Here is a 57,181-nt window from a genome sequence, read left to right as displayed (position 1 = left end):
TGCTGGTGCACGCGGCGACCGGGCGGGGGCCGTTCGACTCGGACAGCCCGTACATAGTGGCGTACCAGGTCGTGCACGACGAGCCCGATCTGACCGGGGTGCCGGCCGATCTCGTACCGCTGCTGCTCCGCTGTCTCGCGAAGGAGCCGCGGGAGCGGCCGACGCCGCACGAGGTGATGGTCGCGCTGCGGGGGGCGACACCGTCGGCGTCGTACGACACCGAGGCGTACATCCCCGTGCCGAGGACGCCCGACCCCCGTGAGTACGCTCCCGGCGCGGTGGAGGCGGGCGGGCCCCGGGCCGGCCGGGGGACGGGACGGCGTCTGCGGTGGGGGGCGCTGGCCGCAGCGGGGGGTCTGCTGGCGGTGGCCGGGGTGCTGGCCCTGCGGTCCGGCGGGGAGGAGTCGCGGTCCCCGTCGCCGAAGCCGACGGCGCCTTCGGCCGCACGGACCTTCACCGGGTGGAGCGTGACGCTCGACGCGGGCGACGGGGAGAACCGGACCCCGGTCTGCACGGCGGGCCCCGGGCTCACCGGTCTGTACTGCGCCGCCCCCGGGGTCAAGGCGGCCCGGCTCGACCCGATCACCGGGAAGACGCGCTGGTCGCTGAGGGCCGGGGGCGGCGGCGCCGCGCAGGCCGACGGTGGGATGGCGCCGCTGTTCGCCGGCGGGCTGCTGCATGTGGTCGCGCCGGGCGGGGATCTGCTGGAGGCGCTCGACCCCGGGACCGGGAAGGTGCGCTGGAGCGCGGGGATCGCCGCGTACTCGACCGTGCGGCACATCGGGGATGTGGTGCTGCTGGTGGGCGGCAAGGGGGCGGTGCGGGCGGTGGACGCGGCGACCGGGAAGCGGTTGTGGGAGCGGCGGCACGGCGGGGTCGGTACGCAGTGGGTGACCGCGCCGGGTGCCGGTGGGCCCGCACTGGGGGCGACACCGGCGGCGGACGGCCGGACGACGCTGTTCACCGCGGTCGATCCGGCGACCGGGGAGAGGCTGTGGGAGCGGCGGCTCGACGGGGATCTGCGGCCGGTGCAGCTGGCCGGGGGCTCGCTGTATCTGCTGTCCGTGAACCAGGACGGCCTCACGGACGCGGTGGTGCGGCTGGGGACGGGGTCCGGGGCGGGGAAGGTGCGGAAGGTGCTGGTGGATGTGCCGCTGGACCAGGCGCAGGCGTCCGTCACCGGGGAGGTCGTGCATCTGAGCGGGTCGGGGGGCTCGCTGCTGGCGATCGACTTCGCGGCGGGGGAGCAGAAGTGGCGGCGGGAGATGCTGGTGACGCATCTGTCGCGGCCGGCGGCGGACGGGCGCGCGGTGTATGTGACGGCGGGGGACGGGCGGGTGCTGGCGGTGGAGGCGGGGAGCGGGAAGCAGGTGGGGCAGACGGAGCCGCGGATGGATGACGGGCGGTACACGTTCGCTTCGATGCTGGGGGCGCCGGTGGTGGGGGCGGGGAAGGTGTATGGGACGGCGCCGGATGGGGCGGTGTTCGGGGTGCGGGCGAGGGAGTTCGGGGGGGCTGGGGGGTGAGGGTGGGGGTGGGGGCTGCGGGGAGGTGCCGCCCGCAGGACCCGGGCCAGGACGGGCCTCGCGGCACGGGCGCCCGAGCATTCCCAGCCCGTCTGGGGGGACCTCCCAGAGGCAGCTCTGGGGGAGTTTGAGGACGGACCCCGGTCCACAGGGCCCCGCATCCCGCGGGCCACGGTCGGGGGCCAGCCCCCGAACCCCCGCTCCTCAAACGCCGGAGGGGCTGAGATTGCCGCTCCTCGGAACACCGGCGGGGCCGAGGGTGGCAGCTCACACGCCGGAGGGGCTGAGTGGGCGCGGCGCAATTGCCCGGAGGGGCTGAGATTGCCGCTCCTCGGAACACCGGCGGGGCCGAGGGTGGCGGCTCACACGCCGGCGGGGCTGGGGGTGCCCAGGTCGCCGGTGGGGCTGAAATGGCGCGCCTCGAACTCCTCCCAGAGCCGGCTCTGGGAGGTACCCCCAGCGAGGCCGGCTCTTGTGCCTCGGCTCGCTGGAGGGGCTGGAATGGGTGTTGCTCGTACGCGCCGGGGAGGGTGGGTGGCGTGCCTTGTTGGCCGGCGAGGGGGAGCGCAGGTCAGGGCTTGGGCTCCGGGCCGCTGCTGAGGGCGGTCGCAGCGGCGGGCCGGGGCTCGGGAGGGTGGGTCAGGCGAGTTTGGTGATGTCGCGGACGGCTCCGCGGTCCGCGCTCGTGGCCATCGCGGCGTACGCGCGGAGCGCCGCCGACACCTTGCGTTCGCGGTTCTTCGGGGCGTACACACCCTCGAGGGCCTCGCGGCGCGCGGTGAGTTCCTCGTCCGGGACCAGGAGGTCGATCGTGCGGTTGGGGATGTCGATGCGGATGCGGTCCCCGTCCTCGACCAGCGCGATCGTGCCGCCCGACGCCGCCTCCGGGGAGGCGTGGCCGATGGAGAGGCCGGAGGTGCCGCCGGAGAAGCGGCCGTCCGTGACCAGGGCGCAGGTCTTGCCCAGGCCCCGGCCCTTCAGGAAGGAGGTGGGGTAGAGCATCTCCTGCATACCGGGGCCGCCCCGCGGGCCCTCGTAGCGGATGACCACCACATCACCCTCCTTGATCTTCTTGCCGAGGATCTTGTCCACGGCCTCCTCCTGGGACTCGCAGACCACCGCGGGCCCCTCGAAGGTCCAGATCGACTCGTCGACGCCGGCCGTCTTCACCACACACCCGTCGACCGCGAGGTTCCCCTTGAGCACGGCGAGACCGCCGTCCTCGCTGTACGCGTGGGCCGCGTCCCGGATGCAGCCGCCGGCCGCGTCCGTGTCCAGCGATTCCCACCGCTCCGACTGGGAGAACGCCTCCGCCGAGCGCTTGCACCCGGGGGCCGCGTGCCACATTTCGACCGCCTCGGGGGACGGGGAGCCGCCCCGGACGTCCCACTCCTCCAGCCAGTCCTTGATCGACGGGGAGTGGACGGTGTGCACGTCCTCGTCGAGCAGCCCGGCGCGGTACAGCTCGCCCAGGATCGCCGGGATGCCGCCCGCGCGGTGGATGTCCTCCATGTAGTACGTCCCGCCGGGGGCGACGTTCGGCGCGACCTTCGCCAGACACGGCACCCGGCGCGACACCGCGTTGATGTCGTCCAGGCCGTACTCCAGCTCGGCCTCCTGCGCGGCGGCCAGCAGATGCAGGATCGTGTTGGTGGAGCCGCCCATCGCGATGTCCAGCGCCATGGCGTTCTCGAAGGCCGCGCGGGTGGCGATGTTGCGGGGCAGGACCCGGTCGTCGTCCTGCTCGTAGTACCGCTTGGTGATCTCCACGACGGTGCGCCCCGCGTTCTCGTACAGCGCGCGGCGGGCGGTGTGGGTGGCGAGGATCGAGCCGTTGCCGGGGAGGGAGAGGCCCATGGCCTCGGTGAGGCAGTTCATCGAGTTGGCGGTGAACATGCCGGAGCAGGAGCCGCAGGTCGGGCAGGCGTTCTCCTCGATGCGCAGCACATCGGCGTCCGAGACGCTGTCATCGGCGGCGTCGACGATCGCGTTGATCAGGTCGAGCTTGCGGACGGTGCCGTCGACCAGCGTCGCCTGGCCGGCCTCCATCGGGCCGCCGGAGACGAAGACCGTGGGGATGTTGAGGCGCAGGGCCGCGTTGAGCATCCCGGGGGTGATCTTGTCGCAGTTGGAGATGCAGATCAGGGCGTCGGCGCAGTGCGCCTCGACCATGTACTCCACGCTGTCAGCGATCAGGTCGCGGGAGGGGAGGGAGTAGAGCATTCCGCCGTGGCCCATGGCGATGCCGTCGTCCACCGCGATGGTGTTGAACTCGCGGGGGATCGCCCCGGCCGCCTTGATGGCCTCGCTCACGATCCGGCCGACGGGCTGGAGGTGGGTGTGGCCGGGCACGAACTCGGTGAAGGAGTTGGCGACGGCGATGATCGGCTTCCCGATGTCCGCGCTCGCTACGCCCGACGCGCGCATAAGGGCACGGGCGCCCGCCATGTTGCGTCCGTGGGTGACTGTGCGGGACCGCAGCTCGGGCATCGTCGCTCGCTCCTCGGTGGTAAGTGAGTTTTCGCCGGTTACGAGCGTACGCCGATGGACCAAGATCCGGACAGAGTGTCCGGCATGCGGGACGGTCGGCTCACTCCTCGGTCAGATAGCGCTGGAGCGTCGGGGCCACCATGGCCACGATGGCCTCGGGGTCGGCCGAGGCCAGCGGCTCCACCCGGATCACATAGCGCAGCACCACGATCCCGATCATGTGCGAGGCGCCCAGTTCGGCGCGGAACTTCGGATCGGGCACATCCAGCTCCTCCGCGATCCGCTCCAGCAGCCGCCGCAGCACGAATTCCCGCAGCACCCCGGCCGCCGCGTCGTGGGTGAGCGCCGAGCGGACGATCGCGAGCAGCGGCGCGCGGGTGGCGGGGTTCTCCCAGACGCCGATGAAGAAGCGGGCGAGCCGTTCGCCGATGCCGTCCGTGCCCCGGCCGAGGATCGCGGGGAGGACCACCGCCGGTTCGAAGGTGACCTCGATCGCGGCGGCGAAGACCTCGTCCTTGGTGCCGAAGTAGTGGTGGACGAGGGCGGCGTCCACCCCGGCGGCCCGTGCGACACCGCGCATGGTGGTCTTGTCGTAACCGCGCTCGGCGAACTCCGTGCGGGCCGCCTCCAGGATGCGCTGCCGGGCGCCGGGGCCCGGGGGCTCCGCGCCGCGGGCGGGCCGGCCTCGGCGGCGGGGGGTGGTCGCGCCGCCGCCCGTCATGAACGGCGCGCTCCGTCCCGTACCCCCCGGGGGTCGCCGGGGTGCCGGGGATGCCGGGGGTCGCGCGCTTCCGCCGGGGAGGAGTGGGAGGGCTGGGAGGGCTGGGAGGGCTGGGAGGAGAGGTGCAGCCGGGCGAAGGCGAGGGCCTCGGCGAGGTCGGCCTCGCGCTCGGCCGCGGACATGGCCCGCCGGGTGTTCACCTCGATCACCACATGGCCGTCGAAGCCGGTACGGGTCAGCCGCTCCAGCAGCTCGGCGCAGGGCTGGTCGCCCCGGCCGGGCACCAGGTGCTCGTCCTTCGCCGAGCCCTTGCCGTCGGCGAGGTGGACATGGCCGAGGCGGTCGCCCATCCGGTCGACCATCGCCATGGTGTCCGAGCGGGAGGTCGCGGTGTGCGAGAGATCGATGGTGAAGTGGCGGTAGTCGTCCTTGGTGACATCCCACTCCGGGGCGTACGCGAGCATCTCGCGGTCCCGGTACCGCCACGGGTACATGTTCTCGACCGCGAACCGCACATCCGTCTCGTCCGCCATCCGCCAGATCCCGGTGACGAAGTCACGGGCGTACTGCCGCTGCCAGCGGAAGGGCGGATGGACGACGACGGTCGACGCGCCCAGCTTCTCGGCGGCGGCCCGCGCCCGCTGGAGCTTCACCCAGGGGTCGGTGGACCAGACCCGCTGGGTGATCAGCAGACAGGGCGCGTGGACCGCGAGCACCGGGACCCCGTGGTAGTCGGAGAGCCGGCGCAGGGCCTCGATGTCCTGGCTGACCGGGTCCGTCCAGACCATGACCTCCACACCGTCGTACCCCAGGCGCGCGGCGGTCTCGAAGGCGGTCGCCGTCGACTCCGGGTAGACCGAGGCCGTCGACAGGACAACCTTCACGTCGGGGGTGCGCGCTGCTGGATCTGCCACGGGAAACAGGGTACGGGGCCCGGGGCCTAGGCAGCGGGGAGGTGGTCCAGGCGGCGGAGGATCACGCCCTCGCGCAGGGCCCAGGGGCAGATCTCCAGTTCCTGGGCGCCGAAGAGGTCCATGGCGCCCTCCGCGACCAGGGCGCCGGCCAGCAGCTGGCGGGCGCGGCCGAGGGAGACGCCGGGGAGGGCGGCGCGCTCCTCGACGGTCATGGCGGCGAGTTTGGGGACCCAGTCCTGGAGTGATTTACGGCTCAGTTCGCGCTGGACGTACAGACCGTCCGCGTCACGGGCGGCGCCGGCGATACGGGCCAGCTGCTTGAAGGTCTTGGAGGTGGCGACGATGTGGTCCGGGCGTCCGAAGCGGCTGAACTCGCCGACCGTGCGGGCGATCTCGGTACGGATGTGACGGCGCAGGGCCCGCACGTCCTCGGCGGTGGGCGGGTCGCCCGGGAGGGAGGCGGCGGTGAGGCGGCCGGCGCCCAGGGGGAGGGAGACGGCGGCGTCGGGCTCCTCGTCTATCCCGTAGGCGATCTCCAGGGAGCCGCCGCCGATATCGATGACCAGGAGCTTCCCGGCGGACCAGCCGAACCAGCGGCGGGCGGCGAGGAAGGTGAGGCGGGCCTCGTCCGCGCCGGTGAGGACCTGGAGGTCGACCTCGGTCTCGGCGCGGACGCGGGCGAGGACGAGATCGGCGTTGGTGGCATCCCGGACGGCGGAGGTGGCGAAGCTGAGGACCTGCTCACAGCCCTGGTCCTCGGCGGCCCGCACCGCCCGGTGGATGGTTTCGACGAGCCGGTCGACTCCCGCCGGGCCGATGGCGCCGTCGGGGGCGAGCAATTCGGCCAGGCGCAGCTCCGCCTTGTGCGAGTGGGCGGGGAGGGGGCGTGCGCCGGGGTGCGCGTCCACCACCAGCAGGTGCACCGTGTTCGAACCGACGTCGAGGACTCCGAGTCTCATGCACCGAACGCTACTGCGAGAGCGGACATACCCTTGCCCTGTGCCAAAGACGAAAAAGGCGAAGCAGGGCAAAGCCGGGCCCCCGAAGACGATCCAGGGCGACGAGAAGGGGCTGGACTTCCCCCGGGCGTGGGTGGAGTTCCCCGACCCGGCCGACGACGAACAGGTATTCCGCTGCGATCTGACCTGGCTGACCTCCCGGTGGAGCTGCATCTTCGGCAGCGGCTGCCAGGGGATCGCGGCGGGGCGCGCGGACGACGGGTGCTGCACGCTGGGCGCCCACTTCTCCGACGAGGAGGACGAGGAGCGGGTCGCGGAGCATGTGGAACGGCTCACTCCGGACCTCTGGGAGTTCCACGGGGTGGGGACGGACTCGGGATGGGTGGAGGAGGACGAGGACGGTGAGCGCCAGACGCGCCGCTGGAAGGGGTCGTGCATCTTCCAGAACCGGCCCGGGTTCGCCGGGGGCGCGGGGTGCTCGCTGCACATCCTCGCGCTGCGGGAGGGGCGGGAGCCGCTGGAGACCAAGCCGGATGTGTGCTGGCAGCTGCCGGTGCGGCGGACGTACGACTGGGTGGAGCGGCCGGACGACACGAAGGTGCTGAAGGTGTCGATCGGGGAGTACGACAGGAGGGGGTGGGGGCCCGGGGGGCATGATCTGCACTGGTGGTGCACTTCGGCGACGTCGGCGCATGGGGCGGGGGACGCGGTGTATGTGACGTATCGGCCGGAGCTGATCGAGATGATGGGCAAGGAGGCGTACGAGGTGCTGGCCTCTCTGTGCGAGGCGCGCCTCGCGACGCAGCTTCCGCTGGTGGCTCCGCATCCGGCGGACGGTTAGTTCTTGGCGGCGGGCTGGGGGGGGCTCGCGGACCGGGGGCCGCAGGGTGCGGGGTCCTGTGGTGCGGGGTCCGTCCTCAAACGCCGGACGGGCTGGATTTGCCTGACCGGCTGGGGATGCTCGGGGCGCCCGGGGTGCGGGGTCCGTCCTCAAACGCCGGACGGGCTGGATTTGCCTGACCGGCTGGGGATGCTCGGGGTGGGCTGAGGTTGCTCGGGGTGGGGTCAGGGGGTGGGGGAAGGTGGGGGTGGGGAAGTGGGTGGGGGTGGTGGGGAAGGAGACACGGACAGGGAGGGCGAAGGAGGCAGCGGCGAGGACGGGGCCGGGGAGAGCGACGTGGCGGGTGCGGAAGGGGGCGGGGCGCCCTCGCCCCGCAGGGGGATCACCTCGCCCGCCGGATTCACCCCCACACGCGCCCTCCACTCCCCCACCGGCTCCCCCTCCCCGACCCCCACCCGCACCGTCACCTCCTCCCCCGGCCGCAGCACCCCCGAGGTCCTGCTCAGCCGCACCCACGAGGCGTCCGTCCACACCGTCCACCGCACCGGCGCGCCGCCCGAGGCCCTGAGGGTGATCCGGGCCGTCTCGCCGGTGGTCTCCGACGCGACCGTGAGCCTGCCCGGGCGGACCGGCGGCGCGGACGGGGCCGTACCGGCGACTCTCCCCGGGCCGGACGGGGAGCGGGGGTCCGCCGTGAAACGGGGGCCCGGTTCTCCGTCCGGGCTGCCCGCGTTCTGGTAGCGGTCGTACTCCTCCCCCGGCACCCGGTCGCTCTCCGTGGCGCTCACCGGGGTCCCGTCGTGCCGCCCCTCCCCCGCCGGCGGGGCGCCCCGGTAGGCCGCCCACAGCGCCAGGACCGGCGCGGCCACCACCGTGGCGACGACGGTGGTGGTCACCGCGCGGGCCCGCAGCCGGTCGCGCCGGGCGGCGTGGTCCTTGGGGTCGAGCGGGAAGCCGGTCGGGCCGAAGCGGGGGGAGCCGGCCCGCCCCCGGGGGCCGTGGCGCGGCGAGAGACAGCCCGCGCTCCGGGGCGCGGGGACCAGCGGCAGGGTGTCGGGGGTGACCTGGGACCCCGGCCAGGGCCCGTCCGCCCCGGCCCGCTCGGCCGCGCGGCGGCAGCGGGGACAGTCGTCGACATGCCGGACCAGCTCGGTGCGCAGGGCCGTGGAGAGCAGGACCCGGTGGTCCCCGGCGAGCCGGGCGACGGTGGGACAGCCCCCGGTCTCCACCACCGCGAGCGCCGCCCGGGTGCGCTCCACCTCGCAGGCCGCGGCGGCGAGCAGCTCCCGGGCGGAGAGCGGGTCGAGGCCGAGCACGGCGGCGACCTCCCGGGGGGCCAGGCCGTGGCGCACCGCGAGTTCGAGGGCGTCGCGCTGTTCGGGGGAGGTGCCGGCCGCCTCGGGCCAGGCGAGGAGCGCCAGCTCGGCGCGGCGGAGCTCGGCGGTCGCCTCGGGGACGCGCGGCCGTTCCTCGGAGACCGCGGGCCGGCCGGTGTGCGCGCCCCGGCGGGCCCGGCGCTGTTCGGCCAGCCGCCGCAGACAGGCCCAGCGGGCCAGCGCGTACAGCCAGGCCTTGCGCTCGGCCTCGGGTGCGGGGCCGCGCCCGTGGTGGCGGTCCGCGACGGCGAGCACCTCGCCGAGGAGGGCGGTCGCGGCGTCGTGGTCGCAGAGCACGGAGAGGCAGTAGGTGAACAGCCCGTTGAGATACGGCTCGTAGCGGGCCGGCGACCGCTGCGGCGCGGGTCGTGGAGCACGCCGGCCCGAGCGGGGTGCGCCGTCGGTCTGTGTGGGTGGTTCCAGCCTGCTGCTCATCACGCCGAGACCGTAGGCGCAGGGCGGCACCCGGTTCGCACCTCTTGAGCGGTTTTACTTCTTACGGGTGAACAGTTCGCTCGATGGGGTACAGGTGGCGGCGTTTCCTTCCCGGATGACGCGTGTCACCTCTCCTCGCCGTGCGGGTGCACGGGGGTGCGGGGCGGGCGGGGGCCGCGCTGTCAGTGGGCACCGCTACGGTTTCCGCATGGCTGCCCGTACGAAGACCGCAAAGGACCGTCCGTCCTACCGCTGCACCGAGTGCGGATGGACCACGGCCAAGTGGCTCGGCCGCTGCCCCGAGTGCCAGGCCTGGGGGACGGTCGAGGAGTACGGCGCGCCCGCCGTGCGGACCACCGCGGCCGGCCGGGTCTCCACCGCAGCCCTCCCCATCGGCCAGGTCGACGGCCGGCAGGCGACCGCCCGCTCCACGGGCGTCGCGGAGCTGGACCGGGTGCTGGGCGGCGGTCTGGTGCCCGGCGCGGTGGTGCTGCTGGCGGGCGAGCCCGGCGTGGGCAAGTCCACCCTGCTGCTCGATGTCGCCGCGAAGGCCGCGAGCGATGTCCACCGCACCCTCTATGTCACCGGCGAGGAGTCGGCGAGTCAGGTCCGGCTGCGCGCCGACCGGATCGGCGCCCTGCACGACCACCTCTATCTCGCCGCCGAGACCGATCTCTCCGCCGTGCTGGGCCATCTGGACGCGGTCAAGCCCTCCCTGCTCATCATGGACTCGGTGCAGACCGTGGCCTCCCCGGAGATCGACGGGGCGCCCGGCGGCATGGCGCAGGTCCGGGAGGTCGCGGGCGCGCTGATCCGCGCCTCCAAGGAGCGCGGTATGTCCACGCTGCTGGTGGGCCATGTCACCAAGGACGGCGCGATCGCCGGGCCGCGGCTGCTGGAGCACCTCGTCGATGTGGTGCTGCACTTCGAGGGGGACCGCCATGCCCGGCTGCGGCTGGTCCGGGGCATCAAGAACCGTTACGGGGCGACCGACGAGGTCGGCTGTTTCGAGCTGACCGACGAGGGGATCAACGGCCTCACCGACCCCTCGGGCCTCTTCCTCACCCGCAGGGACGCGCCGGTGCCCGGCACCTGTCTGACGGTGACACTGGAGGGCAAGCGCCCTCTGGTGGCCGAGGTGCAGGCGCTCACCGTCGATTCGCAGATCCCCTCCCCCCGGCGCACCACCTCGGGTCTGGAGACCTCCCGGGTCTCGATGATGCTCGCCGTGCTGGAGCAGCGCGGCCGGATCACCGCCCTCGGCAAGCGCGACATCTACAGTGCGACGGTCGGCGGGGTGAAGCTCTCCGAGCCGGCGGCGGATCTCGCCATCGCGCTGGCGCTGGCGTCGGCCGCCACCGATTCCCCGCTGCCGAAGAACCTGGTGGCCATCGGCGAGGTCGGCCTCGCGGGCGAGGTCCGGCGGGTCACCGGCGTACAGCGCCGGCTGGCCGAGGCCCATCGGCTCGGCTTCACCCACGCCCTGGTCCCGGCCGACCCCGGCAGGGTCCCGGCGGGGATGACGGTGACGGAAGTGGCCGATGTGGGTGAGGCTCTCGGAGTGCTTCCGCGCGGCCGGAAGCGGGGGCAGGATGAGGGCTCCGGGGGTGCCTCGGGCGGGGCTCCGCGCAGAGAGCGGGCGGAGGCCCCACGGGGCGGCGACACTCGCCGGTAGACTTTGCCCTGGTCTCGCCCATCCGTACGAGCCGGAGGAGTGCAGTGGCAGCCAACGACCGGGCATCAGCACCCGGAAAGTCCGGCGCGGGCTCCGGCAACGAAGCACTGATCCGCGCCGCCCTGAGCGCGGTCGCTCCCGGCACCGCGCTCCGCGACGGCCTGGAGCGCATCCTGCGGGGCAACACCGGAGGGTTGATCGTCCTGGGCATGGACAAGACCGTCGAGTCGATGTGTACGGGGGGCTTCGTCCTGGACGTGGAGTTCGCCGCCACCCGGCTGCGCGAGCTGTGCAAGCTGGACGGCGCCCTGATCCTCGACAAGGACGCCACCAGAATCCACCGGGCGGGGGTGCAGCTGGTGCCGGACGCCTCGATCCCCACGGACGAGACCGGCACCCGGCACCGCACGGCCGACCGGGTCTCCCGCCAGTGCGGCTTCCCGGTGATCTCCGTCTCCCAGTCGATGCGTCTGATCGCGCTGTACGTGGACGGGGAGCGCCGGGTCCTGGAGGAGTCGGCCGCGATCCTCTCCCGGGCCAATCAGGCGCTGGCGACCCTGGAGCGGTACAAGCTCCGCCTCGACGAGGTGGCGGGGACGCTCTCCGCGCTGGAGATCGAGGACCTGGTCACGGTCCGGGATGTCACCGCCGTCGCCCAGCGGCTGGAGATGGTCCGCCGGATCGCCACCGAGATCGCCGAGTACGTCGTCGAGTTGGGCACGGACGGCCGGCTGCTCTCGCTCCAGCTCGACGAGCTGATCGCGGGAGTGGAGCCCGAGCGGGAGCTGGTGGTGCGCGACTATGTGCCCGAGCCGACCGCCAAGCGCTCCCGCACGGTCGGTGAGGCGCTCTCCGAACTGGACGCCCTCACCCACACCGAGCTGCTGGAACTGCCCATAGTGGCGCGGGCGCTGGGGTACAGCGGCTCTCCCGAGACCCTGGATTCGGCTGTCTCGCCCCGCGGTTACCGGCTGCTGGCGAAGGTGCCGAGGCTCCCCGGAGCCATCATCGAGCGGCTGGTGGAGCACTTCGGGGGGTTGCAGAAGCTGCTCGCGGCGAGCGTGGACGACCTCCAGACCGTGGACGGCGTCGGCGAGGCCCGAGCGAGGAGTGTCCGGGAGGGGCTGTCCCGTCTCGCCGAGTCCTCCATTCTCGAACGGTACGTGTAGCGGGCCCGGGCCCTTTCCGTTCCCCGCGACAGCGCGCACGACGGGCACGACGCGCACGACGGGCACGACGGGCGGAGGCCGCCACGGATCTTCCGTGGCGGCCTCCGCGCTGTGCCGGGGCGGGGGTGGCTCGTCAGTCCTTCGCTCGTCAGTCCTTCTTGAGGACGAAGGAGCGCTGGCTCATCGGCTCGCCCGGGAAGCGCAGCTCGACCAGATAGGTGCCGGCGGGGACCGCGCCGGCCGGCGGGGTCGCGCACCGGGGCTCGCTCATCCGGCGGTCCCACTCCACGGTGTGGGTGATCGTGGCCTGGGCGGGGACCCGGAGCAGCAGGCTGCCCCCGGGGCGCGGGCAGTCCTTCGACGACCACACCTCCTCGGCGGCGTTGTCCCGGATGGTGAGGACCGCGCCGGCGGGTCCGAGGTCCGCCTTGCAGTCGGTGGCCGAGGTGTTGCGGGCGTTGAGCCGGAAGGACGGCTTCTGGTCCGGCGCGTAGTCGTTGCGGGTGGTGAGGGTCAACTCCAGTGCGCCGGAGGGGCAGTCGGGCAGGGGGGAGCCGGCCCGGACCCGCTGGCCGGCCGGGCCGCCGGAGCCCGCGCCGCCGCCGGAGCCGCCGGAACCCTCCGTACCGCTGTCGCCGGAGCCGCCGGGACCACCGGAGCCGCCATCCGAATCGCCACCCGGGCCACCGCCCGAACCGGCGTTTGCGCCGCCGCCGGGGCCGGTGGAACCACTGCCCGGGCCGCCGGGGCCGGGGCCGGTGCCGTCACCGGCGCCGGGCGACGTACCGGAGTCCGGGCCACCGGAGTCCTCGCGCCCGCCCGGCTGTTCGCTGATCGCGGGGCCGGAGCGGGAGGGGCCCGGCTCGATCGTCGAAGGGGCCCTGCTGGAGGCGCCGTTGGCGTTGTCGTCGTCGCCCCCGCCCCCGCCTCGGGTGCTGAGCGCCCAGATGCCCAGCAGCAGGAGCAGCGCGGCCAGGGCCAGCGCGATGGCCCTCCGGCGCCAGTAGATGGAGGAGGGGAGCGGCCCGATCGGATTGCGCAGAGATCCCACGTACCAAACTCTACGAGAGAACCCGGCCAACTCCGGTCCCACCCGCCGCCTACGCGCCAAGTTCTGCTGATCATCATCCCGGATGGGCCCCGGTCACCCCCTCCTTTCGTCGGGGGCGGCGGTGGACGATCGCTGCGGGTGACGGTTCGGGTCCGCCGGGTACGGTCAGTGATCATGGACAGCAGCATCACCCGCGGCCTGTACCGCGACATCACCGAACTGGCCGAGTCGTCCCCTTCCTGGGTCCAGCACCTCGCCGGGGTTTGGACCGAGGCCGGGCTTCTGGTCTTCGGCGCGCTCTTCCTCACCGTCTGGTGGCGGGCGCGCGCGCAGAGCGCGTCCGCGATAGCCGTGGCCGTGCTCGCCCCCCTGGCGACCGCGGCCGGATATGTGATCAGCGAATCGCTCAAGACGGTGTTCGACGAGGAGCGCCCGTGCCGGACGGTGACGGACGCGGCGGCGTCCCTGGTGGCCTGCCCGCCCACCGGGGACTGGTCCTTCCCCAGCAATCACGCCTCGATCGCGGGGGCGGCGGCGGTCGCGCTCGCCCTCGCCCGGCCGGTGCTGGTGTGGGCGGCCGTGCCGATGGCGCTGCTGATGGCGTTCTCCCGGGTCTTCGTGGGGGTGCACTATCCGCACGATGTGATCGTCGGCATGGTGCTCGGCGCGGTGGTGGCGGCGGTCCTCATGGTCCTGCTCGCCCGCCCGGCGTCGTCGCTCCTGGCCGCGGTGCGCACGAGCCGGTACGCCCCGGTGGTCTGGTTCGCGGGTCCGGGTCCGGGTGCGTCGGGGCGCGGCTGACCCTCCGGCCGGGCCACCCGAACGGCCCCGGGCGCCCGGGAGCCGGCGCGTACATCCCTCCGCCGCTTAGCCCACCCGTCCGGAGCGTATGCACCACCGGCTCCCCCGGTCGTGCCAGGATCGTCAGTGCCATGACTGACACCACCACAGACCTCGCCCCCGCCGACGCCGCCGCCCTGCACACTCCCGTCATCGCCTGGTTCGACCAGCACGCCCGCGATCTGCCCTGGCGCCGCCCCGAGGCGGGCGCGTGGGGGGTGATGGTCAGCGAGTTCATGCTGCAGCAGACTCCGGTCAGCCGGGTGCTCCCGGTGTACGAGCAGTGGCTGGCCCGCTGGCCCCGGCCCGCCGATCTGGCGGCCGAGGCCAGCGGGGAGGCCGTGCGCGCCTGGGGCCGGCTCGGCTATCCGCGCCGCGCGCTCCGGCTGCACGGGGCCGCGCAGGCGATAACGGAGCGGCACGGCGGCGATGTGCCCAGCGACCACGCCCAGCTCCTCGCGCTGCCCGGGATCGGCGAGTACACCGCGGCGGCCGTCGCCTCCTTCGCGTACGGGCAGCGGCACGCCGTCCTGGACACCAATGTGCGGCGGGTGCTGGCCCGCGCGGCGACCGGTATCCAGTACCCGCCGACGGCGACGACCGCGGCGGAGCGCAAGCTCGCCCGTGCGCTGCTGCCCGAGGACGAGGGGACGGCGTCGCGCTGGGCGGCGGCCTCGATGGAGCTGGGCGCGCTGGTGTGCACGGCCCGGAACGAGGACTGCGCGCGCTGTCCCATCGCGGCGCGGTGCGCCTGGCGGCTGGCCGGGAAGCCCGCCCACGAGGGCCCCGCCCGGCGCGGCCAGACCTACGCGGGCACCGACCGCCAGGTGCGCGGCAAGCTGCTGGCGGTGCTGCGGGAGGCGCACGGCGAGGTGCCGCAGTCGGCGCTCGACGCGGTCTGGCACGAGCCGGTGCAGCGGGCGCGGGCGCTGGACGGGCTGGTGGCGGACGGGCTGGTGGAGCCGCTCGCGGAGGGGATGTACCGGCTGCCGGGGTGAACCGCCCCGGCAGGGCGCCCCCGAACCCCGCCCCGGCGCACCGGCCTGGACGGCCAACCGGGACCACCAGCCCGGTGCCGTCGGCCCGCCCGGGCCGGGCCACCAACCTGTGAGCGCCCGTCCGTACGGCCAAGCCACGCGCCCAGCCGGAGGCACCCGTCCCGGGCCACCGGCCTGTACGGCCGGCCCGGGCACCACCGGACCGTACGATCCGCCCGGACCACCGACCCGTACACCCGGCCCCGGGCCACCGGCCCCGGGGGCACCGGCCCCGGGCCACCGGGACGCACGGCCGGGTCCGTGACCGCCCCGGGCGTACGGCCAACCGTGCCCCAGCCGGAGGCACGGGCACACCCGGCCCCTCGGGGCGAAGCCCCGTATTCCCCACCGAACCGGCCGTGAAACATTCGCTGTTACACAACCGATGGATGGCCGTGCGCCCGCCGACGGCTTCCCCGCACAGCGCCGTGACAACTGCTCCGTAACTTCTGACGTAACGGAACGCGGTGCTTGTCACGGGGACGGAGGCGGTTGGAATGGCGCACGGCGAGGTGCTCGGCTTCGAGGAGTACGTACGCACCCGGCAGGAGGCGCTGCTGCGCAGCGCCCGGCGGCTGGTCCCCGACCCCATCGACGCCCAGGATCTGCTGCAGACCGCGCTGGCCCGCACCTACGGCCGCTGGGACGGCATCGCGGACAAGTCCCTCGCCGATGCCTACCTCCGCCGGGTGATGATCAATACGCGGACGGAGTGGTGGCGGGCGCGCAAGCTCGAAGAGGTGCCCACCGAGCAGTTGCCCGATGCCTGCGTCGAGGACGGCAGTGACCAGCGCGCGGACCGTGCCCTGCTGATGGACGTGCTGAAGGTGCTCGCCCCCAAGCAGCGCAGTGTGGTGGTGCTGCGTCACTGGGAGCAGATGAGCACCGAGGAGACCGCTGCCGCTCTGGGCATGTCGGCGGGTACCGTGAAGAGCACACTGCACCGGGCGCTGGCGCGGCTCCGTCAGGAGCTGGAGAGCCGGAACCTGCAGAGCGGTGAGCCGGCGGGCCGAGGGTTCGGCGGCCGGGTTCCGGAGGGCAGGGTTCCGGAGAGCCGGGTTCCGCAGGACGGGGCGCTGGGTCTGGGGGATCTGGACCGGGGTCTCGACACCCGTGCGCGGGAGCGCGGCACGGCCTGCGGGGTGCGGCGGCGGAGTGACGACGAGTGGGGGCAGGAGCGGTGCGCGGCCTGACAGGCCAGGGGGGCAGTCCGCGGGGCGGCCCAGGGAACGTCCCGGACGCCGGACCGGGGGGCGCGAGCCCTCCGGGCCGGCGTGTTCGCGGGTCCCGGGTGGCGGGCGCGGCGGCCATCGCCGTGTTCGCCGCCCTCGGGCTGCTCACGGGCTGCACCACGGGCGGCGGCGGGGTCAAGGACGAGGGCTCGGCCCAGGCCGAGGCGGTGGCCAACCCGAACGCGACGGGTCCCGACACGGACGGGGCGCCGAAGGACACCTCCGATGTCGACCCGGTGAAGCTGATCAAGAACGATCCGGAGGTCGACGCGCGGGTCAAGGCCGGTCTCAAGCCCTGCACCCGCGGCGACTACCCGATCGACACCACCCACGGGAACATGACCGGCGGCGCGGTGCCGGACGTGGTGGTCAATGTGATGACCTGCGCCGACGGGGTCGGTCTCGGCACCTATGTGTACCGGGCGAGCGGCACGACGTACGAGAATGTCTTCACCTCCGAGGAACCCGCGGTCTACGCGAACATCGACCGGGGCGATCTGGTGGTGACCCGGCCCGTCTACACGGAGCGCGACCCGGTGGCCTCGCCGTCCGTCGAGGAGATCACCACCTACCACTGGTCGGACGGCCGGTTCACCAAGCTGCACTGGGTGCGCAATGAACTCGGCCGGACCGCCGACGAGGACGAGTTCACCGACCCCGAGCCGACCGATCCACCCCCGAGCGAGAACTGAGAGCACCGGATGGCCGACACCCATGTGCTGTTCGTCGAGGACGACGATGTCATCCGTGAGGCGACCCAGCTCGCGCTGGAGCGGCACGGCTTCGTGGTCACCGCGATGCCGGACGGGCTCCTGGGCCTGGAGGCGTTCCGCGCGGACCGCCCGGACATCGCGCTGCTCGATGTGATGGTCCCGGGGCTCGACGGGGTGAGTCTGTGCCGGCGCATCCGCGACGAGTCGACCGTGCCGGTGATCATGCTCTCGGCGCGGGCCGACTCGATCGATGTGGTGCTGGGCCTGGAGGCCGGCGCCGACGACTATGTGACCAAGCCCTTCGACGGCGCGGTGCTGGTCGCCCGTATCCGGGCGGTGCTGCGCCGCTTCGGCCACGCGGGCGGCGGCGCTCCCGCCGACGGCGGCCAGAACGCCCAGGGCGCGCTGCTGACCTTCGGCGATCTGGAGGTCGACCCGGAGGGCATGGAGGTGCGGAAGGCGGGGGCGCCGGTCGCGCTGACGCCGACCGAGATGCGGCTGCTGCTGGAGTTCTCCTCGGTGCCCGGCACCGTTCTGTCCCGGGACAAGCTGCTGGAGCGGGTCTGGGACTACGGCTGGGGCGGTGACACCCGGGTGGTGGACGTCCATGTCCAGCGGCTGCGCACCAAGATCGGCCAGGACCGGATCGAGACGGTCCGCGGCTTCGGCTACAAGCTCAAGGCATGAGGCGAGGCATGAGCCCGGCGGGGCCGCGCGGGAGCGCGGTATGAAGCGGCTGATCCTGCGCACCGGGGTCCGCTGGAAGATCAGTATCGCCATCGCCACCGTGGGCGCGCTCATCGCGGTGGCGCTGAGCCTGGTGGTGCACAACGCCGCGCGGGTCTCGATGCTGGACAACGCCCGCGATGTGCAGCTCCAGCGCGTCCTCGTCACCCAGCAGCGGGGGTTCGACAAGCCCAAGAACAAGGACCCCCGGTACAACTTCAAGGTCAACGATCCCGCGCTGCCGGCGGAGCTGAAGCGGCTCATGGAGCAGAAGCGGCGCGGCAGCTTCGTGGAGGACCGGCACGACGGCCCGCCGGAGATCTGGGCCGCCGTCCCGCTCGCCAGCGGGGATGTGCTCTCGCTGCGCACCGAGTTCTCCGGGCGGAGCGCGGTGATCCTGGAGGATCTGGACCGGGCGCTGATGATCGGTTCGGCGTCGGTGGTCTTCGGCGGCTGTGCGCTGGGGGTGCTGATCGGCGGGCAGCTCTCGCGCCGGCTGCGGAAGGCCGCCGCGGCGGCGGCCAATGTCGCCCAGGGCCATACGGGCAGCCGGGTCCGGGACGCGATCGGCGGTTTCGTCCGCGATGAGACCGATGATCTGGCGCAGGCCATCGACGCGCTCACCGACGCCCTGAACGCGCGGATCGAGGCGGAGCGGCGGGTGACCGCCGATATCGCCCATGAGCTGCGGACCCCGGTGACGGGGCTGCTGACGGCGGCCGAGCTGCTGCCGCCCGGCCGGCCGTCGGAGCTGGTGCGGGACCGGGCGCAGGCGATGCGGACCCTGGTGGAGGACGTACTGGAGGTGGCCCGGCTGGACAGCGCGTCGGAGCGGGCGGAGCTTCAGGAGATCGCGCTCGGGGAGTTCGTCACCCGGCGGATAGCGGTGCTGAATCCGGATGTGCCGGTGCAGGTGGTGCACGAGTCCTGGGTGAACACCGACCCCCGGCGGCTGGAGCGGATTCTGCTGAATCTGCTCACCAATGCCGCGAAGTACGGCAGGTCGCCGGTGGAGGTCACGGTGGAGGGCCGGGTGGTGCGGGTCCGTGACCACGGCCCCGGTTTCCCGGACGCGCTGCTGCGCGAGGGCCCGAGCCGCTTCCGTACGGGGGCGAGCGACCGGGCGGGCACGGGCCACGGTCTGGGGCTGACGATCGCGGCGGGCCAGGCGCGGGTGCTGGGGGCGCGGCTCACGTTCCGCAACGCCGCGGCGGCGAAGGGTGCCGATCCCTCGGTGGAGAGCGGGGGCGCGATCGCGGTGCTCTGGCTGCCGGAGCACGCTCCGACGGTGAGCGGCAGCTTCCCGATGCTGCCGGCGGCGGACGGGCGGGCGGGGACGGACGGGCGGGCGGGAGCCTGAGCGGCGCGCGCGGGGCGCGGGCACCCGGGCTGAGCGGGGGCGCGGAGAGCGTACGGAGACGGGCACGGCCCCCGGTGCGGTGTGCACCGGGGGCCGTGCCCGTCTGGGTCACCGGGCCGCTGGGGAGCGCGGCGATGTGTCAGAGGGTGATGCCCTCGGAACGCAGGTGGGCGACCGGGTTCACGGCGCTGCCGTAGTTCGGGGTCGTCCGGATCTCGAAGTGGAGGTGGGGACCGCTGGAGTTGCCGGTGTTGCCGGACAGGGCGATCTGCTGACCGCCGGAGACCTGCTGGCCGATCTTCACATCCACGCGGGAGAGGTGCGCGTACTGGGAGTAGGTGTTGCTGTCGTGCTTGATCACGACGGCGTTGCCGTACGCGGGACCGTCACCGGCGCCGTTCGGGCCGGCCTTCACGACGGTGCCCGGACCCACGGACTTGACCGAGGTGCCGGTGGGGACGGCGAAGTCCTGGCCGGAGTGGTTGCTGGCCCACATGGCCCCGCCCTTGCCGTAGGTGGCGCTCAGGACGTACTGGGACAGCGGCTTGGACCAGCCACTGGCGGACTTGGCGGCGGCGACCGGCTTGGCGGTGACCTTGGTGGCGGCGGCGGCCTTGGACTGGGCCTTCGCCTGGGCCGCCACCGCGCTGGAGGTGCTGGCGGCGGCGGGCGCCGTGGCCTGCACGCCGGTCTCTGCGGCGAACGCGGCCCCTGCGCCGAGCACCGTCGACGCTCCCAGACCTGCCGCCACGACGGCGGTACGGGTACGGAGAGCGGACAGGCGGGGACGACGAGAAGTGACACGCATACGGGGGAGCCTCCGGGCAATAAGGGACCCGGCACGGGAGGCGTGCCGGGATGTGTTGGCCATCCCTTGGTAACCGATCCGCCCACTTCACCTCAAACACCCCAACTACGACATTACGTCGTAGCGGGAGCGCCGGGAATCAAACCCTTGACACCTTCTGTCCTAGATCGTCGATCTCGCTGGACATCGAGGGGAACGGATATCCGGAAACGGGTTTATCCGCATGCCGGGGCCAAGGGGGTGCCCCATCCCGCGGTGATCGGTCCCGGCTCCGTCCGCCCGGGACCAAAGTCCCGGGGCCCGGCACGGCGGGGTCCCGCGCCCGGCCCGGAAGAGTGCTCCTAGGGGGGCTAGTAGGGCCGGATCGGCCTGTGTGCCTTGTCACCGGGGGGCCCTGCGGCGCTGTGGGCCGGGTCACGCGAACACCGGCCCGAAAGTGGCCTGGGCCACTAATCTCGGGCCGGGACGAAGGGGGTTGGGGCGGATGGGGCTCAGCGCTTCGCGACGCGTGGTGGCGGTGCACGGCCGGCGGCAGGGCACCGGGGTGCTGCTCGACCCCAGACACATCCTGACCTGCGCACATGTGGTCGGAGACGGGACGACGGCGGAGGTGGTCCACCCCGAGACCGGGCAGCGGACCCGCTGTGCGGTGGTGTGGACGGGCACCGCGGACGCCACCGACGCCGCGCTGCTGCGCGGGGAGAGCGAGGTGATCCCGGCGGCCGGGCTCGGCCGGCTCCGCTGGGGCCGCCCGACCGGGGACGATCCCCTGCCCGGCTGCCAGGCCATCGGCTTCCCGCACCACCAGCGGTACGGCGGGCGCACCACCACCGGCCCGCGCGATGGGGAGGGACAGCGGTCCCGGAGGCTGGACTTCGGCCAGTACCGGGGCAGCGTCCTGCCCGTCGCGGGGCGGCTGCGGGGTGCCCTCACCTTCTGGCTCGACCACTCCCCCGGCGCGGTGCCGCCGCGCGGCCCGGTCCCGCTCGCCGGGCTCTCCGGCGCCCCCGTCTTCGCCGGTCCCGTCCTGCTGGGCATCGTCGCCCGGGTGCGGGAGACGGAGGGGCAGCAGCACCTGGAGACCGTGCCGCTGGAACCGGTCCGCAGGGCCCTTTCCGGGGAGCCGGGGCCGGAGGCGGAGGCGGAGGCGGAGGCGGAGGCCGCGCCGGGGGCGGGACGGCCGGGGCTCGTGCCCGGGCGGCCGGGAGCGGGACGGCCGGGACTGGTGCCGGGGCTGCCCCGGCTGGAGAAGGTCTCCGGCTTCGACCCCCGGGACGGCGCCTTCGAGGAGCGGTACACCGGGGCGCTCCGGGCCCAGTACGCCAAGACGGAGGTCTTCGGCATCGACGAACTCGGCATCAGCGAGTCGAGCTGGGACCTCGACACCGCCTATCTGAGCCTGGAGGCCACCCGCCCGGGGGACGAGGAGATCCTCTGGTTCACCGGCCACGGCACCCCGCAGACCGCACCGCCCGACCCCCGCCCCGGACCCCGGCGGGTGGAGGAACTCCTCGGGCTCAGCCGGCGCACCCTGCTGCGCGGCGAGGCCGGCGCGGGCAAGACCACCCTGGTGTGGTGGCTCGCCGCCCACGCCGCCTGCGGAACCCTCCCCGCCGAACTGGACCGGCTCAACGGACTGGTGCCCTTTGTCGTCCCGCTGCGCGCGGTGCGGAACCGGGGCGGCGCGTTCCCCGGCCCCGACGCCCTGGCCGAGGTCGCCGAACTCCCGGTCGGCCGCGCGCCCGAGGGCTGGGCCGAACGCGTCCTGGACTCCGGCCGCGCGCTGCTCCTCGTCGACGGCTTCGACGAACTCCCCCAGAACGCCCGCCCCCGGGCCCGCGCCTGGCTGACCGGGCTCCTGCGGCGCCACAGCGACATCGACTGCCTCGCGACCGTGCGCCCCGGCGCGGTGGAGGCCGACTGGCTCACCGGCGAGGGCTTCGCCGATCTGCTGCTCCTGCCCATGAGCGACACCGACATCGACGCCTTCGTCACCGCCTGGCACGGCGCGGCCCTGGTGGAGTACGCCGCGCTGGACCAGGCCCGTATCGACGGCGAGGCCCGGCGGCTGAACGAGCTGGAGCGGGAGCTGCACCGCGAGTTCGCCGGCCACCGCGTGCTGCGGGACCTCGCCCGCACCCCGCTGCTCTGCGCCGTCATCTGCGCGCTCCACCGCAAGCGCCGGGGCCGGCTGCCGCGCAGCCGCTGGGAGCTGTACCGGGCGACGCTCGACATGCTGCTGGGCAAGCGGGACAGCGAGCGTGGCATCGGCACCCCCGAGGGGCTGGCCATCGAGGTCGACGAACACAAACTGCTGCTCCAGCACATCGCCGTATGGCTGGTGCGCGGCGGCCAGAGCCAGCTCACCCCCGGCGAGGCCCGCACCCAGATCGAGCGGGCCGTGGCCGCCATGCCGCAACTCGCCGAACAGGGCGACTCCCAGCAGATCCTGACGCATCTGCTCAACCGCAGCGGTCTGCTCCAGCAGCGCACCGGGGACACCGTCCACTTCATCCACCGCACGTTCCAGGACTATCTGGCCGCCAAGGAGTTCGCCGACACCGACAGCGTGCGGGAGCTGTGCCTGCACGCGGACGACGAGCAGTGGCAGGACGTCGTCCGGCTGTCGGTCGGGCACTTCGAGCGGCGGGTGGGCCGGCTGATCGAGCAGCTCACCGAGGCCGGTGACAGAAACCCCGGGGGCCGCTCCGTCCACATCCTGGCCATGGAGTGCGCCGCGTCGGCCGTCTTCCTCGACGAGGGCATCCGGGCGGAGGCGGAGCGGCGGATCAGGGAGCTGATGCCGCCCCGGGACGCCCGGGAGGCCGCGGCGCTGGCCGCCGTCGGCCCGCCGGTCCTGCCGCTGCTGCCGGGCCCCTCGGGCGACTGGACGGCGGACGAGGCCGTCATCGAGACGATCGCGCTGGTGGGCGGGGAGAGCGCCATGGAACGGCTGCGGGAGTTCACCGGCCGCCCCGACCACACGGTGCGCCAGGCCCTGGTGAGCGCCTGGAGCGGTTTCCCGGCCGGGCCGTACGCCCGCGAGGTGCTCTCCCGGGTCGAACTGGACGATGTCGTCGTCCATGTCGTCAACGACGGCCAGCTGCGGGAGCTGCACCGCTGCGGGCCCGTCCCCAGGCTCTGGTTCCACGGCAACCACCGCCCGGAGGCCCTCCGGGCGCATCTGCCGCGCACCGGGCTCACCGAGCTGTCCCTCTTCAGCAACCACGAGCTGACCTCGCTGGACTTCCTGGCGGACCACCCCGGCGTGGAGGAGCTGTCGCTGGTCGAGTGCACCGGGCTCGGGTCGCTGGCGGAGCTGTCGGACCGCGTCTTCGACTGGCTGATGGTGGATCTGCGGACACTGGACCTGCCCGGCCGCCCGCCCCGCACCCGGAGCCTCTATGTCTCGGGCCGGACCGGCTTCTCGTACGGGAGTCTGCGCCGCTGGAACCGGGTGGAGCGGCTGATCCTCCCCGCGCCCGTCCATCTGCCCACGCTCATCGGGACCGTGCGGGAGCTGCCCGCGCTCACCATGCTCTGTCTGGCGTCCGGCGCCACGCTCGACCTGGGCGCGGTCCCGGAGGCCCCCGGCATCACCCATCTGCTGCTGGAGGGCCTGGGCGAGCCCCTCGACACCGCAGGGCTGGCGCGGGCCTTCCCCTCCCTCACCAGGTTCGACGCGATGGTCGCGGAAGTCCCGGAGTACACCGTCGATCTGACGGGGCTCCACCGCCTCCCCGGGCTGAGCGTCGGCATCCGCCACGAGCCCGGCACCCGGCTGACCGTGATCGGGGGCGAGTTCCTCGGCGACCGGCTGGAGGCGGGCCCCGACACCTGACCGCCCGGACGCCGCCGGGCCGCCGGGGGGGGCGTGTGGTCCGGCCGGGGGCACGGACCGGCCGGGGCGGGAGGCCGGATCGGGCCGGGCGGGGCGGGAGGCCGGATCGGGCCGGGCGGGGCGGGAGGCCGGATCGGGCCGGGCGGGGCGGGAGGCCGGATCGGGCCGGGCGGGGAAGCCGGACCGCGCCACGGGGAACACCGGGTCGTCCGCCTCCCTTTCCGGGCTCCGCCGCATCCGGGATTCTCCTTCCATGACCAGCCACGAGAGAACAACGACCGAGACCCGCCGCCCCCGCACCCGCCCCCTGCTCGGCTCCGCCGTCTGCGTCCTCGTCTCCGCCCTCACCCTCACCCTGAGCGCCCCCGCCGGGGCCGGACCCTCCGACAGCGGGCTGAAGGGAGCCGTCGACACGATCCTCGCCGACGCGCGGCTGGACGGCGGGGCGTCGAGCGTCGTCATCGCGGACGCCGTGACCGGGGAGCGGCTCTACCAGCGCGCCGGGACCGACCGGCTGATGCCCGCCTCCAACACCAAACTCCTCACCTCGGCCGCCGCCATGGCCCTCCTCGGCCCCGACCACCGGTACACCACCGAGGTGCTCTCCCCCGGCCGCCGGGACGGCTCGACGCTCCGGGGCGATCTCCATCTGCGCGGCAGCGGCGACCCCACCACCCTCCCCGGGGATTACGACCGGCTCGCCGCCGACCTCGCCGCGAGCGGAATCCAGCGCGTCACCGGACGGCTGATCGCCGACGACACCCGCTTCGACACCGAGCGCCTGGGCCGGGGCTGGGCCGGCGACGACGAGTCCTCGTACTACTCGGCGCAGATCTCGGCGCTCACCGTCGCACCCGACACCGACTACGACGCGGGCACCGTGATCGTCGAGGCGGTGCCCGGGGCGAAGGCGGGCGACCGGCCGAGGATCACGGTCACCCCGCGGACCGACTACGTACGGATCGACAACAGCGGCACCACCGTCGCCGCCGGAGGGTCCGACACCCTCGCGATCGCGCGGCGGCACGGCGGCAACACCGTCACCGTCAGCGGGAACATTCCGCTCGGCGGCAGCGCCACCAAGGAGTGGGTGACGGTCTGGGAGCCCACCGGCTACGCCGCCGCCGTCTTCTCCGACGCGCTCGCCCGCCACGGGGTGCGGATCGGGGACGACCCGCGCCTGGGCCGCCCCACCCCCGCCGGCGCGCGCGTCCTCGCCTCGCACCGGTCCATGCCGCTGCGGGAGCTGATGCGTCCGTTCATGAAGCTGTCGAACAATATGCACGCCGAGGCGCTGATCAAGACCATCGGGCACGAGACCGCGGGCCGGGGCACCTGGAGCGCCGGGCTGTCGGCCGTGAACGCCCGGCTGCGGGAGGAGGGTGTCGATACGAGCACCCTGCGCCAGGCCGACGGCTCGGGTCTGTCCCGGATGAACGTCGTCCCGGCCGAGCAGTTCGCCCGGCTGCTGCTGTCGGTGCGGGACGCCCCCTGGTACGCCGACTGGCATGCCTCCCTGCCCGTGGCCTGCGCCCCGGACCGGGCCGTCGGGGGCACCCTGCGGACCCGGATGTGCAACACCCCCGCCGCGCTCAACGCCCGCGCCAAGACCGGGTCGCTCACGGGGGCGTCGGCGCTCTCCGGCTATGTGAAGGACGCCGCCGGCCGGGAACTCGTCTACGCGATCGTCCTGAACAACTACCTCGCCCCGTCGGTGAAGAGCGTCGAGGACGCGATCGTGGTGACCCTCGCCCGCTCGGACACGGCCGCCGGCACCATCGCGTCCGTCGCGCCCCGGCCCCCGGATGCCACAAGCACCCCGGACGGCGCATCGGGCTCGGCGGATGCCCCGGGCCCGGCGGGCGCCCCGGATACCGGGACCGAGTGCGCCTGGCGGAAGCCGCGACTCTGCTGAAGGCCCCGCCGGCACCGGACGGGAAAAAAGGGGCTGCCCCGGGTCCGTACGTCTCCGTACGCATCCGGGGCAGCCCCTGTGCGGCCGTGCGGGGCACGGCCGCTCGGCCTACGCCTCCTTCGAGAGGTTCGGTCCGGCGCCGCCGGCCGCCTGCTCGATCGGCGGGACGTCGGGCAGTGCCGCCTTCTCCTCGCCGCGGAAGGTGAACTTCTTCTGGTCACCCTCGCCCTCGGAGTCCACGACCACGATGTGACCGGGGCGCAGCTCACCGAAGAGGATCTTCTCGGAGAGGATGTCCTCGATCTCCCGCTGGATCGTCCGGCGCAGCGGCCGGGCGCCCAGCACGGGGTCGTAGCCCTTCTTGGCGAGCAGCGACTTGGCCGAGGGGCTCAGCTCCAGGCCCATGTCGCGGTCCTTGAGACGCTCATCCACCTTGGCGACCATGAGGTCGACGATCTGGATGATGTCTTCCTCGGTGAGCTGGTGGAAGACGACCGTGTCGTCCACACGGTTGAGGAACTCGGGCCGGAAGTGCTGCTTCAGCTCTTCGTTGACCTTGACCTTCATCCGGTCGTAGTTCGACTTGACGTCGCCCTGCGCGGCAAAGCCCAGGTTGAATCCCTTGGAGATGTCCCGGGTCCCGAGGTTGGTCGTCATGATGATGACCGTGTTCTTGAAGTCCACGACGCGGCCCTGGGAGTCGGTCAGCCGACCGTCCTCCAGGATCTGCAGAAGGGAATTGAAGATATCGGGGTGGGCCTTCTCGACCTCGTCGAACAGGACGACGGAGAACGGCTTGCGGCGGACCTTCTCGGTGAGCTGGCCGCCCTCCTCGTATCCCACGTATCCGGGAGGGGAGCCGAAGAGCCGGGAAACCGTGTGCTTCTCGCTGAACTCCGACATGTCGAGGGAGATCAGCGCGTCCTCGTCGCCGAAGAGGAATTCGGCGAGCGTCTTGGACAGCTCGGTCTTACCCACACCGGACGGACCGGCGAAGATGAACGAGCCGCCGGGGCGCTTCGGGTCCTTCAGACCCGCCCGCGTACGGCGAATGGCCTGGGAGAGCGCCTTGATGGCGTCCTTCTGGCCGATGACGCGCTTGTGCAGCTCGTCTTCCATGCGCAGCAGCCGGGAGGACTCCTCCTCGGTGAGCTTGAAGACGGGAATGCCGGTCGCCGTGGCGAGGACCTCGGCGATCAGCTCGCCGTCGACCTCGGCGACGACGTCCATGTCGCCGGCCTTCCATTCCTTCTCGCGCTTGGCCTTCGCGGCGAGGAGCTGCTTCTCCTTGTCGCGGAGCGAGGCCGCCTTCTCGAAGTCCTGGGAGTCGATCGCCGACTCCTTGTCCCGGCGGACACCCGCGATCTTCTCGTCGAACTCGCGGAGGTCCGGCGGCGCGGTCATCCGGCGGATGCGCATCCGGGAGCCGGCCTCGTCGATCAGGTCGATCGCCTTGTCCGGCAGGAAGCGGTCCGAGATGTAGCGGTCCGCGAGGGTGGCGGCCTGGACGAGCGCCTCGTCCGTGATGGAGACCCGGTGGTGGGCCTCGTACCGGTCGCGCAGACCCTTGAGGATCTCGATGGTGTGCGGCAGCGAGGGCTCCGCGACCTGGATGGGCTGGAAGCGGCGCTCAAGGGCCGCGTCCTTCTCCAGGTGCTTGCGGTACTCGTCCAGCGTGGTGGCGCCGATGGTCTGGAGCTCACCGCGGGCGAGCATCGGCTTGAGGATGCTGGCCGCGTCGATCGCGCCCTCGGCGGCGCCCGCCCCGACGAGCGTGTGCAGCTCGTCGATGAACAGGATGATGTCGCCGCGGGTGCGGATCTCCTTGAGGACCTTCTTCAGGCGCTCCTCGAAGTCACCGCGGTAGCGGGAGCCGGCGACGAGCGCGCCGAGGTCCAGCGTGTAGAGGTGCTTGTCCTTGAGGGTCTCGGGCACCTCGCCCTTGACGATGGCCTGCGCCAGGCCCTCGACGACCGCCGTCTTGCCGACGCCGGGCTCGCCGATGAGCACGGGGTTGTTCTTGGTGCGGCGGGAGAGCACCTGCATGACCCGCTCGATCTCCTTCTCGCGCCCGATGACCGGGTCGAGCTTGGATTCGCGGGCCGCCTGGGTGAGATTCCGGCCGAACTGGTCCAGGACCAGGGAGGTCGAGGGCGTGCCCTCGGCGGGGCCGCCGGCGGTGGCGGCCTCCTTGCCTCCCGAGTACCCGGAGAGCAGCTGGATGACCTGCTGCCGGACCCGGTTGAGGTCGGCGCCCAGCTTCACGAGGACCTGGGCGGCGACGCCCTCGCCCTCGCGGATCAGGCCGAGCAGGATGTGCTCCGTGCCGATGTAGTTGTGGCCCAGCTGAAGGGCCTCGCGGAGCGACAGCTCCAGGACCTTCTTGGCACGGGGGGTGAAGGGGATGTGACCGGACGGGGCCTGCTGGCCCTGACCGATGATCTCCTCCACCTGCTGGCGGACCGCCTCGAGCGAAATCCCGAGGCTCTCCAGGGCCTTAGCGGCGACACCCTCACCCTCGTGGATAAGGCCCAGGAGGATGTGCTCGGTGCCGATGTAGTTGTGGTTGAGCATCCGGGCTTCTTCCTGAGCCAGGACGACAACCCGCCGCGCGCGGTCGGTGAACCTCTCGAACATCGTTAATCGCTCCTCAGAGCGGTCAGGCAGTAAGGGGTCGGTCCCCTCCCTGTCCTTCCGCAGCTTAGTCCCGCAAGCGGGGACCGCTCATTCCAACTGCCGACACCCGTCTGTGGCCTCCTGACCCCTGAACGCCGACAACTGCTCCAACCCGATGGTGCGAGACGATGTTCCCGCAGGCCAGACCATTAGCCCCGGCAGAAGTACGCCGATGGCGAACGTGAGACCGCCCTGCGAGCGTGTCGCCCCTCCCCACTAGGAATGTCTTACCCGCAAGCACGGACAGTCCATGCGGCGCGCACCCCGTCCCTCAGCTACGGGCGAACAACATTGCGCCCGTGTACGCATCCGGGCACCCCCCGATCCGACACCCTGTGCGAGCCATCCCCCACTCTGCGTAACTCGCGGCATCGCTCAGGAGTTCCCGGACCATGACATCGAATCCCCCGGCCGGCGCTCCGGCCGTCCCGCACCTCCCGCGCCTCCCCCAGCCCCGCTCGCCCGCCGATGACGCGTACGGGCCCTGGGCGCGGTGGTACGAGCAGACCCTCGGCTGGGCGGTGGCCGACGGCGCTCCGCCGTGGCTGCGCACCGGGCTGCGCTTCGACGTGCTGGAGGTGCCGTCCGCCGCCGGTGCGGCCGTGCTGCGCCGCGGTGTGCCCACCGGGCCCGTGGCGGCGGCCGGGGGGCGGATGCGGCTGTGGGTGGCCGCGGGCAGCGCGGAGGAGCTGCCGGGGCTGCTCGACTGGCTCCAGTGGGGCGGGATCGCGCTGGAGCTGACCGCGCTCGGAGCGGGAGGGCGGCTGGCCGCCCCGCCCCCACCCGGCGGGACCGGCTCCGGGGGGACCGCCGGCTGGCTGCGGCCCCCCGTGCCGGGTCGCGAGGTGGAGCCGACGCTTCCGGCCCTCGCCCCGTTCGGGCGCGGTACGGGAGCGGGCCGGGGCAGCAGCCCCGATCTGGCACGGCTCCTGGACGCGGTGGCGACGGAGTGCCACCGGGCCCGGTTGCTGCGGACCGCCGCGCCGCCACATGCGGAAACGACTACATGTACGAACCCGTACGAATACGCAGCGTGTGAATACTCGGCCGATTAAGAGCCCGCTGCTCAGCCGTTCGCCTTCTCGTACGCCTCGCGAACCGTGGCCGGGACGCGGCCGCGGTCGTTGACCTCGTAGCCGTTCGCCTTGGCCCACGCGCGGATTTCCGCGGTGTCCTTGTTGCCGCTCGCCGCCGCACGGCCCTTGCCGCGCCCGGAAGCCGCCCGGCCGCCCGTGCGCCGGCCGCTCTTCGCGTACGGCTCAAGGAGACCGCGGAGCTTGTCCGCATTGGCGGTGGTGAGGTCGATCTCGTAGGTCTTGCCGTCCAGCGCGAACGTCACCGTCTCGTCCGCCTCGCCGCCGTCGAGGTCATCGACAAGAAGGACCTGAACCTTCTGTGCCACCGGATTTCCTTTCATCGAAAATGCAGTACGCGGAAAGGAAACCGCTTTTCCCGGAAAAACACAAACCCTTGGCAGAGGTTCAGAACCGCGAGAACGCGGGAAACGTGCGCGATTCGGACATAGGGATCTGGCCGGTTGCCCCGGAAGTGGTGATCACAGGTGCAGAAGCATCCGGCTGTTGCCCAAGGTGTTCGGCTTCACGCGTTCGAGCCCGAGGAACTCCGCGACACCCTCGTCATAGGAACGCAGCAGCTCGGCGTAGACATCTGTGTCGACCGGGGTCTCGCCGATCTCCACGAAGCCGTGCTTGGCGAAGAAGTCGACTTCGAAGGTGAGGCAGAAAACCCGGCGGACCCCGAGCCAGCGCGCTGTGTCCAGCAGCTTGGCCAGGACCTGATGGCCGATGCCGTGGCCCTTGTAGACGGGATCGACGGCGAGAGTGCGCACTTCCGCGAGGTCTTCCCACATGACGTGGAGTGCGCCGCAACCGGCGACTGTACCGTCATCGTCGCGTTCGGCGACCCAGAACTCCTGGATCGACTCGTAAAGAGTGACGGTGGCTTTGTCGAGGAGGATGCCTTCACCCACGTACGGGTCCACGAGCCGGCGGACCGCTGCCACATCGCTGGTCCTGGCGCGGCGGACGGTGATGGCATTTGGCGCGGGATAAGACATGCGGTGACGCTATCGCCCCGGGGAGGTCCCCGCGTCGGCGGGCCGGTCGCCCGGGAGTTCGCCGTCATCTCCCGGTTCCGCGGCATCTTCCGCTTCGCCGGCGCCTTCCGGTTCCGCGCGGCCGGCTTGCGGGGTCTCGCTCACCACGTCGCCCTGAACGATACGGACCGCGGCTTGGAGCGCTTCGCGCTGCTCGGGCGACATCATCCCGAAGAAGGCGACGAGGGCGGCGGCCGGGTTGTCACTCCGGGACCAGGCTTCGTTCATGAGTGCCGCGGAGTAGGCGGCGCGGGTGGAGACCGCCGTATATCGATAGGCGCGGCCCTCGACTTCCCTGCGGACCCAGCCCTTCTGATGGAGATTGTCCATTACCGTCATGACGGTCGTGTAGGCGATGGACCGTTCCTGCTGAAGGTCTTCCAGGACTTCCCGGACGGTGACCGGCCGGTTCCATTGCCAGACCCGGGTCATGACGGCGTCTTCGAGGTCTCCCAATTGGCGGGGCACATTGCCACCATAGTGGTAGAAACCAGAATTCTCGGTAATGACATAACAAAAAGGACGTACGGACGACCGGAAGGTCTGCCGTACGTCCAGCCGCCGCGCGGCCCCGCGCGACCGCGCGGGCGGGCGGGTGTCGGGCGGGTGTAACGCGGGGGTCACTCGGCGTTGCGGGAGGGGGCGGGGGTGTGGGCGGCCTCGGCGCGGGCGATCACGGCGTCCGCGATGGCGTCTTCCTTGGCCTTGTTCGGGCCGCCCTGGCTCTTGACGATCGTCACGATCAGAGCGGTGAAGAGAGTGGCCATCACGACGGGCGGCAGCAGGGCGGATACGTAGTCCATGGCTCACAGGGTAGCTAGCCCGCGGCGCGCTGCTCCGCCGGGGGGACGGGGCGGCGGCGGGGCGGGAAGACCTCGGACGGCTTGGGGACCGGGCGTTCGCCGGGCGCGGAGGGGGTGGGCTGCGGCTTCGCCGGTTCCGGGGCGGGCCGGGGTTTGGGCTTCGGCCGGGGTTCGTCGGCGGCCCGCCCGCCGGGGAGCGCCAGCAGCCGGGTGCGCGGGGCGGGGGCGGCGCGGTGCCGCGCGGGGTGTACGGACCGGGCCCGCGCGGTCCGCTCCAGCAGGGCGGCACCGACCGGGCCGCCGCGGAGGGTGCGCAGGGCGGCGAGGTCCTCGGGGAGGGGGTCGTAGCCGGCGGCCAGGGCGTCCTGGAGCAGCTCCAGATAGCTGACGGCGGAGCCGGGGAGGGCGTGGCGGTAGCGGGCGAGGTCGGCGAGGAGGAAGTCCCGGAGGCGGGCGGCCTCGCGGGCGGCCTCGTCGAGGGAGTCGGCGAGGCGGAGGCAGTCCTGGAGAGCGGGGGCGGGGAGGGGGGTGGGGGTGGGGTGGAGGGCGACGGCGAGGGCGAGCCGGAGCACACGCAGCTCGTCTGCGCTGAGGGCCATGCCGCCGCGGGAACCGTATGGCGTGGGCATGGGGCGACGATACGTGCGAATTGCCCGTAATCGCCCTAATCCCTCCCTCGGGCGCGCCGCGCCCCCCTGCCCGGACCGCCTCCCGGCCCGGGCCCGCGCCGGTGCGGGTGTCCTGTGGCGCGGGGTCCGTCCTCAGGCGCCGGACGGGCTGAATCTGCTCGGGTCACCCGTCACCCGAGGTCCGTCCTCAAACACCCGACCGGCCGGGAATGCCCGGGCCACCCGTGGTCCGGGGTCCGTCCTCAAACGCCGGACGGGCTGAGGTTGCTCCGGGCATCCGAAGTGCGAGGGGCGGCTCTGGGCGCCCGACGGGCCAGGGATGCTCCGGGCGTCCGAAGTGCCAGGGGCGGCTCTGGGCGCCCGACGGGCCAGGGTTGCTCCGGGCGTCCGAAGTGCGAGGGGCGGCTCTGGGCGCCCGACGGGCCGGGGATGGCCGGGGCGGACGGGCCCGGGATAGCCGGGGCGGGGGGCTACATGCGGGCCAGGTTGCGTTCGTAGACCAGGCGGAGGCCGATCAGGGTGAGCCAGGGCTCGTGCTCGTCGATCTCGGAGGACTCACCGAGCACCATCGGCGCCAGCCCCCCCGTCGCGATCACCGTCACATCCTCCGGGTCCCCCGGCGCCAGCTCCTTCTTCATGCGGCGGACCACCCCGTCCACCTGCCCCGCGAACCCGTAGATGATCCCCGACTGCATCGCCTCCACCGTGTTCTTCCCGATCACACTCCGGGGTCGGGCCAGCTCGATCTTCCGCAGCTGGGCCCCCTTCACCCCGAGCGCCTCGACCGAGATCTCGATGCCGGGGGCGATCACCCCGCCCGTGTACGCCCCGGCGGTGCTCACCGCGTCGAACGTGGTCGCGGTGCCGAAGTCCACGACGATCGCCGGCCCCCCGTACAGCTCGACCGCCGCGACCGCGTTGATGATGCGGTCGGCGCCGACCTCCTTGGGGTTGTCCATCAGGATCGGCACCCCGGTCTTGATCCCGGGCTCGACCAGGACCGCCGGGACGTCCCCGTAGTAGCGCCGGGTGACCTCGCGCAGCTCGTGCAGGACCGAGGGGACGGTGGAGCAGATCGCGATCCCCTCGATCCCGTCGCCCAGCTCCACCCCGAGCAGCGGATGCATCCCCATCAGGCCCTGGAGCAGGACCGCCAGCTCGTCGGCGGTGCGGCGGGCGTCGGTGGAGATGCGCCAGTGCTCGACGATCTCCTCCCCGTCGAAGAGGCCGAGCACCGTGTGGGTGTTGCCGACGTCAATGGTCAGCAGCATCAGGCGTCCGCTCCCCTCGGCCGCAGGTCGAGACCGATGTCCAGGATCGGGGAGGAGTGGGTGAGCGCCCCGACCGCGAGATAGTCGACGCCGGTCTCCGCGTAGGCGCGGGCGTTGGCGAGGGTGAGCCGGCCGGAGGACTCCAGTACCGCGCGGCCCGCGACGAGGGCCACCGCCTCCGCGACCTGGGCCGGGGTGAAGTTGTCCAGCAGGATCAGGTCGGCGCCCGCCTCCAGCACCTCGCGCACCTGGTCCAGGGTGTCCACCTCGACCTCGATGGGCAGGTCGGGGAAGGCCGCCCGGACCGCCTTGAACGCCGGGGCGACACCGCCCGCCGCGACCACGTGGTTGTCCTTGACGAGCGCCGCGTCCGCGAGGGACATCCGGTGGTTGGCCCCGCCGCCGCACCGCACGGCGTACTTCTCCAGGGCACGGAGCCCGGGGGTGGTCTTGCGGGTGTCGCGGACCCGGGCCCCGGTGCCCTCCAGGGCGTCCGACCAGGCGCGGGTGGCGGTCGCGATGCCCGAGAGCCGGCAGAGGAGGTTGAGTGCGCTGCGCTCGCCGGTCAGCAGCTCACGGGTGCCGGCGGTGACGGAGAGCAGCTTCTGCCCGGCCTCGACACGGTCGCCGTCCTGGACATGGCGCTCCACCTCGAACTCGGTGGTGACGATCACCGAGAGCACGGCCTCGGCGATCTGGAGCCCCGCGACCGTACCGGCCTCGCGGGCGGTGAAGTCGCCGGTGGCGACGGCGTCCTCGGGGACGGTCGCCGCGCTGGTCACATCGGAGCCGCCGTCGAGGTCCTCACCGAGCGCCAGATGCGCGACATCCTCGACCTGTACGGGGTCGAGTCCGGCCGCGACCAGCAGTGCGGCGAGTGCCGGATCGAGCCCGCACTCGTACATCTCCTCACCGCCGGCGTCCTCGGCGCAGCCGCAGGAGTCCCCGCAGCCGAGCTGGATCAGCGGTACGTCCGCGGGAAGCGGACGGTCTTCGGGCGTGCTCACGGCTTTGGCTCCCTGGGGACGGTGGGTGGAAAGGCGGTGCCGTCGGTGCGGGCGACGACGAGCGAGCGGTCGGGTGCGGTACGGATCACCAGGTGGTGGCGCGAGCCGGGGTCGTCCCGGTCGGGGTGGTCCTCGCGCCAGTGGCAGCCGCGGGTCTCCTCGCGCTCCAGCGCGGCGGCGACCAGCACCCGGGCCACGCACAGCAGATTGGTGGTCTCCCAGGAGTCGACACCGGGCTCGGCGGCCTTGGCCGAGCCGCCCGGGGCATCCGGGGCGTCCGGGGCGTCCGGGTGGTCCGGGTGGTCCGCCGCCGCCTCCCGGTCGACCCGCTCCAGGTCGCGGGCCGCGGCCCGCAGGCTCCCGGCGGAGCGCAGGACGCCCGCTCCCTGGGACATGATCCGCTGGATGCCGGGGCGGGACTCGGGGGCGATCAGCGGCAGTACGGAGGGGTGCGCGGGGGCGGCCGGAAGGGGCGCCGGGAGGGGCGCGAGCCCGGCGATCCCGGCGGCGATGCGCTCGGCGAAGACCAGGCCCTCCAGGAGCGAGTTGGAGGCGAGCCGGTTGGCGCCGTGGACTCCCGTGCAGGCCACTTCGCCGCAGGCCCACAGCCCGGGGACGGTGGTGCGGCCGTGGAGGTCGGTGCGGACGCCCCCGGAGGCGTAGTGGGCGGCGGGCGCGACCGGGACGGGCTCGGTCACCGGATCGATGCCGTGGGCCCGGCAGGCCGCCAGGATGGTGGGGAACCGCCGCTCCCACATCTCCGCGCCGAAGTGGCGCGCGTCGAGGTACATGTGGTCCGCGCCCTGCTCGCGCATCCGCCGCATGATGGCCTTGGCGACGATGTCGCGGGGCGCGAGTTCGGCCAGCTCGTGCCGGCCGAGCATGAAGCGGGTGCCGGAGGCGTCGACGAGATGGGCGCCCTCGCCCCGTACCGCCTCGGACACCAGCGGCTGCTGGCCCTCCGCCTCCGTGCCGAGGAAGAGCACGGTGGGGTGGAACTGGACGAATTCGAGGTCGGAGACCTCCGCCCCGGCGCGCAGGGCGAGGGCGACGCCGTCGCCGGTGGAGACGGCGGGGTTGGTGGTGGCGGAGAAGACCTGGCCCATGCCGCCGGTGGCGAGGACCACGGCCGGGGCGTGGACCGCCCCGACGCCGTCGTGCTGGCCCTCGCCCATCACATGGAGGGTGACCCCGGCGGTGCGGCCCGTCGCGTCGGTGAGCAGATCCAGGACCAGGGCGTTCTCGATGGTGCGAAGACCGGCGGAGCGGACCGCCTCGACCAGGGCGCGGGAGATCTCGGCGCCGGTGGCGTCGCCGCCCGCGTGCGCTATGCGGCGGCGGTGGTGGCCGCCCTCGCGGGTGAGCGCTATCGCCCCGGTGTCCGAGGTGTCGAAGCGGGCGCCGGTGCCGATGAGCCGGCGGACGGCCCCGGGGCCCTCGGTGACCAGGGCCCGCACCGCGTCCTCGGCGCAGAGGCCGGCACCCGCGACGAGGGTGTCGGCGAGGTGCTGATCGGGGGTGTCGCCGTCGCCGAGCGCGGCGGCGATGCCGCCCTGGGCCCAGCGGGTGGAGCCGTCGTCGAGCCGCGCTTTGGTGACGACGACGGTGGTCAGCCCGGCGGCGGCGCAGCGCAGTGCGCAGGTCAGGCCGGCGACGCCGGAGCCGACCACGACGACATCGGCGGTGATGGCCCAGCCGGGGGCGGGGGCCGCCAGCCGTATGCCCGGTGCGGAGCCCGGGTTCCGGTCCGTGGTCACGAGGCGGCTCCGAAGCTGAGGGGGAGGTTGTCGATCAGCCGGGTGGTGCCGACACGGGCGGCGAGGACGAGGATCGCCTCGCCCCGGTGGCCGTCGGGCACCTCGGTGAAGGTGGCCGGGTCGATCAGCGCCAGATAGTCGAGGGTGAGGGGCGGAGTGGCGCGGGTGGCCTCCTCCAGGACGGCCCGGGCGGCGGCGCGCACCGCGTCCGCCCCGCAGGGCGCGGCCTGGGCGACGGCGGCGGCGTCGGCCGCCGCGCGGGCCTCCCCGAGCGCGGAGAGCGCGGCGGCGCGGGCGAGGGTGCCGGGGACGGCCTCCGCGCGGGCGTGCAGCGCCTCCTGTGCGGCGAGCCGGTCGCGGGCGGCGAACAGGGCCCGGGAGAGGGCGAGCGCGGTGATCCGCTCGGCGGGCGAGAGATAGCGGTTGCGGCTGGAGCGGGCCAGCCCGTCCTCCTCGCGGACGGTCTCGACGCCGACGATCTCCACCGGGAAGTTCAGATCCTGGACCATCCGGCGGACCAGGGCGAGCTGCTGGGCGTCCTTCTCGCCGAAGAAAGCCAGGTCGGCGCGGGTGAGATGGAGGAGTTTGGCGACGACGGTCAGCATGCCGTCGAAGTGGCCGGGGCGGCTGGCGCCCTCCAGCAGCTCCCCCATGGGGCCGGCGGCGATCCGGACCCGGGGCTCCCCGCCGGGGTAGATGTCGGCGGCCGACGGCGCGAAGACGATATCGGCGCCGGCGGCCCGCGCGGTGGCGAGGTCGGCGTCGAGGGTGCGCGGATAGCGGTCGAGGTCCTCGCCCGCGCCGAACTGGAGCGGGTTCACGAAGACCGTGACCGTGACGGAGCCGGTGGGGCCGACGCGGTCGCGGGCGGCGGCGATCAGGGCGGCGTGGCCCTCGTGGAGGGCGCCCATGGTCATGACGACGGCGGTACGGCCCGGTGCGGCCCGGTCGCGCAGGGCGCGGGCCAGCTCGCCGGCGGTCGGTACGAGAGTGAACTCCCGGCTGGTCCCGGTCATGGCCGTGTCTCCTCCGCCAGCACGCCGAGGAGGTCCTCGGCCAGTTCCGGTTTGAGGAGCCCGTGGGCCAGGGCCCGGTCGGCGGTGGTGCGCGCCATCGCGAGATAGCCGGGGACGGCGCCGGGGGCGTGCCTGCGCAGCTCGGCGATGTGGGCGGCGACGGTGCCGGCGTCGCCCCGGGCGACGGGGCCGGTGAGGGCGGCGTCCCCGGAGCGCAGGGCGTTGTCGAGCGCGGCGCCGAGGAGGGGGCCGAGCATCCGGTCGGGGGCGGTGACGCCGGCGGTGCGCAGCAGCTCCATCGACTGGGCGACCAGGGTCACCAGGTGGTTCGCGCCGAGGGCGAGCGCCGCGTGGTAGAGCGGGCGGGCCTCTTCCGCGATCCACTCGGGCTCCCCGCCCATCTCGATGACGAGCGCCTCGGCGGCGAGCCGCAGCTCCTCGGGCGCGGTGACGCCGAAGGAGCAGCCGGCGAGCCGCTGGACGTCCACCCCGGAGCCGGTGAAGGTCATCGCCGGGTGCAGGGCGAGCGGGAGGGCGCCCGCGCGGGTGGCGGGGGCCAGGACCTGTGCTCCGTACCGTCCTGAGGTGTGGACCAGGAGCTGACCGGGGCGGACGGCGCCGGTGTCGACGAGGCCCTCGACCAGGGCGGGCAGCGCGTCGTCGGGGACGGTGAGCAGCACCAGCTCGGCGCGGGCGAGGACTTCGGCGGGGGTGTGGAGGGGGACGCCGGGGAGCAGCTCGGCGGCCCTGCGGCGGGAGGCGTCCGAGACGCCGGAGACCGCGACGGGGCGGTGGCCGGCGAGCTGGAGCGCGGCGGCGAGCGCGGGGCCGACGCGGCCGGCGCCGACGACGCCGACGGTGAGCCGGGCGGGGCGGTCCCGCGGGTCGAGCGGTTCGTGTGGTGCGGTGGGGGTCACGCGGTGCCTTCCGTTCCAGTCCGCGGCGGGTACCGGACGATGTGCCCGTCATGCTACGCCAGCACCGCATACGCCCCACGGGTTGTCCACAGGCTGTGGGCGATGATCGGGGGATGGCCGATACAACGGAGAACGAGACGAGCGGTGCGGCGGGCAGGACGGCGGAGGAGGCGCTGCGGTATCGCAGACTGGCCGCCTGGCGGAGGTCCGAGAAGCTGTTGTGGACGGGTCCTGCGGACCGTTCCCTGCGGTCCCGGCTGACGGAGCTGGCGTCGGGTGGGGACGGGATCTGGGACATGGACGACCACCCGGACATCTACGGCGGCGGGACGGTCGCGGAGCTGGAGCGGCGGACGGCGGAGCTGCTCGGGTTCCCGGAGGCGGTGTACTTCCCGACGGGGACGATGGCGCAGCAGGTGGCGCTGCGGTGCTGGGCCGGGCGGACCGGGAACGCGACGGTGGCGCTCCATCCGATGGCCCACCCCGAGGTGCACGAACGGGGCGCCTTCGAGGCGCTGAGCGGGCTGCGCACCGTCCATCCGACCCGGGAGCGCAGGCTGCCGACGGCGGCGGAGGTGGCGGACTTCGAGGAGCCGTTCGGGGCGCTGATGCTGGAGCTGCCGCTGCGGGACGCGGGGTTCGTGCTGCCGGAGTGGGAGGAGCTGGTGGCGGTGGTGGGAGCGGCGCGGGAACGGGATGCGGTGGTGCACTTCGACGGCGCGCGGCTGTGGGAGTGCGCCCCGCACTTCGGCCGCCCGCTGTCGGAGGTGGCGTCGCTCGCGGACAGTGTGTACGTGTCCTTCTACAAGTCGCTCGGCGCGCTCTCGGGCGCGGCGCTGGCGGGCCCCGCCGAGGTGATGGCGGAGGCGAGGGCGTGGCGCCACCGCTACGGGGGGCAGCTGTTCCAGCAGTACCCGGCGGCCCTGTCGGCGCTGCTGGGCCTGGAGCGCGAGCTGCCCCGGCTGCCGTCGTACGTCGCCCACGCGAAGCGGGTGGCGGCGGCGCTGGGGGAGGGGCTGCGGGAGTCGGGGGTGGGGTGGTATCGGGTGAACCCGGGGGTGCCGCAGACGCATCAGTTCCAGGTGTGGCTGCCGTACGAGGCGGAGGTGCTGAACGAGGCGGGGGTGGGGCAGGCGGAGGAGACGGGGGTGACGCTGTTCCGGGTGTGGTGGGGGGAGGGGGGTCCTCCGGGGGTGTCGGTGACGGAGGTGACGGTGGGGGCGCCGGGGCTCGGGTGGGACGGGTGCGCTGTCCGCGCGGCCCTGGCGGACTTCCTCCGCCGAGTGCCCCCCACCACCTGAGGCGCCCCCACCCCGGTCCCCACGGTGTGCGGGGCCCGCCCTCGATCACCCGGCGCCCGTGGTGCGGGGTCCGTCCTCACCGGACAGGCCGACACGCACCAGCTCGGGCACCCGGGGTGCCGGGTCCGTCCTCAAACGCCGGACGGGCTGGGGTTGCTCGGGCTACCCGTGGTGCGGGGTCCGTCCTCAAACGCCGGACGGGCTGGGGTTGCTCGGGCTACCCGTGGTGCGGGGTCCGTCCTCAAACGCCGGACGGGCTGAAATTGCTCGGGTCTCCCGTCACCGGGGGTGCGTCCTCAGACTCCCCCAGAGCTGACTCCGGGAGGTACCCCCAGACACGCTGAGGTTGCTCGGCTCCGCCGATGGGCCGAGGCACAAGAACCAGCCCCTCCGGCGATTGAGGAGCGGGGGCTCGGGGGCCGGCCCCCGACCGCGGCCCGCAGCATGCGGGGTCCTCTGGCACAGGGTCCGTCCTCAAACGCCGGACCGGCTGGGGTTGCCGGGGCCCGGGGGGCCGATTGACGGCGGGCGTCAAGTGGGGGGCTTTCCGGGGCGTCCGACCCCCACCATGGGACCCGTGAGCGTCACCATCGACATCAGCGGCCTCCCCCCGGAGCGCGTCGTCTTCGAGATATCCCCCCTCGCCGAACTCGGCGTGGCCCTGCACGCCCTCGCCGAGCCCGGCCACCACCCCGGGCTGCACGGCTGGGCCACCGCCACCTCCGCGTCGCTCAAGCCCGACCTCGCCGACCGGCTCTGCGAGGCGGACTTCCTCTGGCGGACCACCTTCTCCGATGTGTTCATGCCGTTCGCCGGACCTCGCTCCGGCACCCCCTCCCCCTCCCCCTCCCCCACCCTCGCCGGGGACCTCGACCTCCTCGACCGGCTCGACGACGACACCTTCGTCTCCGCCGCCCTGGAGTTCACCTGCTCGGAGCGGTACAGCCGGGGCGGCCCCTCCGCCCTGCGCGACCCCGCCCGCCGCGACCGCGCCCTGGAGCTGGCCGCCTTCCGGGGCCCTCGCCAGCTCGACTTCACCCGGCGGCTGCTCGACGACCCCACCGCCGTGCGCGCCTGGGTCCGCCGGCTCTTCGAGGACTGCGACGAGGCCTTCTTCGCCGACACCTGGCGCCGGGTCCTCCCCCAGCTCGCCGCCGACGCCCGGCACCAGACCGAACTGCTGCGCCACAAGGGCCTCGCGGAGGCGCTGCGCTCCGTCTCCGCCGCGCTCTCGGTCGACGAGGACCGCACCCGTATCACCGCCGACAAGATCTCCGACGGCCGGACGACCGCCGTCCCCGGCGGCAACCCGGCCGCCGCCGGGCTCACCCTCATCCCGTCCAGCTACGGCTGGCCGCATCTGATGGTGCTGCACGCCCCCGGCTGGCGCCCCGTGATCCACTACCCCGTCGGGTCACCCGCCGTCCCCGACTCGTCGTCGGTCGGGCTGCTCACCCTGCGGATGGAGGCCCTCGCCCACCCCATGCGCATCCGGCTCTGCCGCAGCCTCGCCCGTACCCCGTACACGACCACCGAGCTGGCCGACACCTGCGGGATCACCGCTCCGGAGGTGTCCCGCCACATCTCCGTCCTGAGGAAGGCCGGGCTGATCTCCACCCGCCGGCGCGGGCGCTATGTGCTGCACCAGCTCGATGTCACCACCGTCGCCCGGCTGGGCAGCGACTTCCTGGAGACGGTGCTGCGCTGAGCCGGCCCCGGCCCCGGCCGGGGCCGGGCGTCACTTCCCCGGGTTGCCGCCCGCCCGCACCAGACCGGTCTCGTACGCCAGCACCACCACCTGCACCCGGTCCCGCAGACCGAGCTTGGTGAGGATGCGCCCCACATGCGTCTTGACGGTGGCCTCGGAGAGCACCAGCCGGCCGGCGATCTCCCCGTTCGACAGGCCCTGCGCGACCAGCAGCATCACCTCGCGCTCCCGCTCGGTCAGCCGGTCGACCTCTTTGTTCCGGGGCTCGCTCCCGCCGCTCGGCAGCATCGGGGAGAAACGGTCCAGCAGCCGGCGGGTCGTCGACGGCGCGACCACCGCGTCCCCGCTGTGCACCGAGCGGATCGCCGCGAGCAACTCACCGGGCGGCACGTCCTTGAGCATGAAACCGCTGGCCCCCGCCTTCAGCCCGGAGAAGGCGTACTCGTCCAGGTCGAACGTGGTCAGGATCAGCACCTTCGGCGGACGGGGCGCGGCACAGATCCGCCGGGTCGCCTCGACCCCGTCCAGCCTCGGCATGCGGACGTCCATCAGGACGACGTCCACCGCCGTGGCGCGCAGGATCTCGATGGCCTCCGCGCCGTCGCCGGCCTCCGCCACCACTTCCATGTCCGGCTGGGCGGCGAGCACCATACGGAATCCGGTGCGCAGCAGCACCTGGTCGTCCACGAGCATCACACGGATGGACATGTCAGCGGGTCTCAATCGTTCGAAGGGAGAGGCCGGCCCGGAGAGCTGGGCGGGCCGGTCGGGCCGGGAGGGCTGAGCGGGCTGAGCGGGCTGAGCGGACTAGGCGGACTAGGCGGGCTTGAGGGGCAGCAGAGCACTGATCCGGAATCCTCCGCCGGGTCTGGGCCCGGCGTCCAGGGTGCCGCCGACCATACCGATGCGCTCCCGCATGCCGATGAGTCCGTGGCCCTGGCCGTCGGCGCCCCCGTCCTGGTACAGCTCGTGGGAGGCGCCCCGCCCGTCGTCCTCCACGAGCAGTCCGAGCCCGTCGTCGAAGTAGACCAGCCGCACGCTCGCGCCGACCTCCGGCCCACCGTGCTTGCGGGTGTTGGTGAGGGCCTCCTGGACGATCCGGTACGCCGTCAGCTCCACCCCGCTCGGCAGCGGCCTCGGCGTCCCCTCGACCCTGAAGTCGACGGTCAGCCCCGCCGCGCGGACATGCTCGACCAGCTCCTCGATCTGCCGCACATCGGGCTGGGGGACGTACTCACCGCTCTCCGGCGCGTCACCGGTGCGCAGCACCCCGAGGAGTCTGCGCATCTCGGCCAGCGCCTGGCGGCCGGTGCTGGAAATGGTCTCCAGGGCCTGTTTGGCCTGGTCGGGGGCGGCGTCCAGGACATAGGCGGCGCCGTCGGCCTGGACCACCATCACGGAGACGTTGTGCGCGACGACATCGTGCAGCTCCCGGGCGATCCTGGCGCGCTCGGCGGCGACCGCGACCTTCGACTGGGCCTCGCGCTCCCGCTCCAGCCGCATCGCCCGCTCCTCCAGCTGGGCGAAGTAGGCCCGGCGGGTGCGTATCGAGTCGCCGAGGACCCAGGCGAGCACGAACGGCACCGCCAGCACGATGATGAAGAAGACCTGGCCCGTGGTGGATATGGACGGATCGGGCGGCCAGGCGATCTGGGACACGGGCGCCGCGACCAGCCCGCCGACGAGGGCCAGCCGGCGTGCCCACTTCGGGGCGTCGCGGGCGGCGACCGTATAGATGATCACCAGCATCGCGAAGTCGCCGGGGACGACCCGGATGTCCGTCACGACCTGGAGGACGCCCAGCACGGCGGTGAGGACGAGCATCCGCTCCGGAATCCGGCGGCGCAGCGCGACCACCAGGGCCAGCCCCAGGGAGATGGGCACACCGGCCCAGCTGGGGTTGTAGCTCCTCTCCTGTGCGAGCTGCATCAGGGAGAGCGCCAACAGGACCAGGGCCCAGAAGGTGTCGACACCGGTGGGGTGTCTGCGAATGAAGTCATAGACGCGCTGCACGTAACCCAGAGTAGGGAAGGAGGACAGGTGTAGGGGTCAACCGTCAGAGCGATCCGGCGGGCCGGGGCGTACTCCGCAAGGTGGAGACTGGTCGCGTGGCGGACGACGGCGATACGTATGCGTGGCGCGGCTGGCGGGAGGCGGCCGAGGCCGCGCTCTACGGGCCCGGCGGTTTCTATCTGCGGCCCGAGGGCCCGGCGGGGCATTTCCGTACGTCGGTGCACGCCTCGCCCCTCTTCGCGGCGGCGGTCGCCCGGCTGCTGAGAACCACGGTGGAGGGGCTGGGCTCCGGGGCCGGGGAGCCGTCGGTGGTGGACATGGGCGCGGGGCGGGGGGAGCTGCTGACGGGGGTGCTGGCGGCGCTGCCGGACGGATACCCGGTACGGGCGTACGCCGTGGAGCGCGCCGCCCGCCCCGAGGGGCTCGACCCGCGCATCGAATGGCTGCCGGAGCCCCCGGCGGGGGTCAGCGGGCTGCTCTTCGCCAACGAGTGGCTCGACAATGTGCCCGCCGAGGTCGCGGAGGTCGACGCGGAGGGAGTGGTGCGCCGGGTGCTGGTGCGGCGGGACGGCACGGAACGGCTGGGGGAGCCGGTGGAGGGTGCGGACGCGCGGTGGCTGGAGCGGTGGTGGCCGCTGGAGGAGCCGGGGGCGCGGGCGGAGATCGGGGGGAGCAGGGACGCGGCGTGGGAGGGGGTCGTGGCGGGGATGCGGGAGGGGCTGGCGGTGGCGGTGGACTACGCGCACGTGGCGGGGGCGCGGCCGCTGTTCGGGACGCTGACCGGGTTTCGGGGTGGGCGGGAGGTGCGGGCGGTGCCGGACGGGAGCTGTGATCTGACGGCGCATGTGGCGCTGGACGCCTGTGCGCTGCCCGGGGCGACCCTGACCTCTCAGCGGGCGGCCCTGGCGGCCCTGGGTGTCTCCCCCGCCCGCCCGCCCCTCTCCCTGGCGTCCACGTCCCCCGCGGAGTACCTCCGCGCCCTCTCCGCCGCCGGCGAGGCGGCCGAACTGATGTCCCCCGGTGGCCTGGGCGATTTCCTCTGGCTCCACCAGCCCGTCCCCCCGTCCTGACGGTCCACCCGGGTGTGCGGGCGGGCTGAATTTGCTCGGGTCGCCCGCCACCCGGGGCCCGTCCTCGAACTCCCCCGGAGCTGCCTCCGGGAGGTACCCCCGGACCGGCTGAGTCCGCTCAGCCCCGCCGGCACACATTCCAGCCCCGCCGGCGATTGAGGCGCGGGGGCTCGGGGGCAGGGCCCCCGACCGAGGCCCGCGGCACGCGGGCACCTGTCGCCCAGGGTCCGTCCTCAAACGCCGGACGGGCTGAAATTGCTCGGGTCTTCCGTCACCCGGGGCCCGTCCTCAAACTCCCCCGGAGCCGCCTCCGGGAGGTCCCCCCAGACCGGCTGGAGATGCCGGACCAGCCGGGAACGCTCGGGCCGCCCGTGGCGCGAGGCCGTCCTCGAACTCCCCCGGAGCTGCCTCCGGGAGGTACCCCCGGACCGGCTGGAGATGCCGGGCCGGGCGGGCGGGAGTGGCGGTGGGCTCGACAGGAGGCCCTCAGGTGCGGGGCCCGCCGGAGGGCGGGGGATACTGAACGCATGACGGAGACCACGTTCGGCATCGGCGGCGCCGCGGAAAGCACCGACATGGTGCTCAACATCGGCCCCCAGCACCCCTCCACCCACGGCGTCCTCCGCCTCCGCCTCGTCCTCGACGGCGAGATCATCCAGCACGCCGAACCCGTCATCGGCTACATGCACCGCGGCGCGGAGAAACTCTTCGAGGCCCGCGACTACCGCCAGATCATCATGCTCGCCAACCGCCACGACTGGCTCTCCGCCTTCTCCAACGAGCTGGGCGTCGTCATGGCCGTCGAGCGGATGCTCGGCATGGAGGTCCCCGAGCGCGCCGTCTGGACCCGCACCCTGCTCGCCGAGCTGAACCGGGTCCTCAACCACCTCATGTTCCTCGGCTCCTACCCCCTGGAGCTGGGCGGCATCACCGCCGTCTTCCACGCCTTCCGGGAGCGCGAGGAGCTCCAGAGCGTGCTGGAGGAGATCTCCGGCGGCCGGATGCACTACATGTTCAACCGGGTCGGCGGCCTCAAGGAGGACCTCCCGGCCGGCTGGCTCGGCCGGGTGCGGCACGCCGTGGCCGAGGTGCGCTCGCGGATGGACGTGTACGACCGGCTGGTGCTCGGCAACGAGATCTTCCGGGGCCGGACCCGCGCCGTCGGTGTCCTCTCCGAGCAGGCCGTGCACGCGTACGGTGTGAGCGGCCCGATCGCCCGCGCGTCCGGCGTCGACTTCGACCTCCGCCGGGACGAGCCCTATCTGGCGTACGGGGAGCTGGCCGACACCCTGAAGGTGGTCACCCGCTCCGAGGGCGACTGCCTGGCCCGCTTCGAGGTGCTGCTCGACCAGACGTACAACTCCCTCGACCTCGCCGACGCCTGTCTCGACCGGATCGCCGATCTGGAGCCCGGCCCGATCAACCAGCGGCTGCCCAAGGTGCTCAAGGCCCCGGAGGGCCACACCTACGCCTGGACGGAGAACCCGCTCGGGATCAATGGCTACTACCTGGTCTCCAGGGGCGAGAAGACCCCGTACCGGCTGAAGCTGCGCTCGGCGTCGTACAACAACATCCAGGCCCTCGCCGAGCTGCTGCCGGGCACACAGGTGCCGGACATGGTCGCGATCCTGGGCTCGCTGTTCTTCGTCGTCGGCGACATCGACAAGTGAGCCCGGCGGGCGGGTGGGCCCGGCCGGGCCCACCCTCCGCTCAGGAGTTGACCGCGTCCCGCAGTTCGCCGAGGTCGAGCCGCTCCGTCTCGTCGTGCGCGGTCAGATCGATCACCTCGCCGACGGCCGCGCGGTCCACGGCGACCGGGGCAGGGGCCGGGGCCGCGTCGGCGAGCGCCTCCTCGCCGACGACATCGGCGAGATCCTGCTCCTGCACGGCCTCGATCGCCCGCTGTGCCGGGGCGGCCGGCACGGCAGCCGCCTCCGCGCCCTGGGTGCCGAAGAAGTCGAAGTGGCCCTCGGGCCGGGCCGGTACGGCGCCCCGCCGGGGGCCGTAGGGAACGATCGCCGCGGAGCGCCTGGCGGGGAGGGCGGCGGCCGGGCGGGGGCGCGGCTTCGCCCCGGCGTCCGCCGTGTGCTTCCCCTGCGGCGGTTCGTCCGCCTTCCCGGGCTGCGCGGCCACCGCCGGAACCGCTTTGGCGGTACGCCCGGACCGCTGCGACACCGCGTTGCGCGCGAGGTCGTCCAGGGCCCTGGCGGCGCGCAGATAGGTGGAGGCGGTGGGCGAGGCCCCGGCCACGGGCAGCGCCCTCGGCCCGTCCGCCTCGACGGCGAGCTGCCGGCGCCCTTCGAGCGCGCTGGCCCGCTCGGTCTCCGCGGTGGCGTAACGGCGCAGCAGGGCGGCGTGCTCACCGCGCAGGGCGGCCAGTTCGACCCGCTTGGCGCGCAGCTTCGCGTCGAGCTTGGCGCGCAGCTCGCGCGACTCCTCGACATCCGCCTCCAGTTCGGCTATCCGCTCCTCGGCCTTGACGGCGTCACTGGCCCGGCCCCGGGTCAGATCGGCGACCTGGAGACCCGCCGCGCGATCCCAGTGGCGCATCAGAAACGCGCCGGTCACAGCGGCGGCGGCCGCGGCGCCGACCAGGGCGCGGAGCAGGACCGGTTCACTCAGCAGCCACGCGCCGGCGGCGCACAACGCGGACGCTCCGGCGACCGCGCTGGGCGGCAGCAGCCTGTGCAGGGGCGGGGAATGGCGGTGGCGTCCACGTGGCATGGCCTGAAATTTACCGTGCGGAGAAGCGGATGGGGATATCGGCCCGGAAAAACTCTCGTTCCCGAACACCATCGGGATCGGAACCCCGGTTCTTCCTCGGGTTCTTCCTCCGGATCTCCCCGCGGATCTCCCTCCGCTTCCGCGCCGGGAACGCCGGGCCGCCCTTCACCCCTTCTTCACCGCTCGCGGCCCGCGGTCTACTTCCCGAGCAGGTTCCTGGACTCCAGATACTCCTTCGCCACATCCTTCGGCTTGGCCCGTTCGGCGTCGACCCTGCGGTTCAACTCGGCGAGATCCTCGGTCGTCAGCGCCTTGGTGATCTTGCCGAGGGCTTCCGCTATCTCCGGTGAGCCGGCGTCCTTGGCATTGACCACGGGCAGGACGTTGTCCGCGTTCTGGAGCTTCTTGTCGTCCTCCAGGAAGACCAGTCCGTCCAGCACCGCGTCCGTGGTGGTGGTGAGCACCAATTGCACATCGCCGTCCCTGACGGCCTGCTTGGACTGCGGGGTGCCGACGCCCTTGGGGTCCACGCCCGTGACATCGATACCGTAGGTCTTCTTCAGACCCGGTGCGCAGAACGGCCGCACGGTGCACTCGTCGCCCGCCGCGACCTTGACCTTCAGCTTGGACTTTCCAAGATCGGAAAGTGTCCTGAGGTTGTTCTTCTCGGCGAATTCCCGGCTCACCGCGAAGGCGTTCTGGTCGACCGCCCCGCCGGCCGGGAGCACCTTCAGCCCGCGCGGCCCGGCCAGCTCGGTGAGCGCGGCGACGGTGGCTTTCGCGTCGCTGGAGGCGACGGGCTTCTCCTCGGGCGCCTTCGCGCCGTTGACCTTGGCGTTGAGGAATTCGGCGATCGTCGCCGCGTACTCCGGTACGACGTCGATCTCCCCCTTCTCCAGCGAGGGTTCGTACAGCTCGCGGTTCTTCACCGTGGTGATCGAGGTCCGGTAGCCGGTGTCGGCGAGGATCTGCGCGTACAGCTCCGCCAGGACCTTGGACTCGGTGAACGAGGCCGAGCCGACGACCAGCGAGCCCTTCTCACCGGAGCCGCCGCCCGAGCCGCCGTCCTTCGACTTCTCCAGGGTGTCGCCGCCGCACGCGGCGAGAGAACCCGTCAGGGCCACCACGGCCAGTGCCGCTCCCGCGATACGAGAGGTCTTGCGCATCAGGTTCTCCGTCCAGAGGTCCATGAGGGTCCATGCGTCCATGAGGGTTCATGAGGGTTTGTGAGGGGCCGTGCCACCCGGGGCGATCGTGTGCGGGGAAGGCGGGCTCACACGGCCCCGCGCGGTCGCGCGACCGCCGTGCGCAGCGGGTTGAACAGCCGGTCCGCGATCACCAGCACCCCCTCCACCAGCAGCGCGAGCCCGGCCGCGAGCAGCGCCCCGGCCACCACCTGCGCGGTGTCGAAGGTGTTGAACCCGGCGGTGATGATCCGGCCCAGACCGCCCTGCCCGACCATCGAGGCGATGGTGGCGGTGGCGACCACCTGCACGGCGGCCGACCGGAGCCCGGTCATCAGCAGCGGGTAGGCGAGCGGCAGCTCCACCCGGAGGAAGACCTGCTTCCCCGACATCCCCATCCCCCGTGCGGCCTCCACCACCGCCCGGTCGACCTCGCGCATCCCGACATAGGCGTTGGTGAGCAGCGGCGGCACCGCGAAGAGCACCAGGGCGATGATCGTCGGCGCGTATCCGGCGCTGCGGAGGGGGGTGAGCATGAAGAGCGCGAGGACCGCGAAGACGGGGATGGCCCGCCCGGCGTTGGAGATGTTGATCGCCAGCGCGCCGCCCCTGCCGAGGTGGCCGAGCCAGAGCGCCAGCGGCAGGGCTATCGCACAGGCCAGCAGCAGCGCCGCGCCACTGACGTACACATGCTCGCCGAGGCGGTGCCAGGCACCGCTCTCCCCTGACCAGTTGGACCCGGTGGTGAGCCAGGTCCACGCATCGGCCAGCACCCCCATCAGACGGCCCCCCCGGTCCTGGGCTCCGGGGTCGTCCCCGACGCCCGGGCGGACCCGGATATCCGGGTCCAGGGCGTCAGCAGCCGCTGCGCCCCGAGCAGCAGCAGATCCGCCACGACGGCCAGCAGCACACAGAGCACGGACGCGGTCAGCACCTGGGCCTTGAAGGTGGTCTGCACCCCGTCGTCGATGAGGTTGCCGAGGCCGCCCTTGCCGATGAGCGCGCCGACGGTGGTCAGCGCGACGGTGGAGACGGTGGCGATCCGCAGTCCGGCCATCAGCGCGGGCAGCGCGAGGGGCAGCTCGACCTCCCAGAGCAGCCGGCCCGGGCCGTACCCCATGCCCCGGGCGGCCTCCCGGGCCTCGGCGGGCACCGCGTCCAGCCCGGCGAGGATGTTCCGCACGAGAATGGTGAGCGAATAGAGCACGAGCCCGGTGACGACGAGCGCGGCCGAGAGGCCGAAAACGGGCAGCAGCAGCGAGAACATCGCCAGCGACGGAATCGTGTAGAGGAGGGTGGTCAGGCCGAGGACGGGGGCGGCGAAGGCGGGCCGCGCCCGCGCGAGAAGCGCCAGCGGGAATGCCACCGCGAGCCCGATCAGCACCGATGCCACGGTGATCCAGACATGCTCGATCGTCGCATCGGTCAACTCCTGACTCCGGGAGCGCAGATACTCCCCGCAGATCCAGTCATTGGCCGCCAGACAGCTCTGCGCGGCCAGTCGCATACTCATGATTCCCCACCTCCCCGCCCATCCCCTTCGTATGTCTGATGACCTTAACCTTGGCCACTGACAATCGCCGAGAGACGGCACACAGCGGCAACACGCCCTTCACACACCACGCGCCACAATGGGGAGCCATGATCCGTTTCGAGAATGTCACCAAGCGATATCCGGACGGAACGACGGCCGTCGACGATCTGTCCTTCGAGGTGTCCGAGGGCGAACTGATCACCCTGGTGGGTCCTTCCGGCTGCGGCAAGACCACCACGATGAAGATGGTCAACCGGCTCATCGAACCGACCAGCGGGCGGATATTCCTCGACGGCGACGACATATCCGCCATCGACCCGGTCACCCTGCGGCGGCGGATCGGCTATGTGATCCAGCAGGTCGGCCTCTTCCCGCACAAGACGGTGCTGGAGAACACCGCGACCGTCCCCCACCTGCTCGGCTGGAAGCGCGCCCGGGCCCGGGAGCGCGCCGCCGAACTGCTCGATCTGGTCGGCCTCGACCCGTCGGTGTACGGCGACCGCTACCCCGAGCAGCTCTCCGGCGGCCAGCGCCAGCGGGTCGGTGTGGCCCGCGCGCTCGCGGCCGACCCTCCCGTGCTGCTGATGGACGAGCCCTTCGGCGCGGTCGACCCGGTGGTGCGCGAGCACCTCCAGAACGAGTTCCTCAAGCTCCAGTCCCAGGTGCGCAAGACCGTGCTCTTCGTCACCCACGACATCGAGGAGGCGGTGCGCCTCGGGGACCGTATCGCCGTGTACGGACAGGGGCGGATCGAACAGTTCGGCGCCCCGGCGGCGGTGCTCGGCACCCCGGCGACGCCCTATGTCGCGGACTTCGTCGGCGCCGACCGGGGGCTCAAGCGGCTCTCGGTCACCCCCATCGAGGAGAGCGACCTGGAGCAGCCGCCGGTCGTCGGGCTGGACGATCCGCTGCCCCGGGAGCTGGGCGCGCGCTGGGCCGTGGTGCTGGACACGGCGGGCGATCTGCACGGCTGGATCTCCGCCGAGCAGGCGCGCGCGCAGGGCTCCGTGCGGGAGCACGCCCGCCGGATGGACGCCTGGCTGCCGCTGGGCGCCTCCCTCAAGCAGGCCTTCGCCACCATGCTCCAGCACGACGCCGGCTGGATCGCGGTGATCGACGAGGAGGGGACCGGCCGCTTCCTGGGCGTACTGACCCCGGCGAGGCTGCACGAGGCGCTGCGGCGCTCCATCGACGCCGACGCGCAGGACATCCCGCGCACGGAGGTGGAGCTGGAGTCGATCGCGACCGTGGCGACGGCGGAGTAGCCGGACCGGCGGTCGGGGTCAGGCCGGCGGAGCAGCCGGGCCGGGGGCAGGGGCAGGGGCAGGACGGCGGAGCAGCCGGACCGGGGGCAGGGGCAGGGGCAGCGGAGCAGCCGGACCGGGGGTCGGGGTCAGCGCGCGCCGAGCCGGCCGCTCATCCACTCCAGCGCGGGCGGCACCTGGCGCGACCAGGTGGTGAAGTTGTGGCCGCCGCTGTCGAGGATGATCGAGGAGACCCGGGCGGGTGGCCGCACCCGGGAGATGAACTCCCGGGTCGCGCCGAGGTTGTCCTCCCCCGTGCGGGAGCTGGTCACCAGGAACGACGTCCTGCCCTGCGGCCGGTGGTCCAGGCTCCACAACAGGTCCGCCCGGTCGCGCAGGGCCTGGTCGCCCCGGAAGAGGTTCCCGGTCGTCGGGTCCTCGGCCGCCTTGTAGTACGCGGAGAGCCCCACGCCCACCGAGTACCGCTGCGGGTGGTGCATGGCGATCTTCAGCGCGCAGTAGCCGCCGGTGGAGACGCCGATGACGCCCCAGCCGCGCGGTGCGGTGTCCACCCGGTAGGTCTGTGCCACGGCGGCCGGCAGATCCTCGCCCAGAAACGTTTCCGCCTGCGGTCCGCCCGGGATGTCGACGCATTGGGTGTCCCTCGGCGGCGCGACCGTCGAACGGAGCATCACCAGCACCATCGGCTGCATCCGCCCCTCCCGGGCCTTCCGGAAGGCGATCTGCGGATACTTCTGCCCCTTGATCAGATTCTCCGCCGTCCCCGGATAGCCGGTGAGCGCGACCACGACGGGGAAGTTCCGCTTCCGGTACTCCGGCCGGAAGTACTCGGGCGGCAGATAGACATAGGCCGGAACGGTGATGCGGGACTTCTCGCCCCGCACCACGACCTTGTGGAGCCGGCCGCCCTTCTCGGGCCGCGCGCCGCCCTCCACCGGGGCCATCCGCCGGTCGACGACCTCGATCCGGTCCGCGTCCGCCGAGTGGTCGACCACCACCCCGAGCCGCTGCTCCCGTCCGAGGAGATCGGACCAGGAGCCGTAGAAGAGGAACGCGTTGTTCGCCACCAGCCCGACGGTGGCGAAGAGGGAGAGCTGTGTCGCCAGCAGCAAACCGATCCGGCCGCACACCGCACGCGGGCTCCGGCCGGCCAGCCGTGGCCAGAACCAGATGGTCGCCACAAAGAGCCCCACGGCCGCCACAACGGCTCCCGTCAGGACATAGCCACTGGTCAGACCCATGAGACGTAAAACTCGCTCTCTCAATATTTCGTGATGTACCAGTCAACCCGCCCCCGGAAAGTCCCGTCCTAGGTAACGCAAATCGTCCGGTGCCGCCTGACCGCGGCCCAGCGGCACAGGTTTTTCGCAACGTCATGGGAAGCGATGTCTGCAACGGTAGATGGGGACAAATCCGGATCGGTTCCGGGACGGGTCACCCGGCGACGGCGTGTCCGGCGGTTGCTGCGCGGCCCCCGCCCCCGGGCCGTGCCCAGTCTCACCGCCACGGCCTGCGCGCTCATCGGCTTGATCGATATCACCGCGGGGATACGCCCGGCGCTCCGGCACAGCGGGACCGCCGGCACCCCGGAGCCGTACGCCGCCGGACTCTCCGCCACCGGGCCGTACGCCGCCGCGCTCTCCCTCACCACCGGTGTCCTGCTCGTACTGCTCGCGCACGGCCTCAGACGCCGCAAACGGCCGGCCTGGCGGGCGGCCGCGGTGCTGCTGCCCGCCGGGGCGCTCGGGCACCTCCTCCACGGGCAGCCGGCCGCGCTGGCGATCGCGCCGCTCGTGGTCCTGGTGCCGCTGATCGCCCACCGCCGTGAGTTCTCCGCCCGGCCCGACCCGCGCGGCCGGCGGCGGGCCCTCGCGGTCCTCGCCCTCCTGGGCGCCGGCGCGCTCGCCGCCGGGACCGCCGTCACCGCCGTCACCGCCGCCCACCCGGACCGGGCGCCCGGCTCCCCCGGCCCCGGCGACCTGCTGAAGCACACCCTGTACGGGCTCCTCGGCTTCGAGGGACCCGTCGCCCACACCGGGGGCGCGCCCTGGACCGTGGCGTACACCCTGGGAGCCCTCGGACTGCTCACCGCCGCCGGCGCGCTCCACGCCCTCCTGCGACCGGAGCGGCCGGACTCCCGGCTCGGCGCCGACGACGAACAGCGGCTGCGCGATCTGCTCGCCCGGCACGGCGCCCAGGACTCCCTCGGGCACTTCGCGCTCCGGCGCGACAAGGGCGTGGTCTTCTCGCCCAGCGGGAAGGCGGCCGTCTGCTACCGGGTCGTCTCCGGGGTGATGCTCGCCTCCGGCGACCCGGTCGGCGATGCCGAGGCGTGGCCCGGCGCCATCGAGCGCTTCCTGGCCGAGGCCCGGGCGCACGCCTGGACCCCCGCCGTGATGGGCTGCTCCCGGACCGGCGGCGAGGTGTGGACCCGCGAGGCCGGGCTCGACGCGCTGGAGCTGGGCGACGAGGCGGTGGTGGAGGTCGCGGACTTCTCCCTCTCCGGGCGCGCGATGCGCAATGTCCGCCAGATGGTGAACCGGATCGAGCGCGGCGGGTACACCACCCGGGTGCGCCGCGCCCACGACCTCCCCGACGAGGAGCTGGCGGCGATCCGGCGCGCCGCCGACGCGTGGCGGGGCACCGGCACCGAGCGCGGCTTCTCCATGGCGCTGGGGCGGATCGGGGACCCCTCGGACGGGGAGGCCGTGATCGCCACCGCGCACCGGGACGACGACCCGGGCGCGCCCCACGGCGATCTGAAGGCGGTCATCCACTTCGTGCCCTGGGGCACGGACGGCATGTCCCTGGAGCTGATGCGGCGCGACCGCTCGGCCGACCCCGGCGTGAACGAACTGCTGATCGTCGCCGCGCTGCGGGCGGCCCCCGGGCTGAAGGTCGAGCGGGTCTCGCTGAACTTCGCGATGTTCCGCGCGGCGCTCGCCCGGGGCGAGCGGCTGGGCGCGGGGCCGGTGCTGCGGCTCTGGCGCGGTCTGCTGGTCTTTCTCTCGCGCTGGTTCCAGATCGAGTCGCTGTACCGGTTCAACGCCAAGTTCCGCCCCCGGTGGGAGCCGCGCTTCGTGGTCTTCCGCAGCGCCCGTGACCTGCCGAGGATCGCCTTCGCCGCGCTCCGGGCGGAGGGTTTCGTGACCGCGCCCCTCCCCCGCCCGCGGCGCCGGCGGACGGGCCCCCCGCTGACGGCACCGCCCGCACCGGCAGGCCCTAGGCTGGGCGTATGAGTACGTTGAGCGGGTTGCCGGAATGGGATCGCTGCGCGGTCATGGGGGTCGTCAATGTGACACCCGACTCCTTCTCCGACGGCGGTCGCTGGTTCGACACCACCGCCGCCGTGAAGCGCGGGCTGGACCTCGTCGCGGACGGCGCCGACCTCATCGACGTGGGCGGCGAGTCCACCAGGCCCGGGGCCAGCCGGGTGGACGAGGAGGAGGAGCTGCGCCGGGTCGTCCCGGTGGTCCGGGGGCTGGCCGCCGAGGGCGTCACGGTCTCCGTCGACACCATGCGCGCCTCCGTCGCCGACCGGGCCGTCTCCGCGGGCGCCGTCCTCGTCAACGACGTCAGCGGCGGGCTCGCCGACCCCGGCATGGTCGCCGCCGTCGCCGCCGCCGAGGTCCCCTTCGTGGTGATGCACTGGCGCGGCTTCAGCCAGGACATGAACAGCCGGGCGGTGTACGAGGACGTGGTCGCCGAGGTCATCGGCGAGCTGCGCGCCCGGATGGAGGCGGTCGTCGCCGGCGGTATCGCGCCCGAGCGGATCGTCGTCGACCCCGGTCTCGGCTTCGCCAAGGACGCCGAGCACGATCTCGCGCTCGTCGCCCATCTGCGCGACTTCCGCGAGCTGGCCCGCCCCCTGCTGGTCGCCGCCTCCCGCAAACGGTTCCTCGGCCATGTCCTCGCCCGGGACACCAAGGACGGCGCCCCGCCCCGCGCCCGGGAGCGGGACGCCGCCACCGCCGCGATCTCCGCGATCTCCGCCCACGAGGGCGCCTGGGCCGTCCGTGTCCACGAGGTCCGGGCCACGGCCGACGCCGTCCGGGTCGCCCGCGCCGTCGAGGCCGCCCGGTGAGCCGCACCGACATCGAGCAGGTCGAGGAGGCCAACACCACGTTCTACGAGACGATGGAGCGCGGCGACTTCGAGGCGCTCTCCGGTCTCTGGCTGGACGACGACATCTCCTGCATCCACCCGGGGTGGCCGGTGCTCTCCGGCCGCGGCGAGGTGCTGCGCTCCTACGCCCTGATCATGGCGAACACCGAGTACATCCAGTTCTTCCTGACCGATGTGAAGGTCAGCCTCGTGGGCGACACCGCGCTCGTGACCTGCACGGAGAACATCCTCAGCGGCGGGCCCGCCGAGGAGAGCGGTGAGCTGGGGCCCCTGGTGGGGCAGCTGGTGGTCGCCACCAACGTGTTCCGCCGCACGGCGGACGGGTGGCGGATCTGGTCGCACCACGGCTCCCCCGTGCTCACGGAGAGCGCCGGGGACGAGGACGAGGGCGAGGAGGCCCCCTCCTAGGGAGGGCAGGGCCGCCGCGGGCGGACGGGCGGGGGCCCGGGAGGGTTCGGGGCCCCGGCGCGGGGCAGAAGCCGGTCCACCGGCGGCCGGGCGTCCCGGTGAGCGGCCCCGCGGGCGAGTGGTGTCGGTGGCCGCAGGTAGATTCGAATGGGCACACGAGCCGTGGTTGGGTGGATGTGTGGCCGTATGCCCGGATGACCTACGAGAGCAGGAGTGATTCGCGTGGATCGTGTCGCGCTGCGCGGCCTCAAGGCCCGCGGGCACCATGGCGTCTTCCCACGGGAGCGCGAGGAGGGGCAGACCTTCATCGTGGATCTGGTGCTCGGCCTCGACACCCGCCCCGCAGCGGCCGATGACGACCTGGCGAAGACCGTGCACTACGGCGTCGTGGCGGAGGAGGTCGTCGCGATCGTCGAGGGCGAGCCCGTCGACCTCATCGAGACCCTGGCGGAGCGGATCGCCCGCAGCTGCCTCCAGCACGACGGCGTCCAGGAGGTCGAGGTGGTGGTGCACAAGCCCGACGCGCCGATCACCGTCCCCTTCGACGACGTGACCGTCACGATCACCCGGAGCCGAGTATGAGCGACCCCACGGTGCAGCCCGTGCCCGCGTCCGTGGTCGAGCAGGTGGACGCGGCGGACGTGACCCTCTCCAACCCCAGGCGGGCCGTGATCTCCCTCGGGGCGAATCTGGGCAACCGCCTGGAGACCCTCCAGGGCGCGGTCGACGCGCTGGAGGACACCCCCGGGGTCCGGGTGAAGGCCGTCTCCCCGGTGTACGAGACGGAGCCCTGGGGAGTGGAGCCCGGCTCCCAGCCCTCGTACTTCAACGCGGTGGTGCTGGTGCGGACGACCCTGCCGCCGGACTCCCTGCTGGAGCGCGGCCAGGCGATCGAGGAGGCGTACGACCGGGTGCGCGAGGAGCGCTGGGGCCCGCGCACCATCGATGTGGACATCGTGGCGTACGCGGACGTGGTCTCGGACGACCCGGTGCTGACCCTGCCCCACCCGCGCGCCCACGAGCGCGCCTTCGTGCTCGCCCCCTGGTGCGATGTGGAGCCGGACGCCGAGCTGTCCGGGCACGGCCCGGTGGCCGAGCTGCTGAAGTCGGTCGGCCGGGAGGGAGTGCTCGCCCGTGCCGATCTGGAACTCCGGCTGCCGGAGTAGTCGTTAGGCTCTTGGTTGGCACGGTGACGGAAGGGCGGCTCTCTCGGTGAGGCAACTACGACTCGGTGTACTGGCCGGTCTCTTCGCCGGGGCCGGTCTGCTGTCCTGGGCGGGCGCCCGGCTGTGGGAGTCGTTCGGGACGATCCCGAGCGTGCCCCTGGCCGCGCCGATCGTGCTGGCGGCCATCGCGGCGATCCTGCTGGCGACGGCGCTCTCCCTGCGCTCCCGGCTGAAGGCCCAGCGCGAGCGGCGCCCCGGCGCGAAGGGGGTGGAGCCGCTGATGGCGGCTCGCGCGGTGGTGTTCGGGCAGGCGAGCGCGCTGGTGGCGGCGCTGGTGAGTGGGATGTACGGAGGGGTGGGGGTGTTTTTGCTGGGGTCGTTGGAGATGCCGGCGCGGCGGGAGCAGGCGATTTACGCGGGGTTTTCGGTGGGGGCGGGGGTGGCGGTGATCGCGGCGGCCTTCTTCCTTGAGCGCGTTCTGCGCCTCCCCGAGGACCCGGATTCCCCCCACCCCACCCCTCCGGGCCCCGCCCCCGCCTAGGTCGTCTTCTTTCGGATCTTGCCGGGCTCGCGAGCCCGGGCACCGCGCCTCGCCGCGTTGTCGTCGGTCGCCGACGCTCCCCCGAGCAAACCGGCCCGTCCGGCACCCCCAGCCGGTCCGGGGGCGCCTCCCAAAGGAAGCTCTGGGGAAGCTTGAGGACGGCCCCTGCCGCACCCCCAAGCCCGTCCGGCCCATGAGGACGGCCCCCGCACCACAGGTGCCCGACCCCTGCAAGATGCAGCCCGTCCGGCGCTTGAGGACGGACCCTGGTCCACAGGACCCCGCACCCTGCAAGATGCAGCCCGTCCGGCGCTTGAGGAC

General features: G+C 73.1%; 49 protein-coding genes (1 of these 49 cut by a window edge). 24 read left to right on the top strand and 25 right to left on the bottom strand.

From position 1 onward, the window contains the following. Positions 1–1,526, top strand: the 3' portion of a protein-coding gene (locus ABT122_RS20735; RefSeq protein ID WP_351554062.1) for a serine/threonine-protein kinase. Its footprint begins 622 nt before the window's first position; the window shows 1,526 of its 2,148 coding nt (coding positions 623–2,148); its start codon lies off the left edge, out of view; it ends in the stop codon at positions 1,524–1,526. 639 nt (positions 1,527–2,165) lie between these two features. On the opposite strand, the gene ilvD is transcribed toward ABT122_RS20735, so the two are convergent. The 4 genes from ilvD to ABT122_RS20715 form a co-directional block, all read right to left on the bottom strand. Then, the gene (ilvD, locus tag ABT122_RS20730) at positions 2,166–4,016 is read right to left on the bottom strand and encodes a dihydroxy-acid dehydratase (protein ID WP_351554060.1); all 1,851 of its coding nucleotides are present in this window, start codon (positions 4,014–4,016) and stop codon (positions 2,166–2,168) included. 100 nt (positions 4,017–4,116) lie between these two features. Beyond that, positions 4,117–4,737, bottom strand: a complete 621-nt coding sequence (locus ABT122_RS20725) for a TetR/AcrR family transcriptional regulator (RefSeq protein WP_351554057.1) — start codon at positions 4,735–4,737, stop codon at positions 4,117–4,119. Then, the gene (locus ABT122_RS20720; protein ID WP_351554054.1) at positions 4,734–5,651 is read right to left on the bottom strand and encodes a sugar phosphate isomerase/epimerase family protein; all 918 of its coding nucleotides are present in this window, start codon (positions 5,649–5,651) and stop codon (positions 4,734–4,736) included. Before ABT122_RS20720 ends, ABT122_RS20725 begins: the two co-directional genes overlap by 4 nt. Before the next feature lie 26 nt (positions 5,652–5,677). Next, a complete protein-coding gene (locus ABT122_RS20715; RefSeq protein WP_351554051.1) occupies positions 5,678–6,610 on the bottom strand; it encodes a Ppx/GppA family phosphatase in 933 nt (310 codons plus the stop codon). A 40-nt stretch (positions 6,611–6,650) separates the two neighbouring features. On the opposite strand from ABT122_RS20715, the gene ABT122_RS20710 reads away from it, so the two are divergent. Then, on the top strand, positions 6,651–7,451 hold the full coding sequence (locus tag ABT122_RS20710) for a DUF3109 family protein (RefSeq protein ID WP_351554048.1): 801 nt from the start codon (positions 6,651–6,653) through the stop codon (positions 7,449–7,451). Between the two features lie 224 nt (positions 7,452–7,675). On the opposite strand, the gene ABT122_RS20705 is transcribed toward ABT122_RS20710, so the two are convergent. Beyond that, entirely contained in the window at positions 7,676–9,262 is a 1,587-nt protein-coding gene (locus ABT122_RS20705) for a BACON domain-containing protein (RefSeq protein WP_351554046.1), read from the bottom strand. Between the two features lie 208 nt (positions 9,263–9,470). Between ABT122_RS20705 and radA the strand changes: the two genes are divergently transcribed. Both radA and disA read left to right on the top strand, forming a co-directional pair. Continuing rightward, positions 9,471–10,937 carry a DNA repair protein RadA gene (gene radA / locus ABT122_RS20700; RefSeq protein WP_351554043.1) on the top strand — a complete coding sequence of 489 codons (1,467 nt, stop codon included), beginning with the start codon at positions 9,471–9,473 and terminating at the stop codon, positions 10,935–10,937. A gap of 44 nt (positions 10,938–10,981) precedes the next feature. Continuing rightward, positions 10,982–12,106, top strand: a complete 1,125-nt coding sequence (disA, locus tag ABT122_RS20695) for a DNA integrity scanning diadenylate cyclase DisA (RefSeq protein ID WP_351554040.1) — start codon at positions 10,982–10,984, stop codon at positions 12,104–12,106. 148 nt (positions 12,107–12,254) lie between these two features. Here disA and ABT122_RS20690 read toward each other — a convergent pair whose 3' ends face one another. After that, the gene (locus ABT122_RS20690) at positions 12,255–13,157 is read right to left on the bottom strand and encodes a hypothetical protein (RefSeq protein ID WP_351554037.1); all 903 of its coding nucleotides are present in this window, start codon (positions 13,155–13,157) and stop codon (positions 12,255–12,257) included. Positions 13,158–13,331: 174 nt separating this feature from the next. Between ABT122_RS20690 and ABT122_RS20685 the strand changes: the two genes are divergently transcribed. The 6 genes from ABT122_RS20685 to cseC all read left to right on the top strand — a co-directional run bounded on the left by ABT122_RS20685 (position 13,332) and on the right by cseC (position 19,065). Beyond that, on the top strand, positions 13,332–13,958 hold the full coding sequence (locus ABT122_RS20685; protein WP_351554034.1) for a phosphatase PAP2 family protein: 627 nt from the start codon (positions 13,332–13,334) through the stop codon (positions 13,956–13,958). A gap of 131 nt (positions 13,959–14,089) precedes the next feature. Further along, a complete protein-coding gene (locus ABT122_RS20680; RefSeq protein WP_351554031.1) occupies positions 14,090–14,995 on the top strand; it encodes an HhH-GPD family protein in 906 nt (301 codons plus the stop codon). A 536-nt stretch (positions 14,996–15,531) separates the two neighbouring features. Continuing rightward, the gene (locus ABT122_RS20675; protein ID WP_351554028.1) at positions 15,532–16,227 is read left to right on the top strand and encodes a SigE family RNA polymerase sigma factor; all 696 of its coding nucleotides are present in this window, start codon (positions 15,532–15,534) and stop codon (positions 16,225–16,227) included. 98 nt (positions 16,228–16,325) lie between these two features. Continuing rightward, positions 16,326–16,958: a hypothetical protein gene (locus ABT122_RS20670; protein ID WP_351554025.1), complete on the top strand. Its 633-nt coding sequence runs from the start codon at positions 16,326–16,328 to the stop codon at positions 16,956–16,958. Positions 16,959–16,967: 9 nt separating this feature from the next. Next, positions 16,968–17,666, top strand: coding sequence for a two-component system response regulator CseB (cseB, locus tag ABT122_RS20665; protein WP_351554022.1), 699 nt, complete (start codon positions 16,968–16,970; stop codon positions 17,664–17,666). 40 nt (positions 17,667–17,706) lie between these two features. Next, positions 17,707–19,065 (top strand): two-component system sensor histidine kinase CseC, encoded by a 1,359-nt coding sequence (gene cseC / locus ABT122_RS20660; protein ID WP_351554019.1) that lies wholly within the window; start codon positions 17,707–17,709, stop codon positions 19,063–19,065. Between the two features lie 139 nt (positions 19,066–19,204). On the opposite strand, the gene ABT122_RS20655 is transcribed toward cseC, so the two are convergent. Beyond that, entirely contained in the window at positions 19,205–19,873 is a 669-nt protein-coding gene (locus tag ABT122_RS20655) for a M23 family metallopeptidase (protein ID WP_351554016.1), read from the bottom strand. 484 nt (positions 19,874–20,357) lie between these two features. Here ABT122_RS20655 and ABT122_RS20650 point away from each other — a divergent pair, with 484 nt between their 5' ends. Further along, entirely contained in the window at positions 20,358–23,714 is a 3,357-nt protein-coding gene (locus ABT122_RS20650; RefSeq protein WP_351554013.1) for an NACHT domain-containing protein, read from the top strand. A gap of 253 nt (positions 23,715–23,967) precedes the next feature. Further along, positions 23,968–25,629, top strand: a complete 1,662-nt coding sequence (dacB, locus tag ABT122_RS20645) for a D-alanyl-D-alanine carboxypeptidase/D-alanyl-D-alanine endopeptidase (protein ID WP_351554010.1) — start codon at positions 23,968–23,970, stop codon at positions 25,627–25,629. 108 nt (positions 25,630–25,737) lie between these two features. Here dacB and ABT122_RS20640 read toward each other — a convergent pair whose 3' ends face one another. After that, complete coding sequence (locus tag ABT122_RS20640; RefSeq protein WP_351554007.1) at positions 25,738–28,266, bottom strand: ATP-dependent Clp protease ATP-binding subunit; 2,529 nt, start codon at positions 28,264–28,266, stop codon at positions 25,738–25,740. A 431-nt stretch (positions 28,267–28,697) separates the two neighbouring features. Here ABT122_RS20640 and ABT122_RS20635 point away from each other — a divergent pair, with 431 nt between their 5' ends. Beyond that, complete coding sequence (locus tag ABT122_RS20635) at positions 28,698–29,360, top strand: SCO3374 family protein (RefSeq protein ID WP_351554004.1); 663 nt, start codon at positions 28,698–28,700, stop codon at positions 29,358–29,360. A gap of 11 nt (positions 29,361–29,371) precedes the next feature. On the opposite strand, the gene ABT122_RS20630 is transcribed toward ABT122_RS20635, so the two are convergent. The 10 genes from ABT122_RS20630 to ABT122_RS20585 form a co-directional block, all read right to left on the bottom strand. After that, on the bottom strand, positions 29,372–29,707 hold the full coding sequence (locus tag ABT122_RS20630) for a histone-like nucleoid-structuring protein Lsr2 (RefSeq protein WP_351554001.1): 336 nt from the start codon (positions 29,705–29,707) through the stop codon (positions 29,372–29,374). A gap of 153 nt (positions 29,708–29,860) precedes the next feature. Beyond that, entirely contained in the window at positions 29,861–30,382 is a 522-nt protein-coding gene (locus ABT122_RS20625) for an amino-acid N-acetyltransferase (RefSeq protein WP_351553998.1), read from the bottom strand. A 9-nt stretch (positions 30,383–30,391) separates the two neighbouring features. Then, a complete protein-coding gene (locus ABT122_RS20620; protein ID WP_351553995.1) occupies positions 30,392–30,889 on the bottom strand; it encodes a BlaI/MecI/CopY family transcriptional regulator in 498 nt (165 codons plus the stop codon). Positions 30,890–31,041: 152 nt separating this feature from the next. Continuing rightward, positions 31,042–31,224, bottom strand: a complete 183-nt coding sequence (locus tag ABT122_RS20615; protein ID WP_351553992.1) for a hypothetical protein — start codon at positions 31,222–31,224, stop codon at positions 31,042–31,044. Between the two features lie 14 nt (positions 31,225–31,238). After that, positions 31,239–31,823, bottom strand: a complete 585-nt coding sequence (locus ABT122_RS20610) for a hypothetical protein (protein WP_351554090.1) — start codon at positions 31,821–31,823, stop codon at positions 31,239–31,241. A 500-nt stretch (positions 31,824–32,323) separates the two neighbouring features. Next, positions 32,324–33,124 (bottom strand): type III pantothenate kinase, encoded by an 801-nt coding sequence (locus tag ABT122_RS20605; RefSeq protein ID WP_351553989.1) that lies wholly within the window; start codon positions 33,122–33,124, stop codon positions 32,324–32,326. Then, the gene (nadC, locus tag ABT122_RS20600; protein ID WP_351553987.1) at positions 33,124–34,131 is read right to left on the bottom strand and encodes a carboxylating nicotinate-nucleotide diphosphorylase; all 1,008 of its coding nucleotides are present in this window, start codon (positions 34,129–34,131) and stop codon (positions 33,124–33,126) included. Before nadC ends, ABT122_RS20605 begins: the two co-directional genes overlap by 1 nt. Next, on the bottom strand, positions 34,128–35,888 hold the full coding sequence (locus ABT122_RS20595; RefSeq protein ID WP_351553985.1) for an L-aspartate oxidase: 1,761 nt from the start codon (positions 35,886–35,888) through the stop codon (positions 34,128–34,130). Before ABT122_RS20595 ends, nadC begins: the two co-directional genes overlap by 4 nt. Further along, positions 35,885–36,904 (bottom strand): pantoate--beta-alanine ligase, encoded by a 1,020-nt coding sequence (gene panC, locus ABT122_RS20590; protein ID WP_351553982.1) that lies wholly within the window; start codon positions 36,902–36,904, stop codon positions 35,885–35,887. Before panC ends, ABT122_RS20595 begins: the two co-directional genes overlap by 4 nt. Beyond that, positions 36,901–37,821, bottom strand: a complete 921-nt coding sequence (locus ABT122_RS20585) for a Rossmann-like and DUF2520 domain-containing protein (RefSeq protein ID WP_351553979.1) — start codon at positions 37,819–37,821, stop codon at positions 36,901–36,903. Before ABT122_RS20585 ends, panC begins: the two co-directional genes overlap by 4 nt. Before the next feature lie 113 nt (positions 37,822–37,934). Between ABT122_RS20585 and ABT122_RS20580 the strand changes: the two genes are divergently transcribed. Next, complete coding sequence (locus ABT122_RS20580; RefSeq protein WP_351553976.1) at positions 37,935–39,122, top strand: threonine aldolase family protein; 1,188 nt, start codon at positions 37,935–37,937, stop codon at positions 39,120–39,122. Between the two features lie 568 nt (positions 39,123–39,690). Beyond that, entirely contained in the window at positions 39,691–40,830 is a 1,140-nt protein-coding gene (locus ABT122_RS20575) for a DUF5937 family protein (RefSeq protein WP_351553973.1), read from the top strand. 30 nt (positions 40,831–40,860) lie between these two features. On the opposite strand, the gene ABT122_RS20570 is transcribed toward ABT122_RS20575, so the two are convergent. Both ABT122_RS20570 and ABT122_RS20565 read right to left on the bottom strand, forming a co-directional pair. Then, positions 40,861–41,538, bottom strand: a complete 678-nt coding sequence (locus ABT122_RS20570; protein WP_351553970.1) for a response regulator transcription factor — start codon at positions 41,536–41,538, stop codon at positions 40,861–40,863. Between the two features lie 108 nt (positions 41,539–41,646). After that, on the bottom strand, positions 41,647–42,843 hold the full coding sequence (locus ABT122_RS20565) for a sensor histidine kinase (protein WP_351553967.1): 1,197 nt from the start codon (positions 42,841–42,843) through the stop codon (positions 41,647–41,649). Positions 42,844–42,923: 80 nt separating this feature from the next. Here ABT122_RS20565 and ABT122_RS20560 point away from each other — a divergent pair, with 80 nt between their 5' ends. Together ABT122_RS20560 and ABT122_RS20555 are read left to right on the top strand one after the other, a co-directional pair. Next, positions 42,924–43,913 carry an SAM-dependent methyltransferase gene (locus ABT122_RS20560; RefSeq protein ID WP_351553964.1) on the top strand — a complete coding sequence of 330 codons (990 nt, stop codon included), beginning with the start codon at positions 42,924–42,926 and terminating at the stop codon, positions 43,911–43,913. A gap of 527 nt (positions 43,914–44,440) precedes the next feature. Next, positions 44,441–45,583, top strand: a complete 1,143-nt coding sequence (locus ABT122_RS20555; protein WP_351553962.1) for an NADH-quinone oxidoreductase subunit D — start codon at positions 44,441–44,443, stop codon at positions 45,581–45,583. A gap of 40 nt (positions 45,584–45,623) precedes the next feature. On the opposite strand, the gene ABT122_RS20550 is transcribed toward ABT122_RS20555, so the two are convergent. The 4 genes from ABT122_RS20550 to ABT122_RS20535 form a co-directional block, all read right to left on the bottom strand. Beyond that, on the bottom strand, positions 45,624–46,637 hold the full coding sequence (locus tag ABT122_RS20550; protein ID WP_351553959.1) for a coiled-coil domain-containing protein: 1,014 nt from the start codon (positions 46,635–46,637) through the stop codon (positions 45,624–45,626). A gap of 197 nt (positions 46,638–46,834) precedes the next feature. Next, positions 46,835–47,803, bottom strand: coding sequence for an ABC transporter substrate-binding protein (locus ABT122_RS20545; RefSeq protein WP_351554087.1), 969 nt, complete (start codon positions 47,801–47,803; stop codon positions 46,835–46,837). Positions 47,804–47,910: 107 nt separating this feature from the next. Next, positions 47,911–48,600 (bottom strand): ABC transporter permease, encoded by a 690-nt coding sequence (locus ABT122_RS20540; RefSeq protein ID WP_351553957.1) that lies wholly within the window; start codon positions 48,598–48,600, stop codon positions 47,911–47,913. Beyond that, positions 48,600–49,334 carry an ABC transporter permease gene (locus ABT122_RS20535; RefSeq protein ID WP_351553954.1) on the bottom strand — a complete coding sequence of 245 codons (735 nt, stop codon included), beginning with the start codon at positions 49,332–49,334 and terminating at the stop codon, positions 48,600–48,602. The genes ABT122_RS20540 and ABT122_RS20535 overlap by 1 nt, the downstream gene beginning before the upstream one ends. Before the next feature lie 128 nt (positions 49,335–49,462). Here ABT122_RS20535 and ABT122_RS20530 point away from each other — a divergent pair, with 128 nt between their 5' ends. Continuing rightward, entirely contained in the window at positions 49,463–50,620 is a 1,158-nt protein-coding gene (locus tag ABT122_RS20530; RefSeq protein WP_351553951.1) for an ABC transporter ATP-binding protein, read from the top strand. 128 nt (positions 50,621–50,748) lie between these two features. Here the strand turns inward: ABT122_RS20530 and ABT122_RS20525 are convergent, their stop codons facing one another. After that, entirely contained in the window at positions 50,749–51,861 is a 1,113-nt protein-coding gene (locus tag ABT122_RS20525; RefSeq protein WP_351553948.1) for an alpha/beta hydrolase, read from the bottom strand. A 144-nt stretch (positions 51,862–52,005) separates the two neighbouring features. On the opposite strand from ABT122_RS20525, the gene ABT122_RS20520 reads away from it, so the two are divergent. From ABT122_RS20520 to ABT122_RS20495, 6 genes are all read left to right on the top strand, one after another. Beyond that, positions 52,006–53,859, top strand: coding sequence for a phosphatidylglycerol lysyltransferase domain-containing protein (locus ABT122_RS20520; protein ID WP_351553945.1), 1,854 nt, complete (start codon positions 52,006–52,008; stop codon positions 53,857–53,859). Beyond that, complete coding sequence (folP, locus tag ABT122_RS20515; RefSeq protein ID WP_351553942.1) at positions 53,856–54,704, top strand: dihydropteroate synthase; 849 nt, start codon at positions 53,856–53,858, stop codon at positions 54,702–54,704. The genes ABT122_RS20520 and folP overlap by 4 nt, the downstream gene beginning before the upstream one ends. Continuing rightward, positions 54,701–55,153 (top strand): nuclear transport factor 2 family protein, encoded by a 453-nt coding sequence (locus ABT122_RS20510; RefSeq protein ID WP_351553939.1) that lies wholly within the window; start codon positions 54,701–54,703, stop codon positions 55,151–55,153. The genes folP and ABT122_RS20510 overlap by 4 nt, the downstream gene beginning before the upstream one ends. A gap of 222 nt (positions 55,154–55,375) precedes the next feature. Beyond that, a complete protein-coding gene (folB, locus tag ABT122_RS20505; protein ID WP_351553936.1) occupies positions 55,376–55,735 on the top strand; it encodes a dihydroneopterin aldolase in 360 nt (119 codons plus the stop codon). After that, positions 55,732–56,319: a 2-amino-4-hydroxy-6-hydroxymethyldihydropteridine diphosphokinase gene (gene folK / locus ABT122_RS20500; RefSeq protein ID WP_351553933.1), complete on the top strand. Its 588-nt coding sequence runs from the start codon at positions 55,732–55,734 to the stop codon at positions 56,317–56,319. Before folB ends, folK begins: the two co-directional genes overlap by 4 nt. A gap of 46 nt (positions 56,320–56,365) precedes the next feature. Further along, a complete protein-coding gene (locus ABT122_RS20495; RefSeq protein WP_351553930.1) occupies positions 56,366–56,860 on the top strand; it encodes a DUF3180 domain-containing protein in 495 nt (164 codons plus the stop codon). The last annotated feature ends 321 nt before the right edge of the window (positions 56,861–57,181 follow it).

The organism is Streptomyces sp. NPDC001985, from assembly GCF_040296845.1.
Lineage (GTDB): Bacteria > Actinomycetota > Actinomycetes > Streptomycetales > Streptomycetaceae > Streptomyces.
The sequence above is the reverse complement of the archived record's forward strand: the minus strand, read 5'-3'. Positions and strand labels throughout refer to the sequence as shown.

Excerpts from the sequence above, each read along its gene's own strand:
- ABT122_RS20540 (WP_351553957.1), bottom strand. The coding sequence starts at position 48,600 with ATGGGGGTGCTGGCCGATGCGTGGACCTGGCTCACCACCGGGTCCAAC.
- cseB (WP_351554022.1), top strand. The coding sequence starts at position 16,968 with ATGGCCGACACCCATGTGCTGTTCGTCGAGGACGACGATGTCATCCGT.
- ABT122_RS20530 (WP_351553951.1), top strand. The coding sequence starts at position 49,463 with ATGATCCGTTTCGAGAATGTCACCAAGCGATATCCGGACGGAACGACG.
- ABT122_RS20545 (WP_351554087.1), bottom strand. The coding sequence starts at position 47,803 with ATGCGCAAGACCTCTCGTATCGCGGGAGCGGCACTGGCCGTGGTGGCC.
- ABT122_RS20640 (WP_351554007.1), bottom strand. The coding sequence starts at position 28,266 with ATGTTCGAGAGGTTCACCGACCGCGCGCGGCGGGTTGTCGTCCTGGCT.
- ABT122_RS20555 (WP_351553962.1), top strand. The coding sequence starts at position 44,441 with ATGACGGAGACCACGTTCGGCATCGGCGGCGCCGCGGAAAGCACCGAC.
- ABT122_RS20605 (WP_351553989.1), bottom strand. The coding sequence starts at position 33,124 with ATGCTGCTGACCATTGACGTCGGCAACACCCACACGGTGCTCGGCCTC.
- ABT122_RS20580 (WP_351553976.1), top strand. The coding sequence starts at position 37,935 with ATGGCCGATACAACGGAGAACGAGACGAGCGGTGCGGCGGGCAGGACG.
- ABT122_RS20675 (WP_351554028.1), top strand. The coding sequence starts at position 15,532 with ATGGCGCACGGCGAGGTGCTCGGCTTCGAGGAGTACGTACGCACCCGG.
- ABT122_RS20680 (WP_351554031.1), top strand. The coding sequence starts at position 14,090 with ATGACTGACACCACCACAGACCTCGCCCCCGCCGACGCCGCCGCCCTG.
- ABT122_RS20650 (WP_351554013.1), top strand. The coding sequence starts at position 20,358 with ATGGGGCTCAGCGCTTCGCGACGCGTGGTGGCGGTGCACGGCCGGCGG.
- ABT122_RS20705 (WP_351554046.1), bottom strand. The coding sequence starts at position 9,262 with ATGAGCAGCAGGCTGGAACCACCCACACAGACCGACGGCGCACCCCGC.
- radA (WP_351554043.1), top strand. The coding sequence starts at position 9,471 with ATGGCTGCCCGTACGAAGACCGCAAAGGACCGTCCGTCCTACCGCTGC.
- ABT122_RS20520 (WP_351553945.1), top strand. The coding sequence starts at position 52,006 with ATGTCTGCAACGGTAGATGGGGACAAATCCGGATCGGTTCCGGGACGG.
- ABT122_RS20610 (WP_351554090.1), bottom strand. The coding sequence starts at position 31,823 with ATGGCCCTCAGCGCAGACGAGCTGCGTGTGCTCCGGCTCGCCCTCGCC.
- cseC (WP_351554019.1), top strand. The coding sequence starts at position 17,707 with ATGAAGCGGCTGATCCTGCGCACCGGGGTCCGCTGGAAGATCAGTATC.
- ABT122_RS20525 (WP_351553948.1), bottom strand. The coding sequence starts at position 51,861 with ATGGGTCTGACCAGTGGCTATGTCCTGACGGGAGCCGTTGTGGCGGCC.
- ABT122_RS20625 (WP_351553998.1), bottom strand. The coding sequence starts at position 30,382 with ATGTCTTATCCCGCGCCAAATGCCATCACCGTCCGCCGCGCCAGGACC.
- ABT122_RS20575 (WP_351553973.1), top strand. The coding sequence starts at position 39,691 with ATGGGACCCGTGAGCGTCACCATCGACATCAGCGGCCTCCCCCCGGAG.
- ABT122_RS20635 (WP_351554004.1), top strand. The coding sequence starts at position 28,698 with ATGACATCGAATCCCCCGGCCGGCGCTCCGGCCGTCCCGCACCTCCCG.
- ABT122_RS20535 (WP_351553954.1), bottom strand. The coding sequence starts at position 49,334 with ATGAGTATGCGACTGGCCGCGCAGAGCTGTCTGGCGGCCAATGACTGG.
- dacB (WP_351554010.1), top strand. The coding sequence starts at position 23,968 with ATGACCAGCCACGAGAGAACAACGACCGAGACCCGCCGCCCCCGCACC.
- ABT122_RS20655 (WP_351554016.1), bottom strand. The coding sequence starts at position 19,873 with ATGCGTGTCACTTCTCGTCGTCCCCGCCTGTCCGCTCTCCGTACCCGT.
- folK (WP_351553933.1), top strand. The coding sequence starts at position 55,732 with ATGAGCGACCCCACGGTGCAGCCCGTGCCCGCGTCCGTGGTCGAGCAG.
- ABT122_RS20570 (WP_351553970.1), bottom strand. The coding sequence starts at position 41,538 with ATGTCCATCCGTGTGATGCTCGTGGACGACCAGGTGCTGCTGCGCACC.
- folP (WP_351553942.1), top strand. The coding sequence starts at position 53,856 with ATGAGTACGTTGAGCGGGTTGCCGGAATGGGATCGCTGCGCGGTCATG.
- ilvD (WP_351554060.1), bottom strand. The coding sequence starts at position 4,016 with ATGCCCGAGCTGCGGTCCCGCACAGTCACCCACGGACGCAACATGGCG.
- ABT122_RS20725 (WP_351554057.1), bottom strand. The coding sequence starts at position 4,737 with ATGACGGGCGGCGGCGCGACCACCCCCCGCCGCCGAGGCCGGCCCGCC.
- ABT122_RS20685 (WP_351554034.1), top strand. The coding sequence starts at position 13,332 with ATGGACAGCAGCATCACCCGCGGCCTGTACCGCGACATCACCGAACTG.
- ABT122_RS20715 (WP_351554051.1), bottom strand. The coding sequence starts at position 6,610 with ATGAGACTCGGAGTCCTCGACGTCGGTTCGAACACGGTGCACCTGCTG.
- ABT122_RS20615 (WP_351553992.1), bottom strand. The coding sequence starts at position 31,224 with ATGGACTACGTATCCGCCCTGCTGCCGCCCGTCGTGATGGCCACTCTC.
- ABT122_RS20550 (WP_351553959.1), bottom strand. The coding sequence starts at position 46,637 with ATGCCACGTGGACGCCACCGCCATTCCCCGCCCCTGCACAGGCTGCTG.
- panC (WP_351553982.1), bottom strand. The coding sequence starts at position 36,904 with ATGACCGGGACCAGCCGGGAGTTCACTCTCGTACCGACCGCCGGCGAG.